This window comes from Pseudomonas sp. 05N432 (assembly GCF_056396945.1).
The window spans coordinates 1-57671 of sequence record NZ_JBFTMM010000023.1; the positions used below are offsets into that span (position 1 = coordinate 1).

Annotated in this window: 46 protein-coding genes and 4 pseudogenes (1 of these 50 running past the window's edge); 24 read left to right on the forward strand and 26 right to left on the reverse strand. The window is 58.2% G+C overall.

Features of this window, described 5'->3' with window-relative positions; genetic code table 11:
- Positions 1–124 (reverse strand): annotated as a pseudogene (locus tag AC1DHT_RS25580) (NAD(P)(+) transhydrogenase (Re/Si-specific) subunit alpha); the annotation flags it as partial.
- 652 nt (positions 125–776) lie between these two features.
- Between AC1DHT_RS25580 and gbdR (AC1DHT_RS25585) the strand changes: the two are divergent.
- The 9 genes and pseudogenes from gbdR (AC1DHT_RS25585) to AC1DHT_RS25625 all read left to right on the forward strand — a co-directional run.
- Positions 777–1880: a choline metabolism transcriptional regulator GbdR gene (gene gbdR, locus AC1DHT_RS25585; protein WP_427542569.1), complete on the forward strand. Its 1104-nt coding sequence runs from the start codon at positions 777–779 to the stop codon at positions 1878–1880.
- 35 nt (positions 1881–1915) lie between these two features.
- On the forward strand, positions 1916–2047 hold the full coding sequence (locus AC1DHT_RS25590) for a type 2 periplasmic-binding domain-containing protein (RefSeq protein WP_427542566.1): 132 nt from the start codon (positions 1916–1918) through the stop codon (positions 2045–2047).
- A 249-nt stretch (positions 2048–2296) separates the two neighbouring features.
- On the forward strand, positions 2297–3400 hold the full coding sequence (gene gbdR / locus AC1DHT_RS25595; RefSeq protein WP_427542563.1) for a choline metabolism transcriptional regulator GbdR: 1104 nt from the start codon (positions 2297–2299) through the stop codon (positions 3398–3400).
- A gap of 1138 nt (positions 3401–4538) precedes the next feature.
- Positions 4539–5474, forward strand: a complete 936-nt coding sequence (locus AC1DHT_RS25600) for a LysR family transcriptional regulator (protein WP_427542560.1) — start codon at positions 4539–4541, stop codon at positions 5472–5474.
- A gap of 173 nt (positions 5475–5647) precedes the next feature.
- On the forward strand, positions 5648–7099 hold the full coding sequence (gene tcuA, locus AC1DHT_RS25605) for an FAD-dependent tricarballylate dehydrogenase TcuA (protein ID WP_477761520.1): 1452 nt from the start codon (positions 5648–5650) through the stop codon (positions 7097–7099).
- Positions 7086–8243 (forward strand): tricarballylate utilization 4Fe-4S protein TcuB, encoded by a 1158-nt coding sequence (gene tcuB, locus AC1DHT_RS25610; RefSeq protein WP_427542554.1) that lies wholly within the window; start codon positions 7086–7088, stop codon positions 8241–8243. The genes tcuA and tcuB overlap by 14 nt, the downstream gene beginning before the upstream one ends.
- A 50-nt stretch (positions 8244–8293) precedes the next feature.
- Entirely contained in the window at positions 8294–9589 is a 1296-nt protein-coding gene (gene tcuC / locus AC1DHT_RS25615; protein WP_427542551.1) for an MFS transporter, read from the forward strand.
- A gap of 193 nt (positions 9590–9782) precedes the next feature.
- Entirely contained in the window at positions 9783–9962 is a 180-nt protein-coding gene (locus AC1DHT_RS25620; RefSeq protein WP_081013822.1) for a DUF1289 domain-containing protein, read from the forward strand.
- A gap of 60 nt (positions 9963–10022) precedes the next feature.
- Positions 10023–10132, forward strand: a pseudogene (locus AC1DHT_RS25625) (SDR family oxidoreductase); the annotation flags it as partial.
- An 18-nt stretch (positions 10133–10150) separates the two neighbouring features.
- Here the strand turns inward: AC1DHT_RS25625 and AC1DHT_RS25630 are convergent.
- From AC1DHT_RS25630 to AC1DHT_RS25645, 4 genes and pseudogenes are all read right to left on the reverse strand, one after another.
- Positions 10151–10399 (reverse strand): annotated as a pseudogene (locus tag AC1DHT_RS25630) (histone-like nucleoid-structuring protein, MvaT/MvaU family); the annotation flags it as partial.
- Between the two features lie 59 nt (positions 10400–10458).
- On the reverse strand, positions 10459–11955 hold the full coding sequence (locus tag AC1DHT_RS25635; RefSeq protein ID WP_349746043.1) for a CoA-acylating methylmalonate-semialdehyde dehydrogenase: 1497 nt from the start codon (positions 11953–11955) through the stop codon (positions 10459–10461).
- Between the two features lie 71 nt (positions 11956–12026).
- Positions 12027–13184, reverse strand: a complete 1158-nt coding sequence (locus AC1DHT_RS25640; protein ID WP_041983780.1) for an iron-containing alcohol dehydrogenase — start codon at positions 13182–13184, stop codon at positions 12027–12029.
- A 132-nt stretch (positions 13185–13316) separates the two neighbouring features.
- Positions 13317–15815 (reverse strand): CoA transferase, encoded by a 2499-nt coding sequence (locus AC1DHT_RS25645; protein WP_427542546.1) that lies wholly within the window; start codon positions 15813–15815, stop codon positions 13317–13319.
- Between the two features lie 281 nt (positions 15816–16096).
- Here AC1DHT_RS25645 and gcvA point away from each other — a divergent pair, with 281 nt between their 5' ends.
- From gcvA to AC1DHT_RS25670, 5 genes are all read left to right on the forward strand, one after another.
- Entirely contained in the window at positions 16097–16996 is a 900-nt protein-coding gene (gene gcvA / locus AC1DHT_RS25650) for a transcriptional regulator GcvA (RefSeq protein ID WP_427542543.1), read from the forward strand.
- 231 nt (positions 16997–17227) lie between these two features.
- Positions 17228–18283, forward strand: coding sequence for an ABC transporter substrate-binding protein (locus tag AC1DHT_RS25655; RefSeq protein ID WP_192343076.1), 1056 nt, complete (start codon positions 17228–17230; stop codon positions 18281–18283).
- A 114-nt stretch (positions 18284–18397) separates the two neighbouring features.
- The gene (locus tag AC1DHT_RS25660) at positions 18398–19480 is read left to right on the forward strand and encodes an ABC transporter ATP-binding protein (protein ID WP_041983772.1); all 1083 of its coding nucleotides are present in this window, start codon (positions 18398–18400) and stop codon (positions 19478–19480) included.
- Positions 19481–19519: 39 nt separating this feature from the next.
- The gene (locus tag AC1DHT_RS25665; RefSeq protein WP_427542538.1) at positions 19520–20794 is read left to right on the forward strand and encodes an ABC transporter permease; all 1275 of its coding nucleotides are present in this window, start codon (positions 19520–19522) and stop codon (positions 20792–20794) included.
- 5 nt (positions 20795–20799) lie between these two features.
- On the forward strand, positions 20800–21648 hold the full coding sequence (locus AC1DHT_RS25670) for an ABC transporter permease (RefSeq protein WP_179053930.1): 849 nt from the start codon (positions 20800–20802) through the stop codon (positions 21646–21648).
- A gap of 51 nt (positions 21649–21699) precedes the next feature.
- Here AC1DHT_RS25670 and AC1DHT_RS25675 read toward each other — a convergent pair.
- The 3 genes and pseudogenes from AC1DHT_RS25675 to AC1DHT_RS25685 all read right to left on the reverse strand — a co-directional run.
- Positions 21700–21929 (reverse strand): annotated as a pseudogene (locus tag AC1DHT_RS25675) (IS3 family transposase); the annotation flags it as partial.
- A gap of 223 nt (positions 21930–22152) precedes the next feature.
- The gene (locus AC1DHT_RS25680; RefSeq protein ID WP_146016089.1) at positions 22153–22518 is read right to left on the reverse strand and encodes a hypothetical protein; all 366 of its coding nucleotides are present in this window, start codon (positions 22516–22518) and stop codon (positions 22153–22155) included.
- A gap of 123 nt (positions 22519–22641) precedes the next feature.
- On the reverse strand, positions 22642–23250 hold the full coding sequence (locus AC1DHT_RS25685) for a dTMP kinase (RefSeq protein ID WP_427542533.1): 609 nt from the start codon (positions 23248–23250) through the stop codon (positions 22642–22644).
- Positions 23251–23543: 293 nt separating this feature from the next.
- Between AC1DHT_RS25685 and AC1DHT_RS25690 the strand changes: the two genes are divergently transcribed.
- From AC1DHT_RS25690 to AC1DHT_RS25700, 3 genes are all read left to right on the forward strand, one after another.
- On the forward strand, positions 23544–23732 hold the full coding sequence (locus tag AC1DHT_RS25690; RefSeq protein WP_427542530.1) for a hypothetical protein: 189 nt from the start codon (positions 23544–23546) through the stop codon (positions 23730–23732).
- Positions 23733–24380: 648 nt separating this feature from the next.
- Complete coding sequence (locus AC1DHT_RS25695; RefSeq protein ID WP_427542528.1) at positions 24381–24560, forward strand: general stress protein; 180 nt, start codon at positions 24381–24383, stop codon at positions 24558–24560.
- A 69-nt stretch (positions 24561–24629) separates the two neighbouring features.
- A complete protein-coding gene (locus AC1DHT_RS25700) occupies positions 24630–25187 on the forward strand; it encodes an ATP-dependent Clp protease proteolytic subunit (RefSeq protein WP_427542525.1) in 558 nt (185 codons plus the stop codon).
- Between the two features lie 146 nt (positions 25188–25333).
- On the opposite strand, the gene AC1DHT_RS25705 is transcribed toward AC1DHT_RS25700, so the two are convergent.
- Positions 25334–25774, reverse strand: coding sequence for a PRC-barrel domain-containing protein (locus tag AC1DHT_RS25705; RefSeq protein ID WP_442114802.1), 441 nt, complete (start codon positions 25772–25774; stop codon positions 25334–25336).
- A gap of 261 nt (positions 25775–26035) precedes the next feature.
- Between AC1DHT_RS25705 and AC1DHT_RS25710 the strand changes: the two genes are divergently transcribed.
- The 3 genes from AC1DHT_RS25710 (at position 26036) to tkt (ending at position 28828) form a co-directional block, all read left to right on the forward strand.
- Positions 26036–26206, forward strand: coding sequence for a CsbD family protein (locus AC1DHT_RS25710; RefSeq protein ID WP_427542519.1), 171 nt, complete (start codon positions 26036–26038; stop codon positions 26204–26206).
- A 297-nt stretch (positions 26207–26503) separates the two neighbouring features.
- On the forward strand, positions 26504–26704 hold the full coding sequence (locus AC1DHT_RS25715) for a hypothetical protein (RefSeq protein WP_477761521.1): 201 nt from the start codon (positions 26504–26506) through the stop codon (positions 26702–26704).
- A gap of 72 nt (positions 26705–26776) precedes the next feature.
- Positions 26777–28828 carry a transketolase gene (gene tkt / locus AC1DHT_RS25720; RefSeq protein ID WP_427542513.1) on the forward strand — a complete coding sequence of 684 codons (2052 nt, stop codon included), beginning with the start codon at positions 26777–26779 and terminating at the stop codon, positions 28826–28828.
- Between the two features lie 9 nt (positions 28829–28837).
- On the opposite strand, the gene AC1DHT_RS25725 is transcribed toward tkt, so the two are convergent.
- From AC1DHT_RS25725 to AC1DHT_RS25775, 11 genes are all read right to left on the reverse strand, one after another.
- On the reverse strand, positions 28838–30364 hold the full coding sequence (locus AC1DHT_RS25725; protein ID WP_427542510.1) for a mercuric reductase: 1527 nt from the start codon (positions 30362–30364) through the stop codon (positions 28838–28840).
- Positions 30364–31713, reverse strand: coding sequence for a glucoamylase family protein (locus tag AC1DHT_RS25730; protein ID WP_477761048.1), 1350 nt, complete (start codon positions 31711–31713; stop codon positions 30364–30366). Before AC1DHT_RS25730 ends, AC1DHT_RS25725 begins: the two co-directional genes overlap by 1 nt.
- 18 nt (positions 31714–31731) lie before the next feature.
- Positions 31732–31878 carry a lmo0937 family membrane protein gene (locus AC1DHT_RS25735; RefSeq protein WP_123585259.1) on the reverse strand — a complete coding sequence of 49 codons (147 nt, stop codon included), beginning with the start codon at positions 31876–31878 and terminating at the stop codon, positions 31732–31734.
- A gap of 87 nt (positions 31879–31965) precedes the next feature.
- Positions 31966–37848: a glycoside hydrolase family 94 protein gene (locus AC1DHT_RS25740; RefSeq protein WP_442114804.1), complete on the reverse strand. Its 5883-nt coding sequence runs from the start codon at positions 37846–37848 to the stop codon at positions 31966–31968.
- Entirely contained in the window at positions 37763–40312 is a 2550-nt protein-coding gene (locus AC1DHT_RS25745) for a hypothetical protein (protein ID WP_442114805.1), read from the reverse strand. The genes AC1DHT_RS25740 and AC1DHT_RS25745 overlap by 86 nt, the downstream gene beginning before the upstream one ends.
- Before the next feature lie 209 nt (positions 40313–40521).
- Positions 40522–40680, reverse strand: a complete 159-nt coding sequence (locus tag AC1DHT_RS25750; RefSeq protein WP_427542503.1) for a DUF3309 family protein — start codon at positions 40678–40680, stop codon at positions 40522–40524.
- A 371-nt stretch (positions 40681–41051) separates the two neighbouring features.
- Positions 41052–41654 (reverse strand): histidine phosphatase family protein, encoded by a 603-nt coding sequence (locus AC1DHT_RS25755; RefSeq protein ID WP_427542500.1) that lies wholly within the window; start codon positions 41652–41654, stop codon positions 41052–41054.
- Positions 41651–42679 carry a class I fructose-bisphosphate aldolase gene (locus AC1DHT_RS25760; protein WP_427542497.1) on the reverse strand — a complete coding sequence of 343 codons (1029 nt, stop codon included), beginning with the start codon at positions 42677–42679 and terminating at the stop codon, positions 41651–41653. Before AC1DHT_RS25760 ends, AC1DHT_RS25755 begins: the two co-directional genes overlap by 4 nt.
- Before the next feature lie 67 nt (positions 42680–42746).
- Complete coding sequence (gene pgi / locus AC1DHT_RS25765) at positions 42747–44417, reverse strand: glucose-6-phosphate isomerase (RefSeq protein WP_427542494.1); 1671 nt, start codon at positions 44415–44417, stop codon at positions 42747–42749.
- A 207-nt stretch (positions 44418–44624) separates the two neighbouring features.
- On the reverse strand, positions 44625–45170 hold the full coding sequence (locus tag AC1DHT_RS25770; RefSeq protein ID WP_427542492.1) for a DUF488 domain-containing protein: 546 nt from the start codon (positions 45168–45170) through the stop codon (positions 44625–44627).
- 81 nt (positions 45171–45251) lie between these two features.
- The gene (locus AC1DHT_RS25775) at positions 45252–45959 is read right to left on the reverse strand and encodes a succinate dehydrogenase iron-sulfur subunit (RefSeq protein ID WP_427542489.1); all 708 of its coding nucleotides are present in this window, start codon (positions 45957–45959) and stop codon (positions 45252–45254) included.
- Positions 45960–46264: 305 nt separating this feature from the next.
- Here AC1DHT_RS25775 and AC1DHT_RS25780 point away from each other — a divergent pair, with 305 nt between their 5' ends.
- Together AC1DHT_RS25780 and AC1DHT_RS25785 are read left to right on the forward strand one after the other, a co-directional pair.
- The gene (locus tag AC1DHT_RS25780) at positions 46265–48589 is read left to right on the forward strand and encodes a nitric-oxide reductase large subunit (protein WP_427542486.1); all 2325 of its coding nucleotides are present in this window, start codon (positions 46265–46267) and stop codon (positions 48587–48589) included.
- 24 nt (positions 48590–48613) lie between these two features.
- On the forward strand, positions 48614–48826 hold the full coding sequence (locus AC1DHT_RS25785) for a hypervirulence associated TUDOR domain-containing protein (RefSeq protein WP_123581587.1): 213 nt from the start codon (positions 48614–48616) through the stop codon (positions 48824–48826).
- A 232-nt stretch (positions 48827–49058) separates the two neighbouring features.
- Here the strand turns inward: AC1DHT_RS25785 and AC1DHT_RS25790 are convergent, their stop codons facing one another.
- From AC1DHT_RS25790 to AC1DHT_RS25810, 5 genes are all read right to left on the reverse strand, one after another.
- Positions 49059–50123, reverse strand: a complete 1065-nt coding sequence (locus AC1DHT_RS25790; RefSeq protein ID WP_427542578.1) for a 2,3-butanediol dehydrogenase — start codon at positions 50121–50123, stop codon at positions 49059–49061.
- A 90-nt stretch (positions 50124–50213) separates the two neighbouring features.
- Entirely contained in the window at positions 50214–51326 is a 1113-nt protein-coding gene (locus AC1DHT_RS25795; RefSeq protein ID WP_427542483.1) for an acetoin dehydrogenase dihydrolipoyllysine-residue acetyltransferase subunit, read from the reverse strand.
- A complete protein-coding gene (locus tag AC1DHT_RS25800; RefSeq protein WP_427542480.1) occupies positions 51323–52342 on the reverse strand; it encodes an alpha-ketoacid dehydrogenase subunit beta in 1020 nt (339 codons plus the stop codon). The genes AC1DHT_RS25795 and AC1DHT_RS25800 overlap by 4 nt, the downstream gene beginning before the upstream one ends.
- A 33-nt stretch (positions 52343–52375) precedes the next feature.
- Positions 52376–53353 carry a thiamine pyrophosphate-dependent dehydrogenase E1 component subunit alpha gene (locus AC1DHT_RS25805; RefSeq protein WP_427542477.1) on the reverse strand — a complete coding sequence of 326 codons (978 nt, stop codon included), beginning with the start codon at positions 53351–53353 and terminating at the stop codon, positions 52376–52378.
- Positions 53331–54431, reverse strand: coding sequence for an ATP-NAD kinase family protein (locus AC1DHT_RS25810; protein ID WP_427542474.1), 1101 nt, complete (start codon positions 54429–54431; stop codon positions 53331–53333). The genes AC1DHT_RS25805 and AC1DHT_RS25810 overlap by 23 nt, the downstream gene beginning before the upstream one ends.
- Before the next feature lie 342 nt (positions 54432–54773).
- On the opposite strand from AC1DHT_RS25810, the gene AC1DHT_RS25815 reads away from it, so the two are divergent.
- Positions 54774–56666 carry a sigma-54-dependent Fis family transcriptional regulator gene (locus tag AC1DHT_RS25815; RefSeq protein WP_427542471.1) on the forward strand — a complete coding sequence of 631 codons (1893 nt, stop codon included), beginning with the start codon at positions 54774–54776 and terminating at the stop codon, positions 56664–56666.
- 176 nt (positions 56667–56842) lie between these two features.
- Here AC1DHT_RS25815 and AC1DHT_RS25820 read toward each other — a convergent pair whose 3' ends face one another.
- Positions 56843–57343 carry an Lrp/AsnC family transcriptional regulator gene (locus AC1DHT_RS25820; RefSeq protein WP_103318934.1) on the reverse strand — a complete coding sequence of 167 codons (501 nt, stop codon included), beginning with the start codon at positions 57341–57343 and terminating at the stop codon, positions 56843–56845.
- A gap of 119 nt (positions 57344–57462) precedes the next feature.
- On the opposite strand from AC1DHT_RS25820, the gene AC1DHT_RS25825 reads away from it, so the two are divergent.
- Positions 57463–57671: the 5' portion of a histone deacetylase family protein gene (locus tag AC1DHT_RS25825; protein ID WP_427542468.1), read on the forward strand. It continues 826 nt past the right edge of the window; 209 of the gene's 1035 nt are visible here — the first part of the coding sequence; its start codon is at positions 57463–57465; its stop codon lies off the right edge, out of view.

Here is a 57671-nt window from a genome sequence, read left to right on the forward strand (position 1 = left end):
TAATGCCGGCGCCGCTTTGCACAGTGACCTTATGACCCTGGCCGATCAGCTTCTTGATGGTTTCCGGGGTTGCAGCAACCCGCGTTTCACCGGTCTGGGTTTCGAGAGGAACACCAATGTGCACGTCAAATCTCCTGCTTGATCTTATTCTTGGAAGGCCAGCGCACTGCGGAGGGTGCGGCTGGGGYGGCCGATCAGCACGATCCCGCCAACTCAGGGCGGGGAACGACATTTTGCGGGCGAACATAACGCCCTTCAGGGACGGATTATGGGAGGGAGCATAAAATTAACTACATGCAACCCTGTGACAGAATGTCGCATTAACAGCCTTAAATCCTTTATAGGTCGCGGGCTGTAGGGGTGATGGTCGCATTCAAAGCATTTTTGCTCGCCAGTCCATTGGGGGGATAAGCAAGCGCTTTTTGCTCGGTTCGTGCTGGATCAGAAATGGGCGGATGCATTGTTCGAAAACCGACCGCTGCGTGTCGGTGACAAACACGTTGTTGTTCCCAGGAGTCCTTTCCCACAACTGCTACCGTAATGCCCACCGCCTATAAGCAGAGGCACTGATTCAGGTTTTTCCACTTTTAACCCAAGCCCTTGCGACCCTCCAAATAGAGACATCGTGGTGTCGTTTTTTGAATGCATGGAAAGGTCCAGTTAACTTGGGCGTGACTTTTGCAGGTAATTACAAATAGCCCACCCTGCTTTGGATGGGCAATAAAAAGAGCCTCCGCCTGAGGCCATTCACCTGCTTTGCGTTAGGAGATACCGCGATGACGACGTTCAACTCCGGAGCTAAATCCCAGAACCATGCGCCTCAGTCCATCGGTTTTTTACTGCTGGACAATTTCACGCTGATTTCTCTGGCCTCCGCCGTCGAACCCCTGCGTATGGCCAACCAATTGTCCGGTCGCGAGCTGTATCGCTGGACGACCCTCACCGCCGACGGCGGTCAGGTCTGGGCCAGCGACGGCTTGCAGATCACCCCTGACGCCGCTATGCACAAAGCACCGACTCTCGACACTGTGATCGTCTGTGGTGGTATAGGCATTCAGCAGACGGTGACCCGCGCACACGTGTCATGGCTACAGAGTCAGGCGCGTCAGTCCAAACGCCTGGGTGCGGTGTGCACCGGCAGTTGGGCCCTCGCCGGTGCCGGTTTGCTCGACGGCTTCGATTGCAGCGTGCACTGGGAGTGTCTGGCGGCCATGCAGGAAGCTTTCCCGCGGGTGGTCATGAGCACGCGTCTGTTCACCCTGGACCGTAACCGTTTCACCAGCTCCGGTGGCACCGCGCCATTGGACATGATGCTGCATTTGATCAGCCGCGATCACGGCCGTGAGCTGTCGGCGGCGATCTCGGAAATGTTTGTCTATGAGCGCATCCGCAACGAGCAGGATCACCAGCGCGTGCCGCTCAAGCACATGCTCGGCACCAATCAGCCGAAGTTGCAGGAAATCGTTGCGCTGATGGACGCAAACCTTGAAGAGCCGATCGACCTTGGCGAACTGGCGGTGTACGTCTCCGTGTCGCGGCGTCAGCTGGAGCGGCTGTTCCAGAAATACCTGCACTGCTCGCCGTCGCGTTACTACCTTAAGCTACGGCTGATCCGCGCCCGGCAGTTGCTCAAGCAAACGCCGATGTCGATCATCGAAGTGGCCTCGGTCTGTGGCTTCGTGTCCACACCACACTTCTCCAAGTGCTACCGCGAGTACTACGGCATTCCGCCACGCGACGAGCGTGTAAGCTCCAACACCGCGCAACAAGTGGCGATGATGCCGATCCCGCAAGCTCTGGTGCTGTCGCAGCTGTCCGGACCGCTGTCGGCGCTCAGCCAGGCCCGCAACGAATCAACCTTTGCCAGCGTCCGGATATAGATGTCGGGATTTAATCCCACCAATGTCTGGAAACGGTGCCTGATCGTAATGACGAACTGACTTTGGTCGTACCTGTCGGCCATGCACTGGTCTCGCGCAAGTCAGTACGCTTCAAGGAAGTCTGGGGGCATGAGTTTGTCGGACCTCACCGCGATGGCAGTGCCTAATGGTACTGAATTGCTCATTTCTCATGAATAAAGGTGCTAACTCAGCCCTTGCCACTTGCAACTAATTGCTCTTGCGACCTTCTATAATCAAAAAATGGTGGGGTTAATTTCTAAAAGTCATTGGAGCTCAATTTGTCTTTGGCATGACGCTTGCTCACGTCACTGCCAGTAGCCCGCCATTTGCTGGACAGGTAATAAAAAGAGCCTGCGTCTGGGGCCATGATCTGTCCTGTGTGAGGAGATACCTCAATGATGTCGCAAAACTCCGGGGCCCACCCCCAAAACCGCATCCCACAATCCATCGGCTTTCTGTTGCTGGACAATTTCACGCTGATTTCCCTGGCCTCGGCGGTCGAGCCGCTACGCATGGCCAACCAACTATCTGGTCGCGAGTTGTATCGCTGGAGCACCCTCACCGCTGACGGCGGTCAGGTCTGGGCCAGTGACGGCCTGCAAATCACACCGGATGCGTCCATGCACAAAGCCCCGCCCATGGACACCGTGATTGTCTGTGGCGGCATCGGCATTCAACGCACGGTGACCCGTGAGCACGTGTCGTGGCTGCAAAGCCAGGCCCGTCAGTCGCGCCGCCTCGGTGCAGTCTGCACCGGCAGTTGGGCCCTGGCCTGCGCCGGTCTGCTGGACGGTTTCGATTGCAGCGTGCACTGGGAGTGCCTGGCGTCGATGCAGGAAGCTTTCCCGCGGGTGGTCATGAGCACGCGTCTGTTCACTCTGGACCGTAACCGTTTCACCAGCTCCGGCGGCACCGCGCCACTGGACATGATGCTGCACCTGATCAGCCGCGACCACGGCCGCGAACTGTCGGCGGCGATTTCGGAAATGTTTGTCTACGAGCGCATCCGTAACGAACAAGATCATCAGCGCGTACCGCTCAAGCACATGCTGGGCACCAATCAGCCGAAGTTGCAGGAAATCGTCGCGCTGATGGAGGCCAACCTTGAAGAGCCGATCGACCTCGATGAGCTAGCGGTGTACGTCGCTGTTTCACGTCGTCAGCTGGAGCGGCTGTTCCAGAAATACCTGCACTGCTCGCCGTCGCGTTATTACCTGAAACTGCGTTTGGTGCGTGCGCGGCAGTTGCTCAAGCAGACACCAATGTCGATCATTGAAGTGGCGTCTATCTGTGGGTTCATATCCACGCCACACTTCTCCAAGTGCTACCGCGAATACTACGGCATTCCGCCACGCGACGAGCGCGTCGGCTCCAACACCGCGCAACAAGTGGCGTTGATTCCGTTGCCACAAGCCTTGGTGCTGTCACCATTGTCTAGAGCAATGTCGACGCTCAGCCAGGCCCGCAATGAATCAACCTTTGCCAGCGTCCGGATATAGATTTGTATCACTCAAAGGAGGGGAGGAGGGGGCTTCGTCTATTGAAGACTTTGTATCGAAGTTTCAGGACATTATCAGGAAGTTGAAAATCTAGGAACGCTAGAAATATCAAGGTTTACAGGTAGATAAAGCACCCTTCTGTAAACTTGTTTTTTGACTTGTTAACCACGATGGTTAACAAGTCAAAATTGTGATTTACAACAGCACCGCACTAGAATTTTACTGAGCTTTTCCTCGAGCTAAATTATGGCGAAGTTTCCGGAATATTTCGTGGTAGCAACAGCTCCACGGTACATTCCGCATCTGCATGTAAACAGCCGGAGTTGGTCATTTCCGCGTATGGCCACCCTTGAAATCTGCGCACCAACTCTATGCTGGAAGCTGCAGATTTCACTCAGCGCGGTATTTGAAGTCAGAAAGCAAATCCGTGAACGAGAGACAAAAGGCTCGACTCATACAATTACTTCAGGCAGCGAGAGCTAACCAGGATGAAAACCAGTTCGTTCATGCCTGATCGGATATCTGCCAACAGATGAAGGTTATCGCTCAGGCGTGTGCGATAAGACGCGCGTCAGGCTTCAAATCTGACCACCCGAGCCCCCCACGTAAGAACCCTAAGGAACGCATAATGTATATTATGTTAAATGATGTGTCAGGGCGGAACTTTCCTCCTTGTCCATTTCCGCGATTCTGTGTCGGTTTTTTCACGAACCTGTGCTGACTGGTTTTTCATGAGCGTAGACATCTCTCTTCAGAGTCACGCTAAGATTTGCGTCCATTGACCTGTGTTGCCTAAAGCGAAAGCTGACCGTCTACAATTCTCCGAAACTGTTTCTAATCTTACTACGCCCAATGGCGACCATCGGGGCTGGATCAATTTCCGGAAAATAACGAACTCACTGCCCGGCTTGAGGCTATAGATGCGTCCTGTCTTCCGTTTGTTAGCTTATGGTACTGCCAGCGATATCTTGCTTGGCTGGCCCACAGTTGGACTCCTGAGCAAGCCAATAAGGCGATCAGGGACAACAACGAATCTCAAAATCATTTTCAGGCCCTCTCCTATATTGTCTTGCGGTTTGGTGGTCGCCGCGGTAATCGATAGGCATTCCAACAACAATTTGACGTGGAGCGGCGACGTTTGGAATTAAGACAACTGCGATATTTCGTAAAAATCCTCGAACACGGCAGCTTGGGGCGCGCAGCTCTTGAACTGGACGTCGGCGTATCAGCCCTTAGCCAACAGATCGCGAAACTTGAAAGTGAGCTGTCAACCCGCCTCCTTAATCGCACCACTACTGGCGTCACACCTACCAGCTCCGGTATGGCGTTCCTACACCATGCCCAGCTGTGTTTGCGGCAAGCCGAAAATGCGATCATGGCCGCTCACCGTGGGCGAATGAGTGGGTACGTCACCGTCGGAATGGCGCCCACGACTGCCACTGTTCTTGCCCTGCCATTGATCAACGCGATGCGAGAGCGCTACCCGGATATCCAATTGCACCTGGTCGAGATGCTGTCCGGGCATTTGGCCACACAACTCAATGCTCGCCAGATCGACCTGGCCATTCTGTTTCAACTCGAAGGTGGTAAGCGCTGGAGCGTGACACCGCTGCTCGACGAAAAACTATTTGTCATCAGCTCACCGCACCTGCCCCACGCACCACAAGGAACCAGCGTGCAACTGGCGGATCTGGGGCAACTTCCACTGGTAATGCCGAGTGCGCAACACGGTTTGCGTTCTACGCTGATGGTTGCGTTTGAACGCTCGGGATTGGCTCCCAACATCATCATGGAAGTGGATGGTCTTGCCGTATTGATGAACGCCGTACGCGCAGGTCATGCTGCCACCATCCAGCCCGGTGCGGCAGCGGCGCTCAAAGGTGAGTCGGGACTTTCAGTGGTGGAAATTTCCGATGCTCACGTAGGTCGACGAAACCTGCTGGCGACACTGCCTGATGATGAGCTGTCTCCCGCTGCTCTGGCGGCGCGACTGGTCATCACCGATGTCGCTCGACAGTTGGTCGTTGATCAACATTGGCCGGGAGCGTCGTGGATTGAGGACGTCGCGTCATGATCCCGGCGCACCCTCTTCCCGGTTTCCAATACTGGGGTGTCCGCACCAAAGCCTTTACGAAAACTAAACACCCCCACTCATTTCGCGCCTTTCGACAATAAGCTGACAGCTCTACCTTCTCCCCACTCGCGAGGAGCACTTCGTTCATGCCTCCTTGCGATTGAGGAGTGATGATGATCGACGTATTAGTAATTGGCGGCGGCAATGCCGCCTTGTGTGCAGCGTTGATGGCGCGAGAGGCTGGCGCTAGCGTGATGCTGCTGGAGGGCGCACCGAAAATCTGGCGCGGTGGCAACTCGCAACACACCCGAAACCTGCGATGTATGCACGACGCACCGCAAGATGTGTTGGTCGATGCCTATCCCGAAGAAGAATATTGGCAGGATCTGCTGAAAGTCACCGGTGGGATTACTAACGAAAAGCTTGCACGTATTGTCATCCGCGCCTCGTCGAACTGCCGTGACTGGATGCGCTCCCATGGTGTGCATTTTCAGCCGTCGTTGTCTGGTGCCCTACATGTTGCGCGTACCAATGCGTTTTTCATGGGCGGCGGCAAAGCGTTGGTTAATTCGTACTTCCGTAGCGCCGAGCGGCTGGGCGTCAAGATCCGCTACAACGCTCAAGTCACTGACATTGAGATGAAGGGCGGAGCATTCGTCGCAGCCCACATTGGTGAACGCGAGGCCAATGGTCAGCGTTTGCCCGCCGAGCGGATCCAGGCCAAGACATGCGTTCTGGCGGCTGGCGGTTTCGAGTCGAACCGCGAGTGGCTCCGTGAGGCTTGGGGTCAAAACGATCGCGGAGAATGGCCGTCAGACAATTTTTTGATTCGCGGGACGCGCTTCAATACCGGTGTACTGCTTCGGCGCATGCAGAGCTTGGGCGCCGATTTTATCGGTGACCCAACCCAAGCGCACATGGTGGCCATCGATGCCCGTGCGCCCCTGTATGACGGTGGTATCTGTACCCGTATCGATTGCGTATCGCTGGGCGTGGTGGTCAATCGCGACGGCGAACGCTTCTATGACGAAGGCGAGGATTTCTGGCCCAAGCGCTATGCGATCTGGGGCCGCCTGGTGGCGGGTCAACCCGGTCAACAGGCCTACTCGATCATCGACCAACAAGCCCTCGGCCGTTTCATGCCTCCGGTGTTTCCGGGCACTAAAGCCAACTCCCTGCAAGACCTGGCCCGCCAGTTGAAGCTTCCCGTGACGCAATTTGTCAAAACCATCGAGGAATATAACGCAGCCTGCCGCGTCGGCACGTTCGACCACACCGCGTTGGACGATTGCCACACAGAAGGTTTGACACCCGCCAAAACCCATTGGGCCCGCCCATTGGTAAAGCCCCCCTTCTGCGCCTACCCACTTAAGCCAGGCGTGACCTTCACCTATCTGGGGCTGGCTACCGACGATACCGCCGCCGTTCACTTCAACGGCGAGGCTAGCCCCAACCTGTTTGTCGCAGGAGAAATGATGGCGGGCAACGTATTGGGCAAGGGCTATACCGCCGGCATCGGCATGGYCATTGGCACCGCATTCGGTCGCATCGCCGGTGTGCAAGCCGCGGCTGCGGCCGGCTTCCTGACCCCTTCCTCCACGGAGCCCCAACATGCAGCTGTTTGATCCCAAGGCACCGGGTAATTTGATTCCCGTACTCAACCTTGATGAAAGCGAAGTTCAGCGACAAATGACCGTTTGCAATGCCTGCCGTTACTGCGAGGGCTTCTGCGCTGTATTTCCGGCCATGACACGACGTCTGGAGTTTTCTCAGGCGGATATCCATTACCTGGCGAACCTTTGCCATAACTGCGGCGCATGCCTGCATGCCTGTCAGTACGCTGCCCCTCACGAATTCGAAATCAATGTGCCCAAGGCCATGGCCAAAGTCCGCCTCGACACTTATGCCGAGTACGCCTGGCCACAGGTGATGGGCAAGTTGTACCGGCGCAACGGGTTGGCTCTGGCGCTGGCATCCGGTGCGGGGTTGGCACTGTTCCTCTGCCTCACGTTGATGGTGATGGGCAATCTGTTTACCGCAATGCCAGGGGGGAATTTCTACGGGATCTTCCCGCATAACACCCTGGCACTTATGTTCGGTGCGGTTTTCGGTTTCTCGGTACTTGCGTTGACGATTGGAGTACGGCGTTTCTGGCGCAACGTTTCACCGGCGGATGCGCCCCAGCAGGAAAAGACAGCCGCTGCACTGGAGGCCACGGCCAACGTCGCCCGACTCAAATACCTGGACGGGGGTCATGGCGAGGGCTGCAATAACGCCGATGATCAGTTCACCCTGTGGCGGCGGCGCTTCCACCACTTCACCTTCTACGGCTTCATGCTGTGCTTCGCAGCCACTGGGGTCGCCACGCTCTACCATTTCCTTCTGGACTGGTCGGCGCCCTACCCCGTCCTGAGCTTGCCGGTGATGCTGGGCATTGCAGGTGGAGTCGGCCTGCTGATAGGCCCCGCAGGCCTGTTGTGGTTGAACCTGCGTCGCAACCCTGAGCACGGCGACGACAATCAGAAACCCATGGATCGTGGCTTTATCGCGCTGCTGTTTCTAGTCAGCGCCAGCGGCCTAGCACTCCTGGCGTTTCGCGAAAGCGCTGCCCTGGGCTTGATGCTGGCGATCCATCTCGGCTTGGTCATGGCGTTTTTCCTGACCATGCCGTACAGCAAATTCGCCCATGGCATCTTCCGCAGCGCCGCGCTGCTCAAGTACTCCATCGAAAAACGCCAACCCAACCCGATCAACGCAGGTAGCGACTGATCGTAGAACCACTCATTCCAATAACAATATTGATCACCTGGGTAACCATAATGAAAAAAACAACTCAAGACAGCCGATCCAAGGGGTCGAAGCTGGGCGCCATCCTGCGGGTCACCAGCGGCAACTTTCTCGAACAGTTCGACTTCTTTCTGTTCGGGTTTTACGCGAGCTACATCTCCCAGACGTTCTTTCCTACCACCAGCGAGTTCGCCTCGTTAATGATGACCTTCGCCGTATTCGGCTCGGGATTTCTGATGCGGCCGCTGGGCGCTATCGTGCTGGGCGCATACATCGACAAGGTGGGCCGGCGAAAGGGGCTGATCGTGACGCTGTCGATCATGGCCGCGGGCACGGTCTTGATCGCCTTGGTTCCGGGCTACGCCAGCATAGGCATCGCAGCGCCGATATTGGTGTTGCTCGGGCGACTGTTGCAGGGATTCTCCGCAGGTGCGGAAATGGGTGGTGTTTCCGTGTACCTGGCTGAAATCGCCACGCCCGGACGCCGGGGTTTCTATACCAGTTGGCAGTCGGCCAGCCAACAAGTGGCGATCATTCTTGCGGCTGCGTTGGGCTATACGATTAACGCGTCTATGGAGGCCGCCGACGTTGCAGCCTGGGGCTGGCGTATCCCATTCTTCATTGGTTGCCTGATTATCCCGTTCATCTTCATCATTCGCCGCTCGCTACAGGAAACCGATGCATTCAAAGCGCGTAGCCATCACCCAAGCGCCAGTGAAGTCTTTCGCTCGATGCGGGACAACTGGCGCACGGTACTCGCGGGTGGTCTGTTGGCGTCGATGACCACCACCACGTTCTATCTCATTACCGTCTACACCCCGACTTTCGGTCGATCTGTACTGAACCTGAGCACCAGCGACAGTCTGGTGGTCACGCTCTTCGTCGGCCTGAGCAACTTCATCTGGCTGCCCATCGGCGGTACGATCTCTGATCGCATCGGACGCCGCCCCTTGTTGCTGGCGGTCTCCTTGCTGTGCATCTTCACCGCCTATCCCGCCATGCATTGGCTGGCCGCGGCGGCAAGCTTCGAACGACTGCTCGCCGTGCTGCTGTACTTCTCTTTTTTCTTTGGCATTTACAACGGCGCGATGGTTGCTGCATTGACTGAGGTAATGCCTCAGAACGTACGAGTCGTAGGATTTTCACTGGCATTCAGTTTGGCAACGGCTGTGTTTGGCGGTTTTACACCCGCCGTATCAACAATCCTGGTGCAGGCAACAGGTGACAAGGCGTCGCCCGCCTACTGGCTAATGTTTGCTGCGTTGTGTGGGTTCACAGCGACGACGATCCTGTATCGCAGGCAAAAAGCAGTGCCAGTCAACGTTTGATGAAAGAGAGGGCTCGGTGGATCTCAGGACGTTGCGCTGAATAAATATCGCGCCTTGGCCTGCATTGACTCGTCTACGTGACGCCATCAGATCACACTGTCCGATTCGACTCTGAGGAAGAATGCCAACGCACTCATGGTGGCGATTGGCAGAAGCGCCTTGCGCAGTCACGCGTGCCCCAGGGTTATTGACGATGGCTAAAGAAATCGAAAATCCATGCATTTCGGTTTGCCAGTTGAGCGGCGATCTGTGTGTGAGTTGCGGGCGTAGCAAGGAAGACATCAGGAAGTGGAAACGCATGAAGCGGCCTGAAAAAATGGCCGCTGTGCAAAGGGCGAATGTGCGTTTGAAGAGTCTAAAGAAAGCGCACTGATAGTCATCTGCCCTAGATAACCGCTTTGGCTCGGTAACTGCATTTCCGACAGCCAAGTGCGGAGGAACGCCCGATGAAGTAGGTGCTGTAGCTGCCCTGCTCATGGGGCCTGAAAGAACGTTTATCACCGGCAGTGACTCCTCATGGACGACGGTGTGACGGCCCAATACTGTGTACTCAATCCAACATCACTTGGTCAGCCAGGACTCGACCGTGGCAGTGCCGTATTCAGCCTTCCACTCTTTCAGCGTCCGGTGATTGCCGCCTTTGGTCTCAACGACTTCGCCGGTGTGCGGTTTTTTGTAGACCTTCACTTGGCGTGGTTTACGAGCCCCGGTCTTGGACTCGGCTGCTGATGCGCGACTAAAAGCTCGGCATATCACTTCTTTCACATCTAACAAAAAGGGCCCTTGAAGGGCCCTTTCGTACTCAAATTGAAATCACCTGGTCAGCAAAGATTCGAAGCTTGCATTTAGGTCACCTCAGATAAGGGGATTCACTTCATCGTCGGCATAGAGAACTCGACTCCCTCCCGAATTCCCGAAGACGGCCAGCGCTGGGTGACCGTTTTACGCTTGCTATAGAAGCGAACCGCATCCGGGCCGTAGGCATGCAAATCGCCGAACAACGAGCGTTTCCAGCCACCAAAACTATGATAGGCGACAGGTACTGGGAGCGGTACGTTGACACCGACCATGCCGACCTTGATGTTGTCAGAGAAGTATCGGGCAGCTTCACCATCGCGAGTGAAGATACAGGTGCCATTACCGTATTCATGAGCATCGATCAGTTGCATCGCCTCTTGCATACTCTGCGCACGCACGATCAACAGCACCGGCCCGAAGATCTCTTCCTCGTAGCAGCGCATGCCGGGTTTGACTTGATCGATCAATGTCCCCCCAACAAAAAAACCGTTCTCGCAAGCTGGAACCTGAATGTTTCGACCATCCACTACGACCTCTGCGCCCTCCTCTTCTGCACTGTCGATGTATCCGATCACTTTTTGCTGATGTTGGCGAGTGATCAGAGGGCCGAAGTCGTTGCTCTTGTCTTGATAGGCGCCGACCTTGAGACGGGTCATTGCTTCGCGCATTTTACTGATCAAGGCATCGGCTGTTGCATCACCTACTGTGACCGCTACAGACAGAGCCATGCATCGTTCCCCTGATGATCCAAATGCAGCCCCCACCAACTGGTTGACCGCATTATCGATGTCCGCATCTGGCATGACGATGGCGTGGTTTTTTGCTCCACCCAATGCCTGGCAACGTTTGCCATTTGCCGCAGCCGTCCGGTAGATGTACTCAGCGATTGGTGTCGAGCCTACAAAACTTACCGCCTGGACACGATGGTCGTGGAGCAAGGTATCAACGGCCTCCTTGTCACCATTAACCACGCTCATGACGCCATTCGGCAAACCAGCTTCCTGCAGCAGTTGGGCGATAAACAGGGTCGAACTTGGATCGCGCTCGGAGGGCTTCAGGATGAAGCAGTTACCGCAGGCAATCGCCATAGGAAACATCCACAGCGGCACCATCGCAGGGAAGTTGAATGGCGTGATTCCAGCAACTACCCCCAGCGGTTGGAACTCACTCCAAGAATCGATATTGGGGCCAACATTTTTGCTGTGTTCCCCTTTGAGCAACTCGGGCACACCACACGCATATTCAACATTTTCGATGCCCCGCTGAAGCTCGCCCATGGCATCGTGGACAATTTTCCCGTGCTCTTCACCAATCATTTGGCAGATACGTTCGGCATTCTGCTCAAGCAGTTCTTTGAAGCGAAACATCACCCGCGCGCGCTTGATAGGTGGTGTGTTGCGCCACTCAGGAAAAGCCGCTTCAGCGGCAGCAATGGCTTTTTCGACCGTTAGTTTCGAGGCCAGCGCAACCTGTTTGGTGACTTCGCCCGTCGCAGGATTGAACACGTCCTGAGTGCGCTCAGTGTCAGTGACAATCTGGCCGTTGATCAGATGACCTACAGTAATCATGTGAGTGTTCCTTATTTTATGTGCGCGGCAGTTACCGCTGAAGTGATAAAGAGGCGTGGTTATCGTTTTGGCTACCAGAGGTTTCGGTAGAGCTCGATCATCTCGTCGACCGAAGGCACCCGAGGATTGTTGCCCGGTGAACCGGATGCGAGGGCTTGCTCAGCCATAATTGGCATCAGTTCGAAGAAGCGTGCGCGACTGATGCCAAAGCCTTCAGGTGTAGGAACTTGCAGCTCGTCATTGAGGGCTTGCAGTTCGACGAGCAACTTAGCGTTGGCGCTGTCGTCGCTGTCCTCAACGGTCGCAACACCAATGGCCCGTGCACAATCGGCGTAACGTTTTGGGGCGCCTGGGATGGAGAAAGCTGTTACGCCTGGCAGCAGCATCGCGTTGGAAAGTCCGTGTGGCACATGGAAAAAAGCTCCAATCGGGCGGCTCATACCATGCACCAGGGCAACCGAGGCTGCCGAAAACGCAACGCCGGCCAAAGTAGATCCCAGCATCAGCGCCTCGCGCGCTGCAATGTCCTGGCCTGCGTGATAGGCCCGGCGCAAGTTCGGGCCAATCAGGCGCATAGCGGCCAGCGCCTGACTGTCACTGTAGAGGTTGGCTTTGAGGCTTACATAGGCCTCAATGGCGTGGGTTAGTGCATCGATACCGGTATCAGCCGTGACACGAGCTGGCAGGGAGAGCGTAAGGGTGTAGTCGACCAATGCGGCCACGGGCATAAACCCGATGCCTACGCAGAGCATTTTTTCGTCGTTCTGTTCATCAGTAATGATGGTGAAACGGGTAACTTCCGAACCGGTACCAGCTGTGGTCGGTACTGCAATGATCGGCAAGCCTTGCTCGCTCACCTGCCGTGGAAATTTATAGTCACGCATCTCGCCACCGAACTTGGCGAGAATGCCAATGGCTTTGGCACTGTCGATTGGACTGCCACCACCCAATGCAATGATGCTGTCATAGTCGCCCGATCTAGCATGTTCAACACCGGCACGAATCGAATCGACCGTGGGCTCAGGAACAGTGTCGGCGAAAACGTCGGCGCTCAAACCTTTGCTTGCAAGTACATCCTGGATACGACCGGCGTAACCGAGTTGCACCATCATTTTGTCAGTGATGATCAATGGTCGATGGCAACCCAGGCTAGCGAGCACATCTGGAATGGCCTCGCTGGCCTTGGCGCCCACCTGCAGGATGCGCGGCAGAACTATTTGATTCGACATGTTGCCTCCGAAAGTTTCCCTGTGGGGGCGTCGACTCCAGGAGAGTGCCGCCCCCTATTTTTCTTGTGATGGAAGTCGCCGAGGTAGATGGGCATTTGTGAAACTTCTTACCCTTAACCTCTGACGGGAATGTCAGCTGGGCAAATACTCTTGGCTCCAGCTGTCGCTGATAACGCTGCGGGTCATGAGAGCGTCAACTTCACTTTCGCTGTAACCGAGTTCACCCAAGACAGATCTGGTTGAAGCGCCAAATTTTTCTGCTGGTGAAAGGCTGCGGATCGCCGCATGGCGCGGGCGTATGGCAAAGGGATCGAGCTGAGTTACGCAGCGCCCACTCGGATGATCGGCATAGACACTGAACGAGTAGCTCCCATTGTCAGTGCCCGGGTAGTTGTCAGCAGGTCGGCTGTAGCGATTGCGGAGATTGTCGATGTTATCCGGGACAGCAGCGGCGACTCCGGCTTCCTGCAAACGGCGTTGCCAGGTTTCTCCCGCCACCTTGGCCAGAGCTGCTCTGAGGAAAGCCACGTGGTCACCTGCCGCAGACAGGCCGTTCAAGCCTTGAACTGCATCCAGTCTGCCCAGATCCGCTGAATCTGCATCGAGGTATAGCCAACCGTCAGCCGTTCGATAGAAACGCGACAGATCGCTATAACCCAACACCTCACGACCCGCCGGCTCATCAAAAGGTGCGCGCCCCGAGTAGTCGTAACAGAAAGGAACTTGAACCAGGTTGCCCAAGGCAGCCAGTGACGTCCGAGCTCGGCTGACCTTGCCTGTTCTGGACTTTTGATACAACGCTGTGGCCACGCCAAGCGCAGCAGCGAAACCGCACATCACATCAATGGTGCCAACATGAGCATGTTCTTCCGGGGTCTGCATACCGCCACCAAACCGCAGCATGATGCCGGTCGTGGCCTGGATGAGATCGTCGTAACCCAAGTAGTCAGTTCTAGGGCCACGGCGCGGGCCACCGAAGCAGTCCAACTGGCAGAAAATCACCTCAGGATTCACCGCCTTCAGGCTGGCTTCATCTAACCCTAAAGGCGCCAGTTGGCGATCAGGCGCATTCATGACAATGACATCCACTGACTTCACCAACCTATCGAATACCTCACGCCCCTCCTCTTGATTGAGGTCGACCAACACGCTTTGCTTACCGCGCGCCGAAGACATACCGAATACCACGGTGTTCCATGGATCGTAATTTGGCTTGGTGGGGTCAAGCTTGATGACATCAGCACCGAATCGCCCGAGGAATGAGGTCGAGTGCGGGCCGGCAATCACGTTGGTCAGGTCGAGGATACGAACACCGTCCAGCCATCCTTTTGAACATGGCTGATTTACGGCTGGCAACTCCTCGCGAGTGCCTTCACTCAAGGTGGCCAATGCCTCCTCGATACTAACTTCTCGTCGTGAGAGCGGAGACAACATCAACTCTGCACTGTCTTCCAGCCAGGCTATAGCGCCGGGCTGTTTCATCAGCCCATATTGATAGTCAGTGACGTCGACCACTAAGCCTGCAGTGTTTGCATGCTCATCGTGCAACCACTCTTGAGTTGAACGATGAGGAGCACCAGGAAACTGCCCTTCACCGAAGATTTTTTCCCATTGCGCAGCCGTCTTGGTCAGGAAGACTTCCTTCATGCGCGCCGAGATAACCTTCGCCCAGTGAGCTGGAAGCGGATAAACACCAAGTGAGGCATCACCTTCCCATTGCGCAAATGGCAGGTAAGGATCTTCAACTTTAGGAAGACCCGCAGCGAGCATTTCCTCGTACAAACCCATTGCCTGTAGGCAGCGTTTGGCATGCGAGCGATGGGAAGGGCAAACTGCGTAGAATTTGCGTCCGTCAGCACATTCATAGGTACGGTAGAAGGGGTCGAGGTACTCCTGCAAATCCTCATAACTGAGGTTCATCGGCAGGTTCTCGGCTCGCCGACGCTCAATCTCTTTTTCACGCAAGGTTTTGTAGCGCGCTGGATAGCCGTCGATCTTGATTGAGTTGTAAGAAAGTCCCTCCATGACCGCCGAAGCGAGCGGCACTTCGATCTCATCACCCATGCCAGTGCGTTGTCTGGATTGCAATGCCAGCACCACAGCCGAGACGGCGAGCATAGTGCCGTAAGCGGATGCGAGTGGCAGTGGCGAAAAGCTCGGGTTAATGCCCATCAATACCCGATTTTGCCCCATATCAGTGAAAACCCCTGAGGCTGAAGCGATAATTGACTCAGTGGCACGCCATTGGCTTCGGAGTTCATCATTCGTTGCAAAACCTGGAATGGACAAGGTGATCAGTTGCGGGTGTTCACGACGCAACTCGGAAAAATCCAGCCCCAGTTTTTTCATCACGCCAGGACGGAAGTTCTCAATCACGATGTCGGCTTTTGCGATCATCTGCCTGGCGTGGTGCAAACCCTCAGGGGACTTCAAGTCCAAGCGTAAGCATTGCTTGTTTCGGTTGAGGACGGCATTCGCCGGGCTATCCCAGAGCGGGCCAGCGGGTGGATCAATATGAATGACCGTGGCCCCGAGATCACCCAGTATCATCGCGACAGCGGGGCCGGCAATGTATTGGCCAAAATCGATAACGTTCACACCGCAAAGGGGTAGCTGACTGAGGTTTGTCATGTTTCACCCGTTATTTTTATTGTCCTGCTTCTTCAAGCTTTCACGCAGGGTTTAGGTTTTCAGAAGCCGTCTGCAGAGGTTCAAAGCGTTTCAGGCTTGGCCCATTGAGTGGCGATCTGGGAGTTACTTTCGAGAAAAGTTGGGGACTGCGAAAGCAATAAAAAAAAACCCTATGGGTTCATTTTTTTTATGCGATAGGAGTAGGATTTATGGATGACCGCTACAAGACGTACGCTGGCTCGCCCCACAGCCAGGCACTTTTCCTCAGAGAATTTTGAGCCATGAAGAAGCGACTACCTCCGCTCAACTGGTTGCGCGCGTTCGAGTCAGCCGCTCGTCACCTCAGCTTTACGGAGGCGGCTGTAGAACTGAGTCTCACTCAGGCAGCCGTCAGTCAGCAGATCAAAGCGCTGGAATCGCAGCTCGGCGCAGCGTTGTTTAAGCGTCTACCTAGAGGCTTGGAACTGACGGAGCCTGGCTTAGCCTTTCTACCCGTTGTCCATGAATCGGTGGAGCGTCTGGCAGCAGCGACCGATGAAATATTCGGTCAAGGGCACCGGAAGGTACTCACAGTGCGCAGCAGTCTGGTTTTCTTTACTCACTGGCTGGCGGGTCGTCTGCCGCGATTTCGTGAGCACCATCCAGATGTCAATTTGCGCATCACCAGCAACATCTGGATGGGCGAAACCGATCTCGAATCCGATCTGGAAATTCGCTATGGCAGTGGAAAATGGACTGGTCTGAAGAGTGAACGTCTGACTTGGGATTTGTTGTTCCCTGTGTGCGCCCCTGATTTGCCCACAATGCAAAAACCCTTGAAAACCCCAAAAGACCTTCGTCATCACGAACTTCTGCATGTCTTGGGTTATGAGGAGGGATGGGGCTATTGGTTGAAAAAGGCCAAGGCCGAGGACATTGACTCATCCCAAGGACTGCAGTTCGACACGCTTATTTCCGCACTGAAAATGGCAGAGCTGGGTCAAGGCGTTGCCTTGGCGCGATCATCGCTCGTCGAGCAGTATCTTGAATCAGGACAACTCATCGCCCCTTTGACTGCAAAATTCAAAACCTCAGAAGCGTTTTACTTAGTGTATTCCCCGCACAAAATCGTCAATCCCCAAGCGGCAGCTTTCGCAAGTTGGCTGATGGAAGAAGCGTCCGCCGCGCGTAGCGAAGAATGAGGAAGTGATTTTGAATCCCTGAATGCCTGAACGCCCTTCACTTTACCCATCAATAGATAATTTTTGTGCGCCCATAAAAAAAATCGCCCCATTGAGCTTTTTTTTATTGCTTTTACCTTCGGATTTTTTTGCCGAGAGTAAAGCCCTGATCGTCTCTTCGGTTGCTCACGCACCCCCGTGCAAAGAGCTCGTGACGGTTTCCCACAAAAATAAAAACGAGGGGTCTCACGCATGAAAAGCGCAACGTTTCTTTTGCTAACCGGCATAGTGTCCTGCAGCGCTTACGCAGAAAACACTCTCACGGTTGTGTCCTACGGCGGCAACCTGACAAATGCCCAGATCCAAGCCGCACACAAACCCTTCACTGCCGCCACTGGTACCCGGGTGATTTCGGAGGACTATTCCGGGGGCATCGCGCAAATCAAGACTCAGGTAGACAGCAAAAAGGTCACTTGGGACGTAGTCGATGCTGAAATACCGAACGTCATTCGTGCCTGTAACAACGGCCTGCTTGAACGAATTGACCCAGCCACCCTGGCACCTGCACCGGATGGAACACCTGCTGCAAAGGACTTTCTGCCAGGAGCCCTGACGGAATGCGGCGTGGCGAGTTACGTTTGGTCGACAGTCATGGCCTACAACACCAAAGCCTTCAAGGGCGAACAGCCCCATACCCTGAAAGACTTTTTCGACACCAAGCGCTTCCCAGGCAAGCGAGCACTGCGTAAAGCACCTCAAGTCAATCTTGAATGGGCGCTGATGGCCGACGGTGTGCCCCGTGAAAAGGTGTACGAAATGCTGGGGACTGAAGATGGCCTGGATCGAGCTTTTGCCAAGCTCGACACAATCAAAAAGGACACCATCTGGTGGGAAGCCGGGGCACAAGCGCCGCAACTGCTAGCCGATGGCGAGGTCAGCATGATCTCGGCTTATAGCGGGCGTATCGTGATTGCGCAGCAGAAAGAGCAGCAGCCGTTCAAAATCGTGTGGGATGGTCAGATGTATGACATGGAGGCTTGGGTAGTCCCTGCCGGCAATCCGAAAAAAGATCAGGCGATGGATTTTTTGAAGTTTGCCACTCAAAGCTCGGTACTGGCTGACCAAAGTAACTATATCGCCTATGGCCCTACACGACTCTCCGCGCAAGCCTTGGTAGACCCAAAGGTCAAACCCAACTTGCCTACTAGCCCTGAAAACTTTGCCAGCGCACTCCAGGTGGACTCCCAGTGGTGGGGAGACCATGCAGACGAATTGAATGAGCGCTTCAACGCTTGGCTGTCCAAGTAACCAAAAACTCAACCACAACCTTGCCGCAGCACACCTGACACACCCCCTTTGGCGGGCCCGGGCGACTTTTCGTGCCCGGCTCCTCTACAGCACCAATAACAAGAGATATCTCCCATGCGTACTGAATCATTCGTTAGCTTTCGAAATGTGCAGAAGAGTTATGACGGCGAACATCTGGTCGTCAAAAACTTCAACCTCGAAATCGAACAGGGTGAGTTCGTCACCATGCTTGGCCCTTCGGGTTCCGGCAAGACGACATGTTTGATGATGTTGGCGGGGTTCGAGACCGTGACTCATGGGCAAATTTGCATTGATGAAAAACCGGTAAATGATATAGCTCCGCAAAAGCGCGGTATCGGCATGGTGTTTCAGAACTATGCCCTTTTCCCTCACATGACCATTGAAGAAAACCTCGCCTTCCCACTGAGAGTGCGCAAATTGTCGCGGCAAGACATCGAAGACCGGGTGCGTAAATCACTTGACCTGGTGGCCTTGGGACAATTCGCAAAGCGAATGCCGGCTCAGCTGTCTGGCGGTCAGAAACAGCGTGTTGCACTGGCCCGCGCATTAATCTTCGAGCCACGTTTGGTGCTGATGGATGAACCGCTTGGAGCGCTGGACAAACAGCTTCGTGAACAGATGCAATATGAAATCAAGCGTCTGTCAAAACAGCTCGGCATCACAGTTGTGTACGTTACTCACGATCAGACTGAAGCCCTTACGATGTCGGATCGCATCGCAGTCTTTAACGATGGAATTGTCCAGCAACTGGCCAATCCGTCCGACCTTTACGAAAAACCGCAGACCGCATTTGTCGCGAGTTTCATCGGCGAGAACAACCGGCTGATGGGGCAGATTATCGAGCGCCAGGAACGTTACTGCCAGGTGCGTGTTGGTGAGCACCTCGTCAAGGCGCTGGCCGTCAATATCCACCCTGTCAGCTCGACCACCACACTGTCGATTCGTCCTGAGCGCGTGCAGATTGGCGCACGTCCAGGTGAGTACGACAACCATATGCCGGCCCGCATTGAGGAGATCATTTATCACGGTGATCACTTGCGAGCGCGCTTGAAACTGGCAGGCAACGACGAGTTCATCGTCAAGATGGTCAACACCGCAGGACACGCTGCTCCCCAAGCCGGTACTTGCATTGATGTGGGTTGGTCAGCCGACGACTGTCGGGCGCTTGACGCCTGAGGCCCTACAACGATTTTACTGTTTTGCCGGAGCACCCAGATGAACAACTCATATACCGTCAGCCCCATGCTAGAGACAGTCAGCGAAACCCTACCTCAAGGAGATCTGAAGTCCAGCCTTGACCGGGCAGAACGTCTAAACAAGACCAAATCACTGCTATTGGTCGTCCCATTGCTGGCATTCATTACGGTATTTTTCTTGATGCCTATCGGCGCGATGTTGCTGCGCAGCATTCAAAACCCGACCCTTTCCACGGCGATGCCACAGACCGCAGCCGCATTAGCCAACTGGGAGGGCACAGCCTTGCCAGACGAGCAGTTGTTCGCCACCGTGGGTCATGAAATCCTCGCCCTGCAAGAGGCCCGACAATTGGACAGTGTCGGCTCCGATCTCAGTAGGGTGATGGGTGACGCCAAGAGCCTGATGGCCCGCACTGCACGTGGCCTAGCCAGCAAGGTCGTCGTGCCAGGTGCGTTTAACACCACAATGACCGGCATCGACAAGCGCTGGGGGCAGATCGGCACCTGGATGCAGTTGAAGAAAATGGCGCCAGCCTACTCCGCAACTAACTATCTCGCGGCCTTGGACTTACGTTATGACGACCAAGGTAAGGTCGTTCAACAACCTGAGAGCCGACGCATCTACGTCAGCATTCTGATCAAGACCTTGATGGTTGCACTGGGTATCACGGCGCTGTGCATGATCCTGGGTTACCCGCTGGCCTACATGCTCGCCACCCTTCCAGCAAAAACCAGCAACCTGTTGATGGTCATGGTGCTGTTGCCGTTCTGGACATCACTTCTGGTACGCACCAGCGCCTGGATGGTGATCTTGCAATCCAACGGTGTGCTGAACAGCACGTTGAACAGCATGGGATTGATCAACCAGCCACTCGAACTCATGTACAACATGTTCGGAACGGTCATTGCTATGACCCACATTCTTCTGCCTTTCATGGTGCTGCCGATGTTCAGCGTCATGAAAAGCATCGACACAACCTATACCCGTGCAGCGCACTCCATGGGCGCCAGTTCGTTCCGCACTTTTGTGCAGATCTATTTTCCCTTGTCTCTGCCTGGATTGAGCGCTGGAGGCATCCTGGTGTTCATTCTGGCGACGGGGTACTACATCACTCCGGCGTTGGTGGGTGGGCGTACCGGACAAGTCATCAGCAATTTCATTGCTTACCACATGCAGACCTCCCTGAACTGGGGACTGGCCGCCGCCATCGCGTCCATCCTCCTGATGATTGTCCTGGTGCTGTACTGGATTTATGACCGGGTCGTGGGCATCAACAATATGAAACTGGGGTAATCGAAATGAGTCTTCCAAGCTATACCAGCCCGATGGGCAGAGTCTGGTTCTTCAGCGTTCGAAGCTTTGCGGTATTGGTGCTGTTGTTTCTGATTTTGCCAATTTTGGTAGTGGTGCCTTTGTCATTTAACGTCGAGCCCTACTTCAGCTTTACCAGCGGCATGCTCAGCCTTGATCCAGCGGCCTTTTCAATGCGTTGGTACCACATGCTTCTCGAGGATCCACTGTGGGTGCTGTCATTCAAGAACAGTCTGCTGATCGCCTTCTGCGCAACGGTGATTTCAACGGCACTCGGGACGTTGGCAGCACTCGGCTTGTGCCGCGCTAATCTGCCGTGCAAGGGACTGCTGATGGGCACCCTGATTTCGCCGATGATCGTACCGGTGATCATCTCTTCTGCCGGCATGTACTTTTTCTACAGCGCACTGGGCATCGGGCAAAACCACCTTGGCATCATTCTGGGCCATGCGGTACTCGGTACGCCATTCGTCATCATCACAGTGACGGCGACATTAGTTGGTTTCGACCATTCGTTGACCAGAGCAGCGACAAGCCTCGGAGCTTCTTCCACCTATACATTTTTCCGCGTGACCTTCCCAATTATTCGTCCAGGGATCATGTCCGGCGCGCTCTTTGCGATGGTGACCTCATTCGATGAGGCGGTGCTGGTGCAATTTCTTGGCGGGGTTGAGCAACGCACCATACCGCGCCAGATGTGGTCAGGCATGCGCGAACAGATCAGCCCAACCATCCTGGCGGCGGCCACGTTATTGATTCTTGGCTCGGTGGCATTGCTGGTCGCTGTTGAACTCATGCGTCGACGCTCGTTGCGCTTACGAGGCATAAAAGAATGAATGCCCCTAAGTCCTGAGGCACGAAATGTAGTGGTCAACTAATTGTAGTGGTCAACTAATCCCGGACACGACGTTAAGTTTTTTCTCGGCCTGAGCTGGCGCCAGCCCACCGTTGAATTGATGGGGCAGAATCCCATCAGGTAATGGCTGATGTCTCGGTGCGCTTCTTGAGCCGTCATGTAGCCCACCCGAGTGAGCCATTGCCCTTGAAGCCGGATGGGTTCATGACGAGACGAATCGGGGCAGCAACGCGGCACGCCAAAACTTCGGCCCCTACGGGATGTAAAGCAGTCTGATATTGCTGTTACGACGCGTTCTGGAGGAGCTGGGATCTGGACTGAGCGGGAATGATGAGCTGTTGCTGGCGCGATGTAGAGTTGCCATTAATGCGATGAGGCCTGCAATTTGTTGGCGTGCTGGCGACCCAATCACGACGTGGCGAGGAGATTGGGCGCGTCCAGTGAGGCGGCTTTGAACACAACGTTGCTACCTCACTTCGATGGATTACAACCCGATGTCTTCGCTGAAGAGTTCGCCACGAAGTTGTAAGTCCAGATTGCAGCCCGGGGTAGCCTCCGCGGCCCTGCAGATATCCTGATTATCGCTTCCCGACAGGTACATGTTTGCCAGCGTAAATGTAGCATCTGCCTTCAGAAGCTTTGCCAGCCGTCTCAGTTCGTAATCGTGGCCAGACTCAATACCGTACCGGAATGGAATCAATTTCTCGCGAATCGCCTTCCCGTTCAACGGGCTGCCCAGGCAGGCTTGCTCGAATTCATCGCCGAACTGGAGCGCTGCGTGTAGCGAATCGCGCGCCATCTCAGGCGAGTCCAGTCGGCTTTCGATGAGGTTGGCAATCATATTGTTCACAGCGAAGTCCATCTTTCCAATGTGCGGCCCGTGATACTACCGGACAAAGGGAGCCACTCATCTCCGCGCAACGACTATCTCAACCGCATCAAGGCCGGTGCAGCGAACTTCGTTTGCGGGGCATCAAAGGACTCTATAGATCTCAGAAATCACCTGCATCGTTGCGTCTTCTATCGCTCCTTCATTACGGCATAAAACCCAGCCGTGATCTGCAATCGCTCGCTCGAACGCCTTGGTACAAGCGACATGTTCTTCCAGCTTATGGATCACCGTACTGCTCAGCCCACGCCGTCGTGCCGCTGCCCTCGCCCATGAAATATCAGGGGCGGTGACAACCCCGACATGCAGGTCTGGCACTCGCACGTTTCGATCAATGTTCAACTGTAGAATCTCTGCGAACGGAATTATCCGGCGAAACGCGGCATCAGACGGGTACCAGCGATCGATCAGGATGATGCTGCCTGGTGGCTGTTTAGCCAATACGTGCTGGGAAATCCAGGTACGGCTATCAGCAAAGCGCTCACAAACCCCCAACTCCAAATCCCGGGTGGGATTTCTGACGAGCTTGTTAACGAGGGCCATTGTTTCACCCCTATAGGGATCGCTTTTTTTCTCGCAAAGTCGGATAACCTTTTTGTTGTCTGCCCTCAGTACTTTCGTAACGGCTTCCAACAGTGTGGTTTTGCCGGTTCCCTTGGGCCCATCTAGAGAAACAAACAGCGAACGATTCATTCTTCACATAACGATTGATATACGTTTTTTTTGCCCGATTCGTTCGCTGTAATCGCTTGGCGCGACTACGCGAATCGAGTGGAGGGCCCTTATGAATAGATATTGATGAACACTCTAACCCGGTTTCTGGCTAACGGGCCTCAAAAAACCGGGGCTACAGCCGCTTATGAACATCGGTCATCGCCCACAAGTTAAATTATGTTTCTGAAAATTGATTGACTTAGTCGACTAGCCTTCAGTACTACCCGGAAGTAGTTCTGAGAATCCACACGGGTGATCATGGAAAATCGGGCATGATCACTGTTCTTGAACAGTCCTGTTTTCTGCACCGCTGTAAAGTCAGCTTCGGCATCGAGAGCAGCCAGCTACATTGGAAAAGCATTAAAGGCACCAGTGATTGGGCCATTGCTGGCAAACAGCCTCGATTCATCGCAATCAGTGGCATGGATTACGGAGAAACGCGTCACAGGCACGGAGGGTAATTTCAGACACTGAGATGGCCCGCTCAGCATTCGGCAGTTGATCGGTAAGCCATCCTCACAACCCTTTGATTTCCCTACTACTCGCACGAACATGGTGAGCAATCGTTGATTAGCGAAAAAATCCTCATGGAAACGCTGTCGCTCTTCTATTCACCGTTTCGCAGATTGCAGTCCAGTCTGCCCCGTATCGGTGCTCTCCTCCCCCTGCGACCCTCATCACAGACGATCTCAGCTGGTCATGGAGTATTTAATGCGGGGCCAGATGCCGTGGCTATCTGACTCGGCTGTTGTTCTTGTGCCACGAACCACTTTCAGGTTTTGCGATAGCTGAACACATAAACTGGACATGAGTCGTTGCCTGCCATCATCCTGCCCCTTCACAAAAAACCTACCTCTAGCCCAGGTTGTTTTGAATCAACGCGGTCGATGTCCGTTTTCGGCCCAGAGTGCCTAGAAAACCGGGGCGATTCGCGCTGATAGAGCATTACGCACGACTATTTGCTTTGTGCGCTCGACACTCGAAATGCAGCCAGGGCTACCGTCGGTCAGGCACTGAAATTCTTAATAAACTTTGACGCATTCAGTGTTTCTCACTCTATGTGGATACGACATTTTGTTGCATCCGCGACTGAACTGAGGAAGAGAATCATGGCTAATATTGGTAAGTCGAACCCAGGAAGCCTCTCCAAAGATCGTGAAAAAACTGACGCCCAAAAAAAAGGCGGGCATGCCTCCAGCGATGAGGCTATGAGAAAAAACCCCAGCAAGGCTCCCGACACGAGTAAAAAAGGTGGTCATCCAACACCCGGTGGTGGCCGCGGCCAATAGCTGATCAGTGGTATGGGGCGCACTGTGAAGGTGCGCTCCGTACCAACGGCACACAGGAAAGCTCGCGTAATGAGCCAGCACATTGTTCATTTCCATTGCCAAATAGACCAGGGAACGACCGAACGTTTTCGAGACCGCTGTCTGGAGTCCATCGACCAGGGCGCTTCATCATTACTACTTAACTTGTCGACGACCGGCGGCAGTACCAACTTCGGCTTCACCCTCTACACCTTTCTCAAATCCCTTCCTGTGCCAATCTCTGCGTTCAATGCGGGCAACATCGAGTCGATGGGCGTCGTCATGTTCCTCGCCGCGAGCGAGCGAATCGCAGCGCCATACTCACGCTTCCTGATTCATCCAATGACCTGGTATTTCAGTCAAAACTCGGTCGACCATTCTCGCCTGCGCGAGTACTTCTCCAGCCTGAATAACGATCTGGAGCGCTACGTCAGTATCTTTGAGCGCGAAACCACACAAGCCAGGAAAAAGCTCGATATCTTCAAATGCCTCAGTGCCGAAGAAAAGCTGATTACCGCCGCTGATTCGATCGCCATTGGCATCTCCCATCGCGTCGAGCAAATCGTGTTTCCCGTCGACGCCATCCATTGCAAGGTCGACGGCGTATGACGGAGCATGCGCAGTGAGTGTGTTGGGTACTGGATCTTTCGCATCGTGCGATTTTGCCCAATGCGAAAGATCGTGAACGGGTTCTAAAACGCGCGTATCAGCAGCCAGCCTGGCAGTTAACCTGAACGCTGGCCCGGCGGATCATTCTAAAACCGGTCATCCGAAATCGGTGTCGTACCGTAGTAGGCATGGATTTCCTTACTCCAGATCGGATCCTGCATATTAGGCCAGTTGTCCTTGTCGAACCCGGGTGCATTGGCGAGGCGTTCCTTGTCGACGCTCAGTACGAAGCGTTTATTTACGGTATCGAGCGTCAATGCGCTCCACGGCACGGCAAACAGCTTCTCGCCCATGCCGAGAAAGCCACCGAAGGACAGCACCGCATAAGCCACCCGACCGCTGTGCAAGTCCAGCATGATCTCCTTGATGTCCCCCAGATTTTCTTCCTTATGGTTGTAAACGTCATTTCCGATGAGAGTGTCTGCACCCATCAACCGAGGTCCGGGTCCCGGACTCATGTTGGGCTTGGTAGCAGCGCTGGCGGTGACCTTGTACATGCCATAGGTGTCGCGTTCTTCATAATTCATGTTCATCTCCTGGCAATAACCACGGGATCAATCGAGCGCAGCGTCAAACCAAGGTTTCGGCGCTGCGTTTGTTCATGCTGTACGCAACCCCGCGGGCAGTCTGTGCGCCAGGGCACGTTGCGAATGAGGAACGGAGCGAAACTTTATGTGGGTTGCCGTACAGACCCCAGACCTCTTTGGGATAACTCTCCTTAAGGTGCGCGTTGGACACAGTGTCCAATGCGCAGGTCTGTTACCTAAATAAAGCCACTGGAGATTCTCATGAACAAAGATCAAGTCAAAGGTAGAGTCAAGGAAGCTACCGGTACGCTCAAGGAAGCTACCGGCAAGGCTGTTGGCAATAAGCGCCTGGAGGAAAAAGGGATAATTGAAAAAAACGTCGGGAAAGTTCAAGCGGGCGTAGGCGATCTCAAGAATGACCTGAAAAAGTGAGCGAAGGAGTCACCCTTCTTATCCTGTTTGAACGAAATTACCGGATCAGAAACCACATTGAGCAACGTATCCGACCCCATATGCACGGCAAATGGGCTGATACTCGGGACAGCCTGAGGCGTAAAATCTCATGTCCATAGCCTATTGGTCGCTACTGATAGGTATCCTGCTCATCACCATGGTCTTGGCTGGAACGCTGCTCGCGCGCTTGTTGCTGAGCAGCGCCATGGTCTATTACGGGGGTTGGCCGTCACGCTAGGGACGTTGGGCGAGCCGATGCTCCTGCGCCAGCGCGGTATGCTCATCTGGTTCGGCATTCGCGGTATTGGTTCGATCTTCTACCTGATGCTTGCGCTGCACAACGGCGTGACCGGTGCCCTGGCGCAGCAGTTGATCACTCTGACACTGGTCACGGTGGCTGTGTCCATTGTGCTGCACGGTGTATCGGTGCGACCGCTGATGAAGTGGTATCGGAGTCGAAAAGCACGTGCAGTATGAACAAACCGGCAGGCACTGGTTGCCTAGGGCTGCTGACACGCTGAATCCCCTTTAGCTCACCAGGAGACCACCATGACCAGCAAACTCGACCAGCAATGCATCGATACACTGCGCTTCCTCTCGGTGGACATGGTGCAAAAGGCCGACAGTGGCCACCCCGGCTTGCCGCTCGGTGCCGCGCCGATGGCCTATGTGCTGTGGACGCGCTGGCTCAGGTTCAACCCGCACAATCCACAGTGGCCCGACCGCGACCGCTTCGTGCTCTCCGCCGGACACGGCTCGGCGCTCCTCTATAGCCTACTGCACCTCAGTGGCTACGAGCTTGAGCTGGAGGAAATCAAGCGCTTCCGCCAATGGGGCAGCAAGACGCCAGGGCATCCCGAGCGCGGGCACACGCCCGGCGTGGAAACCACTACCGGGCCGCTTGGCCAGGGCCTGGCCAACGCGGTCGGCATGGCGATGGCCGAGGCGCAACTGGCCGCCCGCTACAACCGTCCCGGTCACACGGTCGTCGACCACCATACCTACGCCCTCGTCAGCGACGGCGACCTGATGGAAGGCGTGGCAAGCGAGGCCGCCTCGCTCGCCGGCCATCTCGGGTTGGGCAAGCTCACCTGCCTGTATGACGACAATGCCGTTACTCTGGCAGCCGGCACCGCCATGACCTTCTCCGAGGATCGTGCGCAGCGATTCGAGGCCTACGGCTGGCACACAGTATCGGTGGCGGACGGCAACAACCTCATGGCGATAAATGCCGCTCTGCAGGCGGCACGGGCGCAAAGCACGCGGCCGTCGTTAATTCTCGTTCGTACTCATATTGGCTACGGCTCACCCGAGCAGGACACCTTCAAGGCCCACGGCTCGCCGCTCGGCGTGGACGACGTGCGCAAGACCAAGGAGAAGCTGGGCTGGCCGACCGAGCCGGACTTCCTGATACCGGCCGCGGCGTTAGTGCATTTTCGCAAGGCGGTGGAACACGGCGCGCGGAACGAGGCCGCCTGGCGGGTGCGAATGGACGCCTACACCAAGGCCTTTCCAGAGCTGTCCCACGAATTTGAGCAGCGCCTGAACGACGAGCTCCCGTCGGACTGGGATGCAGACATTCCGGTGTTTCCCGCCGATGGCAAGGGGCTGGCCACACGCGACGCCAGCGCCAAGGTGATCAATGCCATCGCGCCTCGGCTGCCAGCACTGAGCGGAGGCTCCGCCGACCTCGACCCCTCGACGAAAACCGCGCTCAAGGGCCTCGGTGACTTCAACCCGCCACCCACCACAGGCACGGACCGGCAAGGCTCTGACGTTGGCGGCTGGAGCCGTGCGGGTCGCAACCTGCACTTCGGCGTGCGCGAACATGCGATGGGCGCCATCGTCAACGGTCTTGCCGCACACGGCGGCTTCATTGCCTATGGCGCGACCTTCTTGATCTTCTCCGACTACATGCGCCCACCGCTACGCCTCGCAGCGCTGATGGGCCTGCACGTAGTGCATGTGTTCACCCATGACAGCCTGGCGCTCGGCGAGGACGGCCCTACCCATCAGCCTGTCGAACAACTGGCGAGCCTGCGCGCCATCCCGAACCTGGTACTGATCCGCCCCGCCGATGCCAATGAAACCGCGGTCGCCTGGCAGGTTGCGCTGACCACTCGTGGCCGCCCTGTGCTGTTGGTCTTGACCCGGCAAGCGTTGCCAACCCTGGATCGCAACCGCTACGCCACGGCCGATGGATTGCGCCGCGGCGCCTATGTACTCAGCGATGCGGCAGACAACAAGCCCGAACTGATCCTGCTTGCCAGCGGATCGGAAGTCGCCTTGATTTTGGCGGCAGGTGAACGCCTGGAACGCGAAGGCATTGCCGTGCGTTGTGTCTCAATGCCGAGTTGGGAGCTGTTCGAGGCGCTGCCGCAGACCGAGCGCGACGCTGTACTGCCGCCGTCAGTCGGTGCGCGGCTGGCGGTCGAGTTGGGCGTGCGCCAAGGCTGGGAACGCTATGTTGGCGCGCAGGGGGACATGCTCGGGGTGGAACGTTTCGGCGCCTCGGCACCGGCCGACATCCTGCTGCGCGAATACGGCTTCAGCATCGACAATGTCTGCGTGCGCGCCAAGGCTCTGTTGGCACGCCTTTAGGTTACTGAGTCAGCGCTCCATCCAGCGCGCCAAGCGTGACCTGACTCGTGGAGGCAAGCGAGTACGATTGTAGGCATCGGCGGCCTTGCGGATCGCCTCCGCCTGCGTGGGATAGGCGTGGATCACCAGGGCCAATGTGCGCAAGCCGACACCCGCCACCATGGCCAGGGTGATTTCGTTAATCATGTCGCCGGCATGGCGAGCGACGATGGTGGCACCGAGAATCTGATCCGTGCGCTCCCTGACGTGGATTTTCACGAAACCCTCCTCCTCGCTGTCAGTCACCGCACGATCGACCTGATGCATGGGAATAGTGAAGGTTTTCACCGGAATATCCTGACGGTTGGCCTCACGCACATACAAACCGACGTGAGCAATTTCCGGATCGGTGTAGGTACACCAGGGGATTACCAGCCGGCTCATCCGCTCGCGACCGCGCAGCAAGGCGTTCTGCACAACAATGCGGGCTGAAGCCAGGGCGGTATGGGTGTACTTGTGCTCAAGACAGACATCCCCGGCAGCGTAGATAAGCGGGTTGCTGGTGCGCAGGAAGTCATCGACACGGACGCCCTCACAGGCGTCGTAGTCGACACCGGCAGCTTCCAGGTTCAGGCCCTGGACATTCGGCGAGTGGCCGATGCCGGCGAGAATCGCATCGACGGCAACCGTATTGCGGTAATCGCCGCTGACCAGGTCGACCAGTTTCTGCCCACCCTCCACCACGCGCACGGCAACGACCTGGGTGTTCAGGCGGACCTCGATGCCGTCGCGAGCGAAGGCATCCGAGAGCAGTTGCGCGGCGTCCCGTTCCTCGTTGCCGAGGAACAGCGGCATGTCTTGCACGATGGTGGTTTGTGCGCCAAGCCGGGAGAAGGCCTGGGCCAATTCACAGCCAAGGGGGCCACCACCAATCACCAGCAGGCGGCGCGGCAACTCGGTCAGATCGAAAACGTTTTCGTTGGTCAGGTAACCGGCTTGCGCGAGACCGGGAATCAGCGGGATGTTCGGGGCCGCGCCAGTCGCGATCAAGGCCTTGCGAAAGCGCAGGGTCTGCCCATCGACCGTCAGCGAGTCAGCCCCCGTGAAGCGCACTTCGCCGAAGAACATATCCACGCCAATTGCGCTCAATCGTGCCGCCGAATCGCCGCCGCTGAGGTGACTGCGGATACGCCGTACGCGCGCCATCGCGGCAGCGAAGTCGACCTGAATGTCGCCCGGCACTTGCGCGCCATAGTGCCGGGCGTCGCGCATTTCGGCATACAATTGCGCCGTCCGGATAATCACCTTCGACGGTACACAACCATTGTTCAGACAATCGCCGCCGATAAACCTGCATTCAATCAGCGCCACCCTGGCGCCGAGCGCTACGGCGGTTTTCGCGGCGCCCAGACCTGCAGGTCCCGCACCGACTATCACCAAGTGGTAGCGCTCGGCAGCGTGCGGATTGACCCAGCGCGGCGGATGCACACTGGCCAGGCGCTGACGCTCATAAGCATCCTGCGGCGTGGTGATCGACCCATCGTAGTCTTGCGCCATCAGCCTGCTCCCGCAAATGGCGATTGCTGCAACCAGCCGCCGTGGAATCCGGCGCGCTGCAAACCGTCGCGGATGTAGGGACAGGCGCGCATCAGCTCCCAAATCCGTTGGCTACGATGGTTCTCGATCATCATCAGTACGATGCCCTGATCGAGCCCGTAGTGCCCTGGGGACACCCAGGGGCGCCCGCGGGCATCGGCGAGGCTCGGATTGAAGCTGCTGGAAAAGCGCCCTTCGGCGCACATTTCCGGGTAGCGTTCCATCATATGCCGCACCGCGTCGAGGACAATTTCCGGCGCAAACGGCAACGACGCCAGCACCGAAGGAGCACACAGTGTGCCGTCATCCGGCCCGTACGGTACGCCACGAGCGGCATAACCGAACAACCGCCGCGGCTCATTGGACAGCTGCGGCTGCTCGTCGCTCGGCCCATCGCACGCGGACAGGCCCCAGCAGTTTTCAGCGTAGCCGGCGAACTCATGCGGGTTACGCCGCGCGTACTCACGCTGGATGTAAGCGGCGCGCCGGCTGTTCTGGAAGTAGTCCGAGCACTTCTCACGCATGAAACCATCGTGGATGCCGCGAAAATCTATCCATGCATGGGAGAAATGGTGGATAAACAGCGGCCCGGCATAGAGATAGTCGTGGTCGTAGAGGTTTTCCCACTGATAGGTGGAGGTCCATGCCCGGTAGCAGTCGCCCACGATCGCACAGCTTGGCGAGCCGAGCGCCAGCACATACAGCAGGATGGCCTCGCTGTAGCCCTCCCAGCCGTAATGCAGGAATCCGCATTCGGGTTTCCAACCCTGCCTGATCGTCTCACCGTTGTCCTGCGCCCAGCGCCAGTCGATGCGTCGATAAAGAAAGTCGGCCAGGCCCCGCAGCTCGTTCTCGTCGGCCGTATCCGCGTCAAAATACACGCTTGCCGTCAACACGCCGGCGATCAGCAAAGCGGTGTCGATCATCGACAGTTCCGAGCGCCAAACCCGCACACCCGTATGGATATCAAGGAAGTGATAATAAAACCCTTTATACCCTGTCGCCGCAGGGCTAGCGCTTTGATCGCTGGCCTGGAAGAAACGCAGCGCAGCGAGGCTGAACCGCAGCGCATCGGCCCGTGTCAGCCAGCCCCGATCTACGGCCAGCGGATACACTGACAGGGCGAATCCGACTACCGCGATACTGACGGGCGAACCGGGACGCGAGGTGTCGGCTACCAGTCCGTTAAGCGGATTCAATGTTTGCAGGAAATAACCGAAGGCGGCACGCTGCAGGCGATCGAAAAGCGCTTCATCGGCGAGTGTGGACTGTAGTGTCCGCGAGCGGCGCTCAACCCTGTTCATCGGCATGTCGATGACCGAAGAGGTTTACGAGCGCCTACCCTGAAAGAAACTGACCGCCAGCAAAATCAGCGCCACGACCAACAGGACATGAATGAAGCCGCCCAGGCTGTACGACGTTACCAGCCCAAGTAACCACAGGACGATCAGGATGACCACGATTGTTTGTAGCATGACGATTCTCCTATTGTGATCCGGGACCTTCTGGACAACTCCAGATTGAACGCATCGGCAACATCGTTCTGTGCGCCAGCGTACCCATCAGAGAACAAGCTCCAGGCGATGCGCGCATCCGTCCAGCGGCACGCGAACGGCCCCTTGCTCGCAGGTCTGCAGTACCCCATCGAGCAGCGCCTGCTCGAGGCCCCGGCAACGTCGTCCGGCCGACTTCAGGCTGATCGTGTAGTCGCTGCCGTCCAGCATCAGGTGGGCTTCGAAACCCGGCCAGTGACGCGGGATGCAAGGATCGACAACGAGGAACACCCCCTCGCGGCGCAACCCCAGAATCCCCTCCACGCCGGCGCGGTACATCCAGCCGGCCGAGCCGGTGTACCAGGTCCAGCCACCCCGGCCGATATGCGGCGCAACGGAATAGACATCCGCGGCGATCACATAAGGTTCGACCTTGTAGCGCTCGACCTGCTCTGGCGTGCGCGCATGGTTGATCGGGTTGAGCAGCGCGAACAGCTCGACGGCCTTGTCGCCCTCCTCGAGTCGGGTCAACGCCAGAATCGTCCACATCGCCGCATGGCTGTACTGCCCACCATTCTCGCGCAGGCCTGGCGGGTAGCCTTTGATATAGCCGGGGTCAAGCGAGGTGTGCGCGAACGGGGGCGCGAACAGTAGCGCCAGGTCGTCGTCGCGGCGGATCAGCAGACGCTCCAGCGAGGCCATCGCCAGCCTGGCCCGGGCGGGATCGGCGCCACCTGAGAGTACCGCCCAGGACTGCGCGATGGAGTCGATCCGACATTCCTCGCACGCCGCCGAGCCGAGCCAGGTGCCATCGTCAAACGTCGCCCGGCGATACCAGTCGCCATCCCAGGCCTCACGCTCCAACGCTTCGCGCAGTAACCCCGCATGCGCCCGCCACCGCCCGGCACGCTGATCATCGCGGTCATCGGCCAAGGGCGCAAAATTTTCCAGGGTGCTCAATAGCAACCAACCGAGCCAGACACTCTCGCCCTGCCCGCCCGCGCCGACCCGGTTCATTCCGTCGTTCCAGTCGCCGCTGCCGATCAGCGGCAAGCCGTGGACACCGATCAGTGCCAGACACTGGTCGAGACCACGGGCGCAATGTTCGAAGAGCGAAGCCGACTCGTCTGCGGGCATCGGCTGAAAGAACGCGTCGCTTTCGCTGGGGTGCAAGTGCCGCCCTTCTATGAACGGCACGCTCTCGTCCAGCACCCCGGCATCCCCGGAGGACGTGACATAGTTGGCGCAGGCGAAGGCCAGCCAGACACGATCATCGGAAATTCGCGTACGGACCCCCTGCCCCGACTGCGGTAACCACCAGTGCTGCACATCGCCCTCGACGAACTGCCGGGCGGCAGCACGCAGCAAGTGACACCGGGTTTGCGCCGGACGCGCGAACGCCAGTGCCATGCAGTCTTGCAACTGGTCGCGGAAGCCATAGGCACCGCTGGCCTGATAGAACGCCGAACGAGCCCAGATGCGGCAGGCCAGGGTCTGGTAGAGCAGCCAGCCGTTGAGCAGGATATCCAGGGCACGGTCCGGCGTGCGTACCTGGACTGCACCGAGCACCTCGTCCCAGTGCCGTTTTACCGCTGCAAGTACCTCGTCCAGGTCACGCTCGCGGTAACGTAGAACCAGCTCCCGGGCAGCGTCGGTCGACTCGGCCTGCCCCAGCAAGGCCAGCACCTCGACAGACTCGCCGGGGGCCAGCTCGACGACGCACTGCAGCACCGCGCACGGGTCCAGACCGGCACCGCAGGTCCCGGACAACGATGCTCTACCAAGCAACGCCTGGGGAGCCGCCGGCCCGCCATGGCGACCGAGGAATTCGCGGCGGTCGGCGGTCCAGGCGCTTTGCCGGCCGCCGAGATCAGTGAATGCCACCCGTCCCGGGAAGGCGATACTCCATGGGTTGTGCGCCAGCAGCATGCCACTGGCGGCGTCGATCTCCGTTCGGATGAACGGCCCGGTGGTCCCGCGCGAGGTGCCGAGCACCCATTCCACATAGGCCGTCACCGACAGTCGACGTGGCCGCCCGGACAGATTGCGCAGGGTCAGTCGGGAAATTTTCAAGGGCTCGTCCAGCGGCACATACTGCAGCAATTGTGTCTGAATACCGTACGCCACATGGTTGAAGCGGCTGTAGCCGAAGCCGTGCGCCGCGCTGTAGACGCCGTCGTCGCGGATCGGCTGCGCGGTGGTGCTCCAAAGCTGGTGACTGTCCTCATCGCGGATATACAGCGCCTCGCCCGCCGGGTCGACGACAGGGTCATTGGACCAGGGGGTGAGTTGGTTCTCACGGCTGTTCTCGGCCCAAGTGTAGCCACTGCCATGCGCCGATACCTGAAAGCCGAACGCCGGGTTGGCGATCACATTGATCCACGGCGTGGGCGTCGTCTGGTCGCGCTCAAGCGTGATCAGGTATTCCCGCCCATTGCAATCAAAGCCTCCCAGGCCATTGAAGAACTCCAGGCCGTCATCCCCGACCGGTGCTTGCGGCAACGGCCACACCGGCATTGACGGAGGCTGGCGGGCGGCAATCCAGTTGCGCGGCGCAGGCATTGGCAGGCGCGCGAGCTGGTCTGCAATGGAACCACGATGGGCGATCAGCTCGACTCGCGCCACGGCTTGCAGCAATGCCCGTGTTTCAACGGTCATCAGGTCGGCTCGCAATGTGTAGACCGCACCGCGTCTGCGCTCCTCGCCAACGCGCAGACGAGACTGAGTGCTGCGCACTGCGGTTTCTATTGCCTCCTGCAGGTCCTGCACATAGGACGACGCCCGTTCGTTGAGGATGACCAGGTCGACATGCAGTCCCTTCATCCGCCAGTATTCACGGGCACGCAGCAGCTGACCGACCCGGGCGAGGTCCTCGACCTCGTCGATGCGCAACAGGACCATCGGCAGGTCACCAGAAATCCCTAACGGCCACAGCCCCGACTGGCACCCCGCCCCCCGTATGATGGCGGGTGCCGACGCGCGAAAACGTGGGTCGGCATAGAGAATCGGCGCGGCCAGGCGCTGGAAGTCCGCCGCCTCCTCGGAGTTGATGCCAAGGTCGCGCAACTGCACTTGGGCCTGGGTCCAGGCCAGGGTCTTGGCGCGCTCGAAGGCATTGCGTTCATGGTGCTTGTCGATCAGATCCAGTAATGCCTCCCGCGAGCTTGCGATCACCGTCCAGAAAGCTACCCGCGCTACTTTACCGGGCCCAACCCGCAGGCGTTGACGCAAGGAAAAGATCGGGTCGAGCACCGTCCCCTGGCTGTTCGACAGCGCTCGATGCCCGGTGATCGCCAGCGCCTCGCGCACACTACGGTTGCGGCCAAGGAAACGCATGCGGTCGGACTCGTACTGCGGGTCAGCGATCAGCTCGCCTTCCACCACCACGAAGTGCGCCGCCCATACTGGCGTTTCCTCCGGTCCGCGCGGACGCCGAGTGGCGACCAGTGCTGTGAATTCGGCGAGGTATTCGGTCTGCACGAACATTCGCGAGAAAACCGGATGCGCGCTGTCAGCGGCCCGGGTCGCCAGGACCACCTCGGCATAGGAGGTCAGTTCGATGTCGCGTGGCCGGCGCCCGTTGTTGATCAGCGAAACTCGTCGCACTTCGCCGTCGTCCTCGCCGGACACCAGCACTTCCAGGCTGGTCACCAGCGAGCCTTGGCGATGGATGAACTCGGCCTGATCCTCTTTGAACAGCACCTCGCCGTTTTCCACGTCGCGGCCGCTAGGCTGCAGCGTCGCCGACCAGGCTTCCCCGCTCTGGGTGTCACGCAGGAAGATGAAGCTGCCCCAGTCATCGCAGGTGGCGTCCTCACGCCAGCGCGTCACGTCGATATCGCCCCAACGACTGTAACCGCCGCCTGCCGAGGTGAGCATCAGTGCGTAGCGGCCGTTGGAAAGCAGATGGGTGATCGGCGCTCCGCCTCCCGCAGTGATGCGCCGCTGGGTCGGTGTTTCGCTACGGCCCTCGGTCGCGGAAACCGTCACCTCTTCGGCCCGTGGATGCGCCAGCACTACGTCCCGTGGCACGCGCTCCTGCAGCAGCAGATCGCAGGCCTGGATCATCGGTTCGCGGTGGAAGCGACAGCGCATCCTGCCATCGTGCAAGGTATTGGCGATGGCGACGATAGTCATGCCCTGATGGTGGGCCATAAAGCAGCGAACGATCGCCACGCTCTCGTCATCCGGCAGCCGTGAGCGGGTGAAGTCCAGCGCCTCGTAAAAGCCATAGCGGCCCTGCGCGCCCATCCCGGCCAGCCGCTCGTAATTGCGCCGCGCCGCCTGTGGATCGATCATCGCCGCCAGGCCGGTCGCATAGGGCGCGATCACCACATTCTCGGACAGCCCGCGTTTGAGGCCAAGCCCGGGCACGCCGAAGTTGGAGTACTGATAAGTGAACTCCAGGTCGCGGGCGTTGTAGGCGGACTCCGAGATCCCCCAGGGGATGCCCAACGAACGGCCGTAGGATTCCTGCAACGCCACCACCAGGCGATTGCTCTGTTCCAGCAGACTGCCAGCCGGCGCGCGCATCACCAGCGACGGCATCAGGTATTCAAACATCGAGCCGGACCAGGATATCAGCGCTGAGCCGCCGGGGACCGGCGTTGCGGTGCGCCCGAGACGGAACCAGTGACGAGTCGGGGCATCCCCCTTGGCAATGGCGAACAGGCTGGCCAGTCGTGCTTCCGAGGCGAGCAAGTCATAGCAGTTCGGATCGAGGCGATTGTCGATCTGGGAGTAGCCGATCGACAGCAGCTTGCGTTCGGGGTCGAGCAGGAAGCCGAAGTCCATTGCCCCGGCCATCGCCCGGGCTGTATCGGCGAGGGTCTGCAAGCGCTGCGCCAGTGTCGACCGCGCCTCGTCCGGCAACGTGCGGTCGCGCAGGTGTTCGGCCACTGCCTTGCGCAGCGCTTCGACCCAGAACAGCAAGTCATCGCCCTCGCCGACCGGAGCGACCCTGACAGCCACCTTGACGGCCTTCTCGGTCAGCCGCTTCAGATTCGGCAGCAGTCCGTCGAACGCTTGCAGYCCCGCCAAATGGACGCGGACGTCCTCCAGGTCTTCGCGCAGTTGCCGCAGCGGCTCGCCACCCGCGCCCGACAGCCTGGCAATGGCCTCCTGGACCAGCCACAGGTCGTCCATCAGGCCGCGGCAGGCCTCCTGCGCCAACGGGCTTTCCCGCCACTCCTCGCAGGCGTTGGCGAGCACGATCAGGTGCCCGGCGAAGTTGCCGCTATCGACCGACGACACATAGGCCGGATCCAGGGCGCGCAGGTCGCGGGTCGCATACCAGTTGAAAAAATGCCCGCGGTAGCGCGGCAGCTTCTCCAGGGTTGCTATGGTCGCTTCCAGGCGTTCGAGCGTCTCCATGCTGCCGGCCCAGCCAAAATCCCGGGCAGCGACTGCCGAAAGCAGGTAGAGCCCGATATTGGTCGGCGAGGTGCGGTGTGCGAGCACCGGTTTGGGCTGTTCCTGGAAATTGTCTGGCGGCAGCAGGTTATCCTCCGCTGTGACGAAGGTTTCGAAGAAGCGCCAAGTGTGCCGCGCGGTCAGGCGCAGTGCATGGGCGTCCAGCGGCGAAGCCGTACGCTGGCGGGCGACCTTCGATGGCCGGCTGCTGAGCAGAGCCAGCGCTGGCGCCGTCAGCCAGAGCAATGCCAGCGGCCCGACCAGCGGCCAGGAACTCGGCACTAAGGCCAGCCCGGCGGCGCTCATCAGCAGCGCCAGCACGGTGCCACCGGCCATCTGTCGGTAGCTGCCGCTCAGGTCTGGCAAAGGGCAGCTGGAGGCCTGCGCGGCGGTGGTCCATTCGAGCAGGTGATCGTGGCTGGAGAACACCCGCATCAAGGTGCGTCCGATAGCATCACCCATGCGCCATGCAAGGTCCGCCAAAAAGGCCAGCGAGAGCACAATCTGCAGAATCGCGCGGCGCAGGTCGGCACCGAGCATACCAAAGTGGTTTCGCAGACGGATGCCGCGCCGCTGCGGCAGCAGGGAGCAGGGAGCAGAGGGTCGGCAGCAGGGCCGGGATCATCAGGGTYGTCAGCACGAACAGTGTAGCGAGCAGCGCCAGGGGCAATGGCAGCCACCAGCAGAACACCAGACTGGCCAGGGCAAAGGGCGCGAACAACGAGCGACGCAGGTTATCGAACATCTTGCAGCGGCCAATCAGCGGCACCGCCTGGCCCCCCGTCCAGTGTCCGAACACCCAAGGAAGCAATTGCCAGTCGCCGCGCGTCCAGCGGTGCAGACGTTTGGCGGTGACATCGAAGCGCGCCGGGGACTCTTCGATCACTTCGACATCCGAGGCCAGGCCGGCGCGGGCGAAGATGCCCTCGAACAGATCATGACTGAGCAGCCGGTTGTCGCCGACCCGGCCACCGAGCGCGGCTTCGAAGGCATCCACATCATAGATACCTTTACCGGTGTAGGAACCTTCGCCGAAGAGGTCCTGGTAAACATCCGAAACCGCCGCCGCGTAGGGATCTATGCCGCCGGGACCGGAGAACACCTGCTGGTAAAAGGAACCCTTGCCGCCCAGCGGCAGAGAGGGCGTGACCCGTGGCTGGAGGATCGCGTAGCCGCTGACGATGCGCTTCAGCGCGGCGTCGAAACGTGGGTGGTTCAACGGGTGGGCCATTTTGCCAATCAGCCGCAGCGCGGCCTCTCGCGGAAGGCGGGTATCGGCGTCAAGGGTGATCACGTAGCGCACCCCGGACGGCACTCGCGGTGGCTCGCCGGCGATGGGCATGAAACTCGTCTCGCCACCCCCGCGCAGCAGGCGGTTTAGCTCGCGCAGTTTGCCGCGCTTGCGTTCCCAGCCCATCCAGCACTGCTCGCTGGCATTGAACAGGCGTCGCCGACAAAGCAAGAAGAAGCGCTGGCCGCCGGGCCCGGGCCCATAGCGGCGATTCAGCTGTCCGATCGCCTCGGCAGCCACCGTCAGCAGGTGCTCATCGCTATCGAGCTGCTCTTGCTGCGCATCGACGCCATCGGCCAGCAGGGCAAAAGCCAGATCGCCGCCGATACCCGCCAGATGGTGGACCTCCAGCCGCTCGATCTGCTCCAACAGGTCGGCTTCACTGGTCAACAGCGTCGGCACTGCGATCAGCGTACGTAGCGCCTGCGGCACACCGGCGGACAACTCCAACCCCGGCAGAGTAATGGCACCGAAACTCCAGGTGATCATGCGATTGACCAGCGCCGTGGCCACCTCGGTGACCGGCACGAACATCGACAGCAGGAACAACAGGATCCAGCCAACAGCCACGGACGGCACCGCCAAGGCCCAAGCCATTAGCGCCAGCAGCAGCGTGGTCAGCAAGAAAATGCCGCCAACATAGCCGCCGATGCCCAAGCGAATGTTGAAGCGGCTGATGCGAAGGCGCAGAGGMGCGCGAAAGCCTATGGCCCGCTCCAGCGCCGGGCGTCCCTCGGTGATCAGGTGGTAACCAGGATCGCTCGCTCGCCCGCCCCGCTCCTCGTCCTGCTCCGCGCGTTCGGCCAGGAGGGCGGCCTTCAAGGCCCGGTCGGCGACCTCCAGTTCCGAGAGCGCCGAGCCACGCGCCAGTTGCTCGATAGCGCTGCGATACAAGTTGCGCGTTGGGAAGTCCATGAGGGCAAACGCACTGCCCGCGCGCAAGCGCGCATCGACCAGGCTGACGCTTTCAAACAGCTTGGCCCAGTCAATATCGGAAATCAGCCGCATGCTGGTGATGATGTTGCGTACTGTGACATTCGAGGCGCCCTGGCGTTGCTGGGCATGCTGCACGACGTCCTCGATGCTAACGCCCTGTTCTTGCAGACGTTCGTCCAGCCAGCCCAGTGCCGGGGTCGTACGCGGATCCTGATCACGCAGGCGTTTGGCAAGCTGGGCGGCGAACAGCTCGGGCAACGGCCCGAGCGGACGCGCGGCGATATCTGCCAACGCCGCAAGGGCGCTGGCGGGTTCGAGTAAACGATCGGCCAGCTCGTCGGCGTCCGCACGGGCCGCACGGCCGTCGTCGATCTGCTCGGCGAGTCGGCGCAGGTTCTCGATCAGGACAATACGCAGGGTGATCGCCACAGCCCACAACTCGCCGATGGTCAGCGGCTGGACCCGCTGGTAGGCGTCGATGAAACATCGCAGCATCTCGAGGTCGAGGTGGCTGTCGGTATGCGCGACGAAGGCCCAGGCCAGGCCGAAGACCCTCGGGTAGCCGGCGAACGGTCCCTCGGCGAGCTTCGGTAACTGGCGGTAGTAGCCAGGTGGCAGATCATCCCGGATCTCCCGGATCTGTTCCTCGACGATGTGGTAGTTGTCCAGCAGCCATTCGGCGGCGGGCACCACGCTCTGGCCGCTCTCGAGCTCAGCGGCGCTCGCCCGGTAGGCGGCGAGCAGGATCGCAGCATTGTCGTCAAGGCGCACATTCAAGGACAGTACGGCGGGTGGCCTGAGGGTTACTTGCTGGGCGACGGCCAGGCTCGCGGCATGTTGCTCAAGCCGCTCAATACCGAAAAGCGCCTCCCGTATTGGCGCGTGGTCAGTCCATGGTGGTGACTCAGAACGCAGCCCAAACGCCCGGCGCAGGATCGAACGCGTCGATATCGCTGCGCTGTCCAGTCCTGCCGGGCCCCTGTCAGTCAAAGCCGTCCCATCAAGAGCAGCACGATGACGATGACCAGCACAATACCCAACCCACCGGTTGGTGCGTATCCCCAATTCCTGCTATGCGGCCAACTCGGGAAAGCGCCGATCAGCAGCAGAATGAGGATGATTACCACAATTGTGCCCAAGCTCATGACTATCTCCTCGGACCCATGGAAAAACGGGCTTGCTGGCTGTCACTCAGAGAGCACCCGGCCAACTGACTGATACCAGATTGCGCACCTTCATGGGGATCAGTCTGTACGCTGACGTACATAGTCCGTAAGGGACCGCAATACCTCGCCTCGATGGATCTCTTTGGTGAGTACCCATAGCAATTCGATTGTTGTCGGATTGAGCACAAGTTCAGGACCGAGTCTGTTTGGTACTCGGAAAAGGCTGGCGGCTTTGGATGATGAGCGAGTTGTTAAAGCTCAATGACGGACCGTTGAGAATCCAAGTGAAAATCAAGCTTCTCACCGTTCCCAAGGACACTCATTACAGTTGATTGGATAGAGGATCCAGGTCAGGCATCCGAGAACGCATTCCATAATGCGATGACCGGCACGTCGGGGTGATGAGTGTCATAAGTGAGAATGCTGAGCGAGGCCGTATCCAGTGGAAAATGCTGCGCTGCTATCACAGATAAACCAATCCATCGCACGGCCAGGACGGAAGCGAATTGACCATGAGAGAAGAGCGCAATATTGCCATCCAGCGCACGCAGCCGGGCGATAACCTGATCAGCGCGATGGGCAATTTGCGCAGGGCTTTCACCCTGCGGACAGCCATCGCGAAAAAGATTCCAGCCCTTTCGCTGTTTAAGAATGTCGACTGAACGCTGCCCTTCGTAGTCGCCATAGTCCCACTCCGCCAAGTCCGGGACGATTACGGCATGCGCCCCCTGCCCCGCCAACACACAGGTTTGTTGCGCACGTCGTAATGGGCTGGTCAGAACATGGGTAAATGGGATATCCAGCAGGTGCGATGCAAGTTTCTTCGCCTCGCTCTCGCCACGTGCGGTCAACGGAATATCCGTGCGGCCCGTATGCTGCCGAGAAAGCGTCCATTCAGTTTCGCCGTGTCTGACAAGATAAAGATGCACGGGCGTGGGTATGGGGGGCATCATACGGCCAGCCCGTCCAGAGCAGCGTCGTATTCACCACGGCATGCCGCGTGGTTACATCTGAGCCGGTGTAACAGAGCCTGTTGTGCTGCCACTACGTTGGCCTCCTCACCGCACCAAATCTCCAAAGCCGGTTGCTGGACAGCACGAGCAAACGAAAATGCCAATGCCCAGGGCAGCCGTGACTTGAATTTCGCATTCATGGCATTTAATCGTGCCGAAGCCAACTTTCCCGATTGCCCCCCCGACAAGAACGTAATGCCCGGCACCGCGGCGGGTACGGTTCGCAAGAGACAACTCACGGTTGAGTCGGCTACCGCGCCCACCGTTATCGGTGTGGTGCAAGCCAAGCCGGGAAGCACCATATTAGGCTTCAAAAGCATCCCTTCAAGCAGCACTCGTTGGGCGTGCAACTGATTGAAGACGATTCGCAGAACTTCCTCCGTTACTGCGGCGCACCGTTCCAGGGTATGTTCTCCGTCCATAAGCACTTCCGGCTCGACGATGGGGACCATCCCCGACTCCTGGCACAACGCGGCATACCGGGCCAGCGCCTGGGCGTTGGCCTCGATGCAACCGGTGCTGGGAATGTCATCGCCGAGGGTGATCACCGCGCGCCACTTGGCAAACCGGGCGCCCATTTGAAAGTATTCTTTGAGCCGATCACGCAACCCGTCCAAACCCTCAGTGATTTTCTCTCCAGGATAACCGGCCAAGTCTGTTGTACCGATGTCCACTTTTATGCCGGGAATAATGCCCGCGTCACTCAGGGCTTTACTAAATGAGGCGCCATTTTTTGTTCGCTGACGGATTGTTTCATCGTAGAGAATTGCACCATTGATGTATTGAACGAGCCCCTGCGTTGTCACAATTAGCTCCCGATAGGCGCGCCGAGCCTCCTCGGTCTGGGGAATACCTGACTGGGCAAAGCGTCGGTTACACGTGGCGTTGCTTTCGTCCATGGCCAGCAACCCTTTGTCGCCGGTGACCAGCGTCCTTGCGGTGTTTATTAGCGCTTGCGCATTCATGCTCATCCCCTTGTTAAGAGCGGAGTCAGGCGTTCCAATAACGCTCATCGCCCAACAACCTATCGGGTCATGATTGCCCTTCTCTGAGTTGACGGTAGCGTCGGATAAGCGCAGCGGTCGAGCTGTCATGGTTTAGCAAGGGATCAGCATTGCCGGTCAACTCAGAGAGGGTTTTCTGCGCCATCGACTTGCCGAGCTCGACGCCCCACTGATCGAATGAATCGATGTTCCAGATCGTTCCTTGAGTAAAGACACTGTGTTCATAAAGCGCTACGAGACTCCCCAATGTTTCGGGCGTCAGCCGTTCGGCAAGCAGGGTGTTGGTGGGACGGTTGCCTTCAAAAACGCGATGCGGTATCAGCCAGTCAGGGACTCCCGCCGCTTTGACTTCTGCTTCCGTTCTGCCGAAAGCAAGCGCCTCAGTCTGGGCGAACAGATTCGCCATCAAGAGATCGTGGTGCGGCTGCAAGGCGTTCAATGCCTGGCAAAAACCGATAAAGTCACACGGTATCAATGGCGTACCTTGATGGATCAGTTGATAAAACGAATGCTGGCCATTGGTGCCGGGCTCACCCCAATAGACGGGGCCCGTTGGATAATCGACGCGTGCACCATCGAGCGTGACCTGTTTACCATTGCTTTCCATTGTCAACTGCTGCAAATAGGCCGCAAAGCGCTTCAGATATTGCTCATAGGGCAGCACCGCGACGGTTTGAGCACCAAAGAAATTGTTGTACCACACGGCTAGCAACCCCATCAGAACCGGCAGATTGTCCTCGAATGGGGTGCTGCGAAAGTGCTGGTCCATGGCATGAAAGCCGGACAGCATTGCGCGGAAATTTTCCGGCCCGATAGCCAGCATCGTCGACAAACCAATTGCCGAATCCATTGAGTAGCGACCACCATCCCAATCCCATAAGCGAAACATATGCTGGGTATCGATGCCGAACTGGGTAACCGCCTCGGTATTGGTCGAAACGGCAACAAAATGCTTCGCTATTGCCCGCTCATTTCCAAGGTTGCTTAAAACCCAAGCGCGCGCGGTATGGGCGTTGGTCAATGTCTCGAGCGTGGTGAAGGTTTTCGAGCAGACAATGAACAACGTTTCCGCCGGGTCAAGATCGCGTGTCGCCTCGACAAAATCAGTACTGTCGACATTCGAAATGAATCGGAATGTCAGGTTGCGCTGACAGTAATGGCGCAACGCTTCATAGGCCATCACCGGCCCGAGATCAGAGCCGCCTATACCGATATTGACCACATTGCAGATCGGCAGGCCTGTAAAACCCAGCCATTCACCACCCCGAATTTTGCGCGCGAAATCGGTCATTTTTTCGAGCATCGTGTGTACTTGCGGCACGATGTCGATGCCATCTATCACAATTCGCTCCTCCTTGGGTGCGCGCAGCGCGACGTGAAGCACCGCGCGTTGCTCCGTCACATTAATTTTCTGGCCCGTGAACATCGCTTCGATACGTTCGCGCAAGCCGCGCGCCTCAGCCAGTCGCAGGAGCAAATGCATCGTTTCATCGGTGACGCGGTTTTTTGAGTAATCGAGGTAAATTCCGCACGCTTGCGTGCTGAAGCGCTCGCCACGTTTAGGATCGTCGCCAAACAATTGTCGCAGTTGCAGTTTGTGCACCGTCTGATAATGCACCTCTAGCGCTTTCCAGGCAGGGCACTGTGTCAGAGATGGCGAGCACGATGCATTTGACTCTTTCATGACTTGCTCACTCATTCGAGCGCGCCAGTGGTGGCGAGTTTCCGGCAGCTAATCGCAACGCAAAAAACGATCGAGACGCCAGATTGATGTTCGCTTTTCAAGGTAGTCAGAATGCACAAAAGCCGACGTGTGATCGGTACGATGCCGCACATAGAGATGTGTATCGGGCTCACTCGGAAGACGGGGCATGAATGCGTCGTCAACCTCGATGTCAGGCCCCCCTCATCCGACAGTCTGCGCCGGGTAGACAAGGGAATGCCCCGCAGGGGTCGCTGCCCGATTCATTGTTGCTGATTCAGCTTTGGACCGGCCCATCAGATGAATGACTAGCCGGCCGCGGTGGAGAAGGTAGTCTGCAACGATCCGACGATGGCAACGCCACCAGACGGCTTCCGCACACATGATCGCGCACTGACGGTCCTGACTGAGCGCTGACAATCGTGAGAGTCCCGATTCAAATTCATCGGACAATGCGTAATCAGCATAGTTATGAAAACTTTGGTTGATCCAAAACCCGTTAATATCCGGCGGCACTGTTTTGGATTTTTTTCGTAATCCACCCAGCTCCGGTATTTGCATATAACCGATTTTATGCGCGGCAAGCGCCTCCGGCAGTCTATCCAGATTGAACTGGGGATTCGTTCGCGAGCGAGGCACACTACGAATATCCACGACCCACTCGATGTTCCTGAACTGAAGTAATTCGATAAACTCCGGAAGGGTTCTGGTGGAGTGCCCTATTGTATAAACGACTGGAGCTTCGAACATCAGTCTTTGATCCGTCCTATAAAAAAGGCACTCTAAAGAGTCTTTGGAAGCCGAGCTGATTCATTGAGTTGATCCAGCATCCTAGGTGGATTTTCGGAACAGCTCCTGGCGAATTTTTCCGATGGCCCCCATGGGATTGAGGCCCTTGGGGCAGACCCATGAACAGTTGCCGATGCTGCGGCAACGGAACAAGCTGAACGGGTCCTCCAGCCGCTCTAGCCGTTGCGCCGTGGCCTGATCGCGGCTGTCGGTGATGAAACGCCATGCTTGCAACAGCCCGGCTGGACCTACGAACTTTTCCGGATTCCACCACCAGGATGGACATTGCGAGGAACAGCAGCCACAGAGGATGCATTCATACAGCCCGTCGAGCTTAGCGCGCTCTTCGGGGGACTGGAGACGCTCGATGGCCGGTGCTGGCTCGTGGTTGATCAGCCATGGCTTGATACTCTCGTACTGCTGAAAGAAGAGACTCTGATCGACGACCAGATCGCGGATGACCGGCATGCCGGGCAAAGGTCTGATGATCAGTAGGCTGGCCGTGCCCAGGGCCTGCGAAACCGGCGTGATGCAAGCCAACCTGTTCTTGCCGTTGATATTCATGCCATCCGAGCCGCAAACCCCCTCCCGACAGGAGCGCCGATAGACTAGCGTCTGATCTGCCTCATGCAGGAACTCCAGCGCATCCAGCACCATTCGCACCCGGAACTCCTCGGGCAACGACAACGACTGCATCCAGGGCGAGCGATCTTGTTCCGGGTGGTAGCGATAGACCTGTACTTCGATCACAGCTCTTTTCTCCTCTACCGATTACGACGAGCGTGAACAGTGCCTTGATCCGGCAAGCGCCCGGCGACCACATCCGGTCGCTCAGGAGAACTCCTCACATGGAGCATAGACGTTAATGACGACTGGACGAACTTGCATCCGCGCGAGCTATAGAGCGGGCGGTGAAGCGTCGCTGACAGAAAACGCGAATCGTCGCCTACACTTAGCCGTCACAGCGCACCGCCGTAATCTCGCCAAGCTGCAGAATCTCCAAGCGAGTCCCGCCGACACGCCACGATACTTCCAAGTCAAGGGGTAAAAGGATCATGGCCGAAGCCGCGCAACCGAAGAACGAACCCGAAGACTCTCCGCTGTCGCCGTGGTGGGTCCGCTCGGTACTGATCGTGCTGGTGTTCGGCCTGGTTGCCCTGCTGGTGATCACCCTGTTGGCTTATCGCAATGCGCCGCCGATACCGGGCCAGGTCAAGGACGCCAGCGGTGCCACCGTCTTCACCGCTGACGACATCAGCAACGGCCAGGCGCTGTTCCTGCGTTACGGCTTGATGGACAATGGCACCATCTGGGGACATGGCGCCTACCTCGGCCCCGACTATGGCGCCGAGGCACTGCACGAGATCGGTGACGACGTCGCCTCAGCGCTGGCGCAGCAGCAATACGCCAAGCCAATGGCCGAACTGACACCGATCCAGGCGGCATCGGTCCGCGCTCAGGTCGCGGTGACATTGAAGACCAACCGCTACGACGCCGAGCACGACACGCTATCACTCAGCGCCCCGGAAGCGCACGCGTATCGCCAGCAGACCGACCGCTGGAAGAGTTATTTCCACGATCCGGCGCGCAATGGAGGCCTCAAGCCCGATCTGATTACCGACCCGGTCGAACTGCACCAGTTCAGCGCGTTCGTCACTTGGGCGGCATGGGCTTCGGTCGCCGATCGCCCAGGCAGCAATTACTCATATACCAATAACTTCCCCTACGATCCGGACGTCGGGAATCGACCGCCTCCGGGTACCTTGCTGTGGAGTGCGCTGAGCCTTGTGGTGCTAATCGGTGGCATCGGCGCGGTGTTGCTGGTATTCGGCAAGTTCGATTATCTGGGCTGGGTCAACCGTGGTCATCATGTGCACCCTCAGGTCATTCCGGGACAGGCCAGCCGCGGCCAGCGTGCGCTGGTGAAATTTTTCGTGGTAGTGACGCTACTGTTCCTGATACAGACATTGGTGGGCGGCGGCGTGTCCCATTTCCGGGCAGACCCCGGCAGCTTCTACGGCTTCCAACTGGAGAAGATCTTTCCCAGCAATCTGCTGCGGGTTTGGCATCTGCAGACGGCGATTTTCTGGATCGCTACAGCCTACGTCGCTGCGGCGCTGTTCCTGGGCCGTTCGCTGCGGGCCGACGAGCCGCGCTGGCTGGTGCCGGTGATCAATCTGCTGTTCGCCGCGTTTGTCGTGGTGATCGGCGCGAGCCTGCTCGGCGAATGGGCGGGTATGTCCGACCTGCTGGGCAAGTGGTGGTTCTGGTTCGGCGACCAGGGCTGGGAATACCTGGAAATCGGTCGTTTCTGGCAATACCTGCTGGTAGTCGGTCTGCTCGGCTGGTTTGCCATGTTGTGGTGGCTGGCGCGGCCACGCACGGTGGCCAATCCGGAGGCACGGCCGCTGGCGCGGATGTTCCTGTACGCGTCACTGGCGATCCCCGTGTTCTATCTCCCGGCACTGTTCTTTGGCGCAAAGACCAACTTCACAGTTGTCGACACTTGGCGGTTCTGGATCATCCATCTATGGGTAGAAGGCTTCTTCGAGTTCTTCGCCACCACAGTGGTGGCACTCACACTCTTCCAGCTCGGCCTGACCCGGCGAAACACCGCGCTGCGGGTGATCTATCTGGACGCCATCCTGTATTTCGGTGGTGGTCTGATCGGCACCGGTCATCACTGGTATTTCAATGGCCAGAGCCAATTCAACATGGCGATGTCGGCGATGTTCTCGGTGCTGGAAGTAGTGCCGCTGACCCTGCTGACACTGGATGCCTGGGATTTCGTGCGCACGACCCGCGGCGACCGCGATACCAGTGATCGGCCCATCGCGGTACCGCACAAGTGGACATTCTATTTCCTGATCGCGGTGGGTTTCTGGAATTTCCTTGGTGCAGGTGTGTTCGGTTTCCTGATTAACCTGCCAATCATCAGCTATTACGAGGTCGGTACCATCCTCACGCCCAACCACGGCCATGCTGCGATGATGGGTGTGTTCGGCATGCTGGCAATCGCATTGATGGTATTCGTGCTGCGCCAGACTACCGATGACGGGCGCTGGCCAGTTATCGAGAAATACATCCGGGTCGGTTTCTGGGGCACCAACATCGGCCTGCTGATGATGGTAGCGTTGAGCCTGTTTCCCGGCGGCGTGCTGCAGGTATGGGATGTGGTGCAACACGGTTACTGGCATGCGCGCAGCCTGGATTATACAGGCACCCACACCGCCCGCCTGATCGAGTGGCTGCGTCTCCCTGGCGACCTGGTGTTCATCATCTTCGGCGCGATGCCATTGGTTATCGCCGCAATCAAAGCCTACATCGGCGTGCGCGCGACACGAGAATCCTACGATCCGAAAGTCTCTTTGAAATCTTGAACAGCATCAGGAGAACTCATTCAAATGGTCACAAAATTCAAGGTAGGCGATCACGTGAGCTGGAATTCGGAAGCGGGCCGCGTAAGTGGCACGATCATCAAGGTGCATACGAAAGACACCGAATACAAGGGCTACACGCACCACGCTAGTGCCGACGAACCGCAGTACGAAATCAAGAGCGACAAGACCGAACACATTGCGATGCATAAGGGCGCGGCGCTGCACAAGATCAGCTGAGCCCCCCCTGTTGCGTTCGGCTAACAAAAAGAACGGCATTAGCGAGGAGCTGTTGCGGGGAAGACGGATGCTTCCAGGAAGAGTCAGGATTCCCCGCCGGTGGACATACTCAATGACCGCGATGCGCGACTATGTGATGACCGTCGGCTACCACCGAATCCGATAGCAACGGGGACTTCAATACCGTGCATGCATTTTCACACAGTCTGGGTCATCGTCCGATTCAGCCGCTTCAGACTCGAGCGGGCGACACGATGATTTTGACGTTGTGCTCCTTGTTGTTGACCAGTTCCTCGAAGCCCTGCCCCACGATCTGCTCCAACTGAATGCGCCCAGTCACCAGCGGAGTGATGTCCAGCCGGCCATCAGCGATAAAAGCGATCACATCGGCGAACTCGCCGTTATAGGCCAGCGCACCCAGCACCTGTTTTTCGGTAGCTACCAACTCGAAAAAGTTGAACTCGCTGGGCTCCTCAAAGATCCCCACCAGTACGCACTTGCCGGCCTTGCGGATCAGATCGATCGCGAGCTTGGCCGTGTGTTTGTTGCCGATGCATTCGAAGCTGACATCTGCCCCGAGCCCACCCGTCAGGCGCCGTACCTCAGCCAAGGCATCGCATTCATTGGGGTCGAGCACATGGGTCGCCCCCACTTCCAGGGCCTTGGCCTTGCGCGCTCCAGACATTTCCAGAGTGATCACCTGGGCCGCACCGGCAGCCTTGGCGCACATGATGGTGCACAATCCAATGGTGCCTGCACCAACGACTACAACGTTCTGCCCGAGCAGGCTTCCGGCTTTTTTCACCGCGTGCATGCCTACCGCCAAGGGCTCGATCAATGCCCCCGCTTCAGCAGGAAAGTTCGCCGGCAACTTGTACAACAGGTTGGCCGGCACGTTGACCAGTTCGGCGAAGGCACCATTATTCATCAGCCCGGTGAAGGCCAGGTTCTCGCAGATGTTGTACAGCCCGTGGGTGCAGTAGTAGCAGCTGCCGCAATGTTGGCAGGCGTCGGCCGCCACCGGTTCGCCGACGTTGAAACCCTGAACACCGGCACCGAGCTCGACGATTTCGCCACAAAACTCATGACCGAGAATGCACTGGCCCTTGATCCCGGTCAGTGGGTGTGGTGCGTCAACCGGTATGAACACCGGCCCAGCCACGTACTCATGCAGATCGGACCCACAAATGCCGCACCACTGCACGCGGATCTGCACCCAGCCGGCAGGTGGCGCTATTGGTAGCGGAACGTCTTCGACACGGATATCGTGGCGGCCGTGCCAGACAGCGGCACGCATACTGCGTTGCGGATTGTTTGAAAGGCTCATCGCGAAATCTCCTTGAAATAGTTGCTCCTGGCACCCCGCGAGAGGTCGCCAGGAGGGGCGTCAGTGCTGTTGCACAAAGTCCAGAATCAATCGATTGACTTGCTCGGCCGCTTCCATCTGCACCATGTGCGCCTGACCTGGCAGTACCTCGACCTGGGCCTTAAGCCCGGCGCTGTGGTTCGCCGGAATAATCGCGTCGTCACTGCCCCAGATCAGCAACACTGGCTGCTGGCCGTCCTGCACCACGCCGCGCAGATCGAGCTGTTGCGATCCGTCTTTGAACACGCCTGATACCAGCAGGCGCAGGGCCGCGCCCACTCCTTCCAGGCGCTTGTACTTGAGCATGTCTTCGAGCATCTGCCGGTTGACCAGCTCGGGATTGGAGAACAGTTTCACCAACTGTGGCTTGAGGGCATTGCGGTTGGCAGCCTCGACAAAACCTTCCAGGTAATCGCCGTTGATGCCCTCCCCCAGACCAGCGCTGCCGATCAAGATCAAGGACCGTACCCGCTGCGGTTCCAGACGCGCAATGTTCAGCGACACCGCTCCGCCCATGGAATGCCCCACCAGATGCGCTGCGGGAATGTCCAGGTGATCAAGCAGTGCCAGCACTACGCCGCTCAGCTCATCCAGGTCTCCGCGCTCAAGCTGCTTGGTAGACTCGCCATGGCCCGGCAGGTCCAGGGCAACCACCCGGCGCCCGGCGGCCAATGCTTCATGATTGAACATCCAGTTGTTCAGGTCACCGCCAAAACCGTGCACCAGCACCAACGGCACCCCGCCTTCGCCGCGTTCGAAGTAACGGATCAAACGCCCGTCCAGCTCGACTTTTTGCGGCTTCGGCCCGCGGTCCTCCTCGGCGCCGTCCCCAGGCACGAACGTGGCCTGAAACTGCTCGACGACTGCATCGATCTCGACCTCGCTGGCCTCGCCGTCGACCACGATGCCGAGCAACGCACCCACCGCGAGGGTTTCATCCTGGCGGGCGATCTGCCGACGAAGCACCCCGGAAAAAGGCGCCTCGACACTGCTGGAGATTTTGTCGGTTTCGACGTCCAGCACTTCGTCACCCTTGGCGATGACCTGGCCTTCCTCCTTGAGCCAGGCATCGACCCGGCCCTCGGTCATGGACAGGCCCCACTTGGGCATGGTCAAGGTATGGATCTGGCTCATGAACGCTTGCTCCACTCGATCAACTTGAGCACGGCGCTTTCGATCTTCGCCGCGTCGGGAATGTAGAGGTCTTCCAGGGCATCGGAGAACGGTACCGGCGTGTGCGGTGCAGTCACCATCTCGATCGGCGCCTTGAGCGAGGCAAATGCTTTTTGCGCCACCAAAGCCGAAATATCAGTAGCCATGGAGCAACGCGGGTTGGCTTCGTCGATGACCACCAGGCGTCCGGTCTTCTCCACACTTTCCAAAATACTGTCTTCGTCCAGCGGGCTGGTGGTGCGCAGGTCGATCACCTCGCAGTCGATGCCGCGCGCGGACAAATTGCGCGCGGCGTCCATCGCGGTGTTGACCGTGCGACCATAGGAGACCAGCGTCACATCCTTGCCATCACGCAGGAAGTTGGCTTCGCCGAAGGGGATGGTATAGAGCTCTTCCGGTACTTCACCCTGCATGCTGTAGAGCATTTTGTGTTCACAGAAGATCACCGGGTCGTTGTCGCGGATTGCCTGGATAAGCAAACCCTTGGCGTCATAAGGKGAYGACGGGCAGACMACTTTCAGCCCTGGAATGTGGGTCCACAACGAGGTCAGCATTTGCGAGTGCTGGGCAGCGGCCCGCAACCCGGCACCGACCATCGTGCGGATCACCAGTGGCGTGGAGGCCTTGCCGCCGAACATGTAGCGAAACTTGGCTGCCTGATTGAGGATCTGGTCCAGGCAGCAACCGGCGAAGTCGACGAACATCAATTCACATACCGGGCGCACGCCACAGGTCGCGGCGCCCACTGCAGCACCGACATAGCCCAACTCCGACAATGGCGTGTCCAGCACTCGTCCTGGGAATTGGTGATAGAGGCCCTTGGTCACGCCCAGCACCCCGCCCCAGGCGTCGTTTTCACCGGGGGCACCGGCACCGCCGGCGACGTCCTCACCCATGATGAACACGCTGGGATCGCGGCGCATTTCCTGGGCCAGAGCTTCGTTGATTGCCTGCTGATAACTGATTTTTCTCGCCATGATGAAGGTCTCGATTCTTGTTATAGGGGGCGTTCAGGGATAGGAAACGTAGACGTCGGAGAGCAGATCGGCCGCGCTCGGCTTGGGGGCGGACTTGGCCTTGAGCACGGCGTTCTCGATCAGCAGCTCCACCTCGCTGTCGATCTGGTCCAACTGGCTGGCCTGCGCCCGCCCGGCACGGATGATGCGTTCGCGGAACTGCATCAAGCAGTCGTTGTGCTCGCGGAAATGCTTGACCTCGTCCGGCGCCCGATAGGTCTGGGCGTCGCCCTCAAAGTGACCGTAATAGCGAGTCAGCTTGACCTCGATCAGCGATGGCCCCTCCCCGGCCCTGGCCCGCTCCACTGCGGCACCGGCGGCTTCGTGAACGGCGAAGAAGTCGAAGCCGTCCACCGTGACCCCGGGCATGCCGAAACCGGCAGCGCGGTCGGCGATGTGATCGCAGGCCACCGACCAGTTGGAAGCCGTGGCTTCGGCGTAACCGTTGTTCTCGGCAATGAACAGGCACGGCAGATTCCATACCGAGGCCATGTTCATCGCTTCGAACACCGCCCCTTCGTTGGAGCCGCCGTCACCAAAGAACACCACCGCAACACTGTCGGTGCCCTTGAGTTTGGCGGCCAGGGCCGCGCCCACGACCAGCGGCGCACCGGCCCCCACAATGCCATTGGCACCGAGCATGCCCTTCTCGAAATCGGCGATGTGCATGGAGCCACCCTTGCCTTGGCAGACCCCGGTTTTCTTGCCGTAGATCTCGGCCATCATCCCGTCCACATCGACGCCTTTGGCGATGCAGTGGCCGTGACCACGGTGGTTGGAGGCAATGCAATCGTCATCCTTCAAATGAGCCATGACCCCGGCGGCCGAGGCCTCTTCGCCGGCATACAGATGGACAAAACCGGGAATCTCACCGGTGGCGAATTCCACGTGCAGGCGCTCTTCAAAGACGCGGATGGTGCGCATCACCTGATAGGCATGCAGCAATTGATCAGCGGTTAGCTGTGTCGACATTTTTATTCTCCAGGGTGTCTTGAGATGAGAGGTTCAGAGGGTGTTGCGGGTGTTTACGGCCGATGGCCAGAAGTCGCTGTTGCGCTGCATAGTCCAGGACCACATTGACATCGATGCTGAGCGGACCGCTGAAATCGAGGGTGACGGTGGGCCGGTCATGGGTGTTGAATTCGATCTCGCGCTCGCCATCCAGAGCGAGGGTTCCGCTGGCCAGGCACAGACGATGGGCGACACCGGGTTCAAGGCTTCCTGCAGCAAGTACGCCGCAGCCTTGCAGCAGGCCGGGAGCCAGAGGCACCAGCAGCGCTTTCGGAGATTGCGCATCGAGGCGCATCCAGGCCCCACCCGGAGCCTGACGCGATACGGGAAACCACAAGCCGCAAAGGGCCGAGATGCCAATGGACTGAGGTTCGGCGAAGGTCACAAACACCTCGGCCAGATCGCCCCCGCGACTGATGGCCCGTGCGCCGACGAAGGGCAACGAGGACACCGCCACGTCCACCAGGGCCATCTCGCACAGGCCACGACTCGGCTCACGCACCAACAAGCGTTTATTGCGGCGCAAAGCGATCTCGAGCGGGATCCGCCCACTGACAAACAGCCCGCCGGCCAACCCGGCGCTGGTGGCTTCACGCAGTTCCGGAAAGGCGTTGTTGGTGCCGGTGGACAGCGTCAGCAGCGGAATGTCGCCGACTTCAGCGGCCACCGCCTTGTGAGTACCGTCGCCGCCCAGCACGGCGATCAGCGCAACGCCGCGTTCGGCCATCCAGCGGGCCGCGTGACGGGTATCCTCGACACTTTGGCGCAGGGTCAGGTCGAGGAACTCAAGGACTGGCCAGTGACTGCTGCGAGCCTGGCGGCCGTGGCTGTTTTTCAGCACGGCGGCGGCGATGCCGGTCATGTCTGTGGGCATCAGCACCCGTTCGACACCCGTGGCGCCAAAGGCTGCCAGCAAGCGCTGGATCACCGAGACCTTGTCGGTGCTGGAAAACAACCCGGCGTTGGCGGTCAGGCGCCGCACGTCCCGGCCGGATGCCGGATTGGTAATGATACCTACGGTCAGCGGCGCACGACTCATGACGCCACCACGGGCAGAGCAGGAAAAGGATTTCGGCAGGACATCGGGCACCTCTTTTTATTATTGGGTTGCCAGTCAGGCTGGTTGCCAGAGCGAGAGCAAGGCCAGTGCCAGATTCGCAAAAACACCTGCACAACCCCGTCGTAGAGCGGTCCGATGGGCCCCCGGGGTGGCCGAAATCAAATCCGAATGAAACGCGTGATGTCAGGCTGCACGAGGTGGCGGCGAGACCGTGAGACATCGCGTCTCACCGCCAGCCCCGGTTGACCCGACGCTTGTCTGCGGTCAATGAACGGCGCTTAATAGCCGCACAACTAAAAGAAGATGGAACCGGAGGCCTTAATGCTTTCCGCACACTCAAAGGCGCATGTGGATTGCGTCAGCCGTGTTTTGAAGAATGCCGGGCACCTGCCGCAGTTGCCTGTGTCGGACTTGATTCTCGACTCCTGGCGCCGCTCCATGGAGCAACACCACCTGGATCCCGGTTCGCTACAAGGACCACGGATCCTCTCGCAGAACGTGCTGCAGGAATGCCGCGAGCGCTCCGAGTTATTCTTGCGCATCGCCAGTGAAGAAGTCGCCCGCCTCCACGGTCGGGTCCGCGATGCCGACTACTGCGTCCTGCTCACAGACGCTCAGGGCCAGACCATCGACTACCGCGTCGAAACCTCCATCCGCAATGACTGCCGCAAGGCCGGTCTTTACCTGGGCACTTGCTGGTCGGAAGGTGAAGAAGGTACGTGTGGCGTGGCGGCGGTACTGACCGCGCGAACGCCGGTCACTGTTCACAAACGCGATCATTTTCGCGCCGCGTTTATCGGACTCACCTGCTCGGCGGCGCCGGTCTTCGACCCCAAGGGCGAACTGCTCGGGGTGCTCGACGTTTCGGCGGTGCGCTCACCCGACGACCGCCGCTCTCAACACCTGATCCGGCAGATGGTGGTGCAGAGCGCGCGTGAAATCGAACAGGCATTTTTCATGAGCAGCGCCCAGGGTTACTGGGTGCTGCGAGCCCACAGCAGCCCAGGCTATGTCGACAGTCAACCCGATTACTTGCTCGCCTGGGACAACGACGGTTGTTTGCAGGCGCTGAACCCGGCTGCGCGGCAATGGTTGTTGCACAGTTTTGGTCAACTGCCGGAACATATTGGCCAAGTGTTTGATCAGCAGTTGCTGCATCGGATCAGTGACGAGTCGCTATGTCTGTTGCACAGCCAGGGTGGCCACACGCAATTGCATGGTCGCCTCAGCGTGCCACGGCAGGTGAAGCGCAACGCTTCGCGACTGGCACTGACACCCGCCGAACTCGACCCGCGACTGGAAGAAAGCCTGCGCCTTGCAGTGCGGGTTAAAGACCGCAACCTGCCGGTGCTGATCCAGGGCGAGACCGGCTCCGGCAAGGAAGTCTTCGCCCGTCAGTTGCACCAAGCCAGCCAGCGCCGCGAGCGGCCGTTCGTTGCGGTAAACTGCGCGGCGATCCCCGAGAACCTGATCGAAAGCGAATTATTTGGCTATGTCGCTGGCGCCTTCACGGGTGCCTCGAGCAAGGGTATGCAAGGTCTGCTGGAACAGGCCGATGGCGGCACTCTGTTTCTCGATGAAATCGGTGACATGCCCCTGCCCTTGCAAACCCGGCTGCTGCGGGTTCTGGCCGAGGGTGAAGTGGCGCCTCTGGGAGCCTCACGGCGCAAAGCGATCGACCTTCAGGTCGTCTGCGCCAGCCACCGCGATCTGGAAGGACTGGTCGCCGCGGGCGAGTTTCGCGAAGACCTCTACTTTCGTTTGAATGGAGCGCGCTTCCAGTTGCCGCCGCTGCGCGAACGCAGTGACCGGCTGGCGCTGATCAACCGGATTCTCGATGAGGAATCGACGCTTTGCGCAGAACCTATGCAACTCGCAGGTGCAGCTCTGGAATGCCTGCTTGGCTACCGCTGGCCAGGTAACGTTCGCCAGTTGCGACATGTGCTGCGTTATGCCTGTGCGGTGTGCGATTCAAACCTGATTCAGGTCAACCATTTGCCCGAGCAACTGCAAGATCACCGACTTGATGGCCCACGCTCTGGCGACACCATTGATTGCTGCGCGAGCCCGGAGCGCCAGGCACTGCTCGATGCCTTGGTGCGTCACCGCTGGAAACCCACCGCCGCTGCCAAGTCTTTGGGCATCTCCCGGGCAACCCTGTATCGGCGGGTGCATCAGCACGGCATCGACATGCCTGGCAGAAGCCAGGTGTAAGCCTGGCTCCCCGAGCAAACCGCTGCAATGAGCGCTCGTATCGACCCGTTCAACAGAAATGCACTCGTCACTGAGGCGTCAGGGTGTGGCTAAAACCTTGGCATGAAACACACGTCCGGCACGTCTGCCGGCGCTACCTCGGCCCATGAGTTGCTCACCTGACGCCATCTGCCCGCTCAGTCCTTGAGCGATTTGGGTATCGCAATACGGCTACTGGTCTTAACCTCGCGCAAAGCCAGACTGGACTGAATGGATGCAATACCTACCTGACGCCTGAGCACGTGCTCGATAAAGTCGCTGTAACTATCAAGATCCTCTGCCAACACTTGCAACACGTAATCGGCATCTCCAGTGATCTTGTGACAAGACAACACCTCGGGCAATTGCGCAATCACCGCCTCGAAGGCGTCCGGAGCATGATCCGCATGGGTGGAAAAACGGATGTGCACGAACGCCAAAATGTCCAGCCCTAGCATGCGTCGATCAAGATTGGCCTGGTAGCCCTTGATTACCCCCGCTTCCTCCATTCTCTTACGCCGTCGCCAGCAAGGCGTCAGGCTTAACGACAGACGCTCACTGAGCTCGGCGTTGGAAATGCTCGCATCTTCCTGCAGCAACGTGAGTATCGCCAGGTCGGTCTCGTCGAGGCTGATGCGTTTGGATGATTTTTTCTGCATTACGCCATTCCTGAGTCAAAACGCCCGAATAATCTAGCAAACCACGAAAACAAAGCAAAGAAAGCGCGTCCCGGCCGGAACAGAATATTTGCACTGGCTCACATTAACGGATGCGCAGAATGTTTACAGTTTTCAGTGATTCCCATCGCTTGCACCACGGCACCGAATTGAAAGACGGAGTGCTCAAGCCGTCGTTCGAACGGCCCAGTCGGGCCGATACTGTCCATAACCGCGTCAAGCAGGTAGGCCTTGGCCAGATCGTCGAACCGCGAATATTTGACCGGTCGTGTTACGTCAATGCGCACAGCGAGCGCTACGTCAGTTTTCT

Bases quoted from the DNA above. Each gene is read 5' to 3' on its own strand.
- gbdR (WP_427542569.1), top strand. From the start codon at position 777: ATGACGACGTTCAACTCCGGAGCTAAATCCCAGAACCATGCGCCTCAG.
- gbdR (WP_427542563.1), top strand. From the start codon at position 2,297: ATGATGTCGCAAAACTCCGGGGCCCACCCCCAAAACCGCATCCCACAA.
- tcuB (WP_427542554.1), top strand. From the start codon at position 7,086: ATGCAGCTGTTTGATCCCAAGGCACCGGGTAATTTGATTCCCGTACTC.
- tcuC (WP_427542551.1), top strand. From the start codon at position 8,294: ATGAAAAAAACAACTCAAGACAGCCGATCCAAGGGGTCGAAGCTGGGC.
- AC1DHT_RS25620 (WP_081013822.1), top strand. From the start codon at position 9,783: ATGGCTAAAGAAATCGAAAATCCATGCATTTCGGTTTGCCAGTTGAGC.
- AC1DHT_RS25635 (WP_349746043.1), bottom strand. From the start codon at position 11,955: ATGATTACTGTAGGTCATCTGATCAACGGCCAGATTGTCACTGACACT.
- AC1DHT_RS25640 (WP_041983780.1), bottom strand. From the start codon at position 13,184: ATGTCGAATCAAATAGTTCTGCCGCGCATCCTGCAGGTGGGCGCCAAG.
- AC1DHT_RS25645 (WP_427542546.1), bottom strand. From the start codon at position 15,815: ATGACAAACCTCAGTCAGCTACCCCTTTGCGGTGTGAACGTTATCGAT.
- gcvA (WP_427542543.1), top strand. From the start codon at position 16,097: ATGAAGAAGCGACTACCTCCGCTCAACTGGTTGCGCGCGTTCGAGTCA.
- AC1DHT_RS25655 (WP_192343076.1), top strand. From the start codon at position 17,228: ATGAAAAGCGCAACGTTTCTTTTGCTAACCGGCATAGTGTCCTGCAGC.
- AC1DHT_RS25660 (WP_041983772.1), top strand. From the start codon at position 18,398: ATGCGTACTGAATCATTCGTTAGCTTTCGAAATGTGCAGAAGAGTTAT.
- AC1DHT_RS25665 (WP_427542538.1), top strand. From the start codon at position 19,520: ATGAACAACTCATATACCGTCAGCCCCATGCTAGAGACAGTCAGCGAA.
- AC1DHT_RS25670 (WP_179053930.1), top strand. From the start codon at position 20,800: ATGAGTCTTCCAAGCTATACCAGCCCGATGGGCAGAGTCTGGTTCTTC.
- AC1DHT_RS25685 (WP_427542533.1), bottom strand. From the start codon at position 23,250: ATGAATCGTTCGCTGTTTGTTTCTCTAGATGGGCCCAAGGGAACCGGC.
- AC1DHT_RS25690 (WP_427542530.1), top strand. From the start codon at position 23,544: ATGATCACTGTTCTTGAACAGTCCTGTTTTCTGCACCGCTGTAAAGTC.
- AC1DHT_RS25695 (WP_427542528.1), top strand. From the start codon at position 24,381: ATGGCTAATATTGGTAAGTCGAACCCAGGAAGCCTCTCCAAAGATCGT.
- AC1DHT_RS25700 (WP_427542525.1), top strand. From the start codon at position 24,630: ATGAGCCAGCACATTGTTCATTTCCATTGCCAAATAGACCAGGGAACG.
- AC1DHT_RS25705 (WP_442114802.1), bottom strand. From the start codon at position 25,774: ATGAATTATGAAGAACGCGACACCTATGGCATGTACAAGGTCACCGCC.
- AC1DHT_RS25710 (WP_427542519.1), top strand. From the start codon at position 26,036: ATGAACAAAGATCAAGTCAAAGGTAGAGTCAAGGAAGCTACCGGTACG.
- AC1DHT_RS25715 (WP_477761521.1), top strand. From the start codon at position 26,504: ATGCTCATCTGGTTCGGCATTCGCGGTATTGGTTCGATCTTCTACCTG.
- tkt (WP_427542513.1), top strand. From the start codon at position 26,777: ATGACCAGCAAACTCGACCAGCAATGCATCGATACACTGCGCTTCCTC.
- AC1DHT_RS25725 (WP_427542510.1), bottom strand. From the start codon at position 30,364: ATGGCGCAAGACTACGATGGGTCGATCACCACGCCGCAGGATGCTTAT.
- AC1DHT_RS25730 (WP_477761048.1), bottom strand. From the start codon at position 31,713: ATGCCGATGAACAGGGTTGAGCGCCGCTCGCGGACACTACAGTCCACA.
- AC1DHT_RS25735 (WP_123585259.1), bottom strand. From the start codon at position 31,878: ATGCTACAAACAATCGTGGTCATCCTGATCGTCCTGTGGTTACTTGGG.
- AC1DHT_RS25750 (WP_427542503.1), bottom strand. From the start codon at position 40,680: ATGAGCTTGGGCACAATTGTGGTAATCATCCTCATTCTGCTGCTGATC.
- AC1DHT_RS25755 (WP_427542500.1), bottom strand. From the start codon at position 41,654: ATGATGCCCCCCATACCCACGCCCGTGCATCTTTATCTTGTCAGACAC.
- AC1DHT_RS25760 (WP_427542497.1), bottom strand. From the start codon at position 42,679: ATGAATGCGCAAGCGCTAATAAACACCGCAAGGACGCTGGTCACCGGC.
- pgi (WP_427542494.1), bottom strand. From the start codon at position 44,417: ATGAGTGAGCAAGTCATGAAAGAGTCAAATGCATCGTGCTCGCCATCT.
- AC1DHT_RS25770 (WP_427542492.1), bottom strand. From the start codon at position 45,170: ATGTTCGAAGCTCCAGTCGTTTATACAATAGGGCACTCCACCAGAACC.
- AC1DHT_RS25780 (WP_427542486.1), top strand. From the start codon at position 46,265: ATGGCCGAAGCCGCGCAACCGAAGAACGAACCCGAAGACTCTCCGCTG.
- AC1DHT_RS25785 (WP_123581587.1), top strand. From the start codon at position 48,614: ATGGTCACAAAATTCAAGGTAGGCGATCACGTGAGCTGGAATTCGGAA.
- AC1DHT_RS25790 (WP_427542578.1), bottom strand. From the start codon at position 50,123: ATGCGTGCCGCTGTCTGGCACGGCCGCCACGATATCCGTGTCGAAGAC.
- AC1DHT_RS25795 (WP_427542483.1), bottom strand. From the start codon at position 51,326: ATGAGCCAGATCCATACCTTGACCATGCCCAAGTGGGGCCTGTCCATG.
- AC1DHT_RS25805 (WP_427542477.1), bottom strand. From the start codon at position 53,353: ATGTCGACACAGCTAACCGCTGATCAATTGCTGCATGCCTATCAGGTG.
- AC1DHT_RS25810 (WP_427542474.1), bottom strand. From the start codon at position 54,431: ATGAGTCGTGCGCCGCTGACCGTAGGTATCATTACCAATCCGGCATCC.
- AC1DHT_RS25815 (WP_427542471.1), top strand. From the start codon at position 54,774: ATGCTTTCCGCACACTCAAAGGCGCATGTGGATTGCGTCAGCCGTGTT.
- AC1DHT_RS25820 (WP_103318934.1), bottom strand. From the start codon at position 57,343: ATGCAGAAAAAATCATCCAAACGCATCAGCCTCGACGAGACCGACCTG.